A 57,671-nucleotide genomic window follows, 5' to 3' on the forward strand; every position below is an offset into this window, starting at 1 on the left:
AACTTCGGCCATGGGATAGAAATTTGGGGTCCATGAGTATGTCCAGAGAATATAAGATCACCAGGATAATCTAAGAGTTGGTACACAGTATCAGGATTATGAGAGAGAATAATGCCAGGCAGGGTTGGATTATAGTGGAAAAACGCTTTTTCAGGGTCAAATTGTTTAGCAAAAAGATCTCCTAATCCCACGATGTTTAACATATCAGGAATTTGAAGACTTTCATTATGCAGTAGGCGAATAGGAGTATTTTTTAATAAATGTAAAAGTTCTGTATTAGGTTCTTGCTTTTCAAGACTTGGGGCGTATTCATAGCTTCTAGAACCAAAAAGCCCTTGGCTTATTGAAACGAAAGCTCTTTTTAACGGTTGGCTATTTTCCATCGAAATCACATCGATTTTCCCTTGGCTATTGCGGGAGATGTATGCTTGGTAGTCGTGATTTCCAAGAACAGCAAATGTCCCTAAAGGGGCATGTAAAGTATTTAAAAAAGCTTCCAGTCGCGGGCGGTCTTCGATTTGTGCTCGACAAAGAAAATCTCCAGAAAATACGAGAATGTCGGGAGCAAATTTGGCGAGTTTTAAAGAAACCTTTTTAAGGAATTTTTTGGGAACGAATTTATGAAAATGTAAATCAGAAATTTGAGCTATGCGCAATCCATGAAGATGAGAGTACTTTTTAGGTAGCTTCCACGTTAACCAGGATGTTTGTAACCAATTCGGCTCTATAAAATTTGCCCATGAGAAGGTAGCTAGAGGAATTCCAACAGCTAAAGATAAAGAAGCTAAGACCACAGTAACACTATATACACATTTTCTCCTCGCCCTAGAGGACGAGGATCCTGAAAGAGAGCCAACTCTTGATTTTATTTTACGATATGAGAGGAGAGAGCTTTTGTCATTTGAAACATATCGATAGGGTTCTTAGAACCGAAGACTTTAGCTAGGGCTTCGTCGGGAAGAATATTTCTTTTATTCTTGGGGTCTTGTAGATTACGTTTTTTGATATAGTCCCATACTTTTTTTACAATTTCGGTGCGGGGCATGGGGCCCTTGCCAACGATAGCTGCTAAGTCGGAGGTGATATTGACAGGGTTCATAAAAGCAGAGTTTTTGTTTTTTTGACTCATCGGTTACTCCTAGTAAAGGTGGTACGAAGAGACACAAGCTCTTCATCGCAACTTTTTTATCTTTCAGGGAGGTTTCTCGTCAAAACAAAAAAACAGAATTCACTCCTCTACAACTCGTTATTAAGGCTTTAGATGCCAATCTGGAGTGGGTTCGGGGAAAGCAAGGAATACGAGGTAACCAAGAAAGAAATTGTAGAAAAATTCTAGGCGGCAGGACACGTTGACTTTATTGTTTTTGCTTCTCTAGAATTCTAATATTCAGCCTTTTTGAGAGTAGTGCAATGTATGAAAGTTTAGATAAACGGTTAGAAGGCCTGTTGACTGGGTTGGCATTAGCCGGGAGGTCTCTTTGACCTTGAAGGTAAGAGACAAGAGCTTTCCATTTTAGAAGAACAGACCTTAAAAGAAGACTTTTGGCAAGACGTCACGAGTGCAGGGAAAGTCTCCGAACGCATCGCATCGTTAAAACGACAGATTTCCCATTATGAAGAGTTCAAAGTCAGAGTGGATAATTTAGCGTTTTTCTTAAATGATGGCGATGTTTCTGCAGATCCTGAACTTCGAGAAGATTTAGAAAAAGAATTCGCTATTTGTGAGAATATCCTTTCAGAGTGGGAAACTCAGCGTTTGCTTTCTGGAGAAGTCGATAAGAACCCTTGTTTCTTAACAATTAATGCTGGTGCTGGTGGTACAGAATCCTGTGATTGGGTAGAAATGCTTTTTAGGATGTATTGTCGTTGGGCTGCACAACATCAGTGGAAAGTAGAGGTTATAGACCGTCAAGAAGGCGATGTCGCAGGGATTAAGCACGTTACTGTAAAGTTTTCCGGAGACTATGCTTACGGCTATGCTAAGGCTGAGCGAGGTGTGCATAGGCTTGTGCGTATTTCTCCTTTTGATAGTAATGCGAAACGTCATACCAGTTTCGCTTCGGTAGATGTATATCCTGAGATTGATGATGAGATAGAGATAGATATCCGTCCGAATGATTTACGCATAGATACCTTCCGCTCTTCAGGGGCTGGGGGACAACATGTCAACGTTACCGATTCTGCGGTAAGAATTACTCATATACCGACAGGAATCATGGTTTCTTGTCAGCGTGAGCGTAGTCAAATCCAGAACCGCGAGAGTTGTATGAAGATGCTACGCGCAAGAATGTATCAACAAATTCTTCAAGAACGTTTAGAAAAGCAGCTTATTGATAGAAAAAATAAAAAAGAAATTGCTTGGGGTTCGCAAATTCGTAATTATGTTTTTCAGCCTTATACTCTGGTCAAGGATGTACGCACAGGACATGAGACTGGTAATGTTCAGGCTATGATGGACGGAGAATTGCTAGACGATTTCGTCAAAGCGTATTTAGCAGAGTATGGAGAAATCTCATGACAGAGAACAAAGACACAGGAGTCCCTGGATTAGATATACGTTATACACTTCCTAGTGATGCTGTGTACATGCGGCAATGGTTAAATGATCCTAAGATACTTCGCGGGTTTCCCTTAAAGACGGAAGCAGAAATTCATGATAGCGTAAACTTTTGGGTAGGTTTTTATCGTTATCATAGCAGCTTGACAGCTGTGTATGAAGGCGAAGTTGCTGGAGTAGCTACTCTTATTTTAAACCCTTATATTAAAGTATCTCATCACGCATTAGTTTCTATTATTGTTGGTGAACCTTATCGGAATAAAGGTGTAGGAACGGCGTTATTGAATAATCTTTGCCACTTAGCAAAGACACGTTTTCACTTAGAGATTCTTTATTTAGAGGTGTATGAAGAAAACCCGGCGATAGCATTGTACAAACGTTTTGGTTTTATTGAGGTGGGAAGACAAAAGCATTTTTATAAAGATGAGATAGGGTATCTTGCAAAAATTATCATGGAAAAACAACTTTAGGTGATTTTGCTAGAATATATTAGCACGTCCTAGTGTTGCATGTCGTTTCAGAAAATTCGTAAACTTCTTAAAAAATTTTTTCGAGCATTTCTTAGCTTTAAATCTTGTTCTATGAATCTGTCAAAAATAGGCCGTCCTCAGCTTATAAGATCTTCTATTCCTGTCGATTATACTCCAGGGGAAGTGTATGATTTAGAGAAAATATACCAAGATTTAAATTTGAGATTATTTGAAGGCTCTTTGAATTTAAAAATCGGGTGGTTTGGTCGTGCACGGTCAGGTAATGCGTTTAGGGTAGTTTTAGGATCGTATCATGAGGAAGAAAAGTTGATACGCATACACCGTTCTTTAGATCGTGATGATATTCCGTTATTTTTTATGCAATATATTATTTACCATGAAATGGTCCATAGCGTAGTTCCTCGTGAGTATTCTCGTTCTGGAAGAACGATTTTTCATGGGAAGAAATTTAAAGAATGTGAGAAGCGTTTTCCGTTATATGAAAGTGCCATAGCGTGGGAAAAAGCAAATATTTACGTATTGTTGCAAGGATATAAATCAAGAATAGGTAAGAAAGATGGCAGGACATAGTAAGTGGGCAAATACAAAATACCGTAAAGAACGAGCGGATCATAAAAGAGGGAAAATCTTTTCCCGAACGATAAAAGAGTTAATGGCAGCTGTGAAAATGGGAGGTCCTGATCCTAAAACAAACGCGCGTTTACGTGTGGTCATACAAAAAGCAAAAGATCAAAATATCCCCAGTGAAAATATTGAAAGAAACCTCAAGAAAGCCACTTCTGCAGATCAGAAGAATTTTGAAAATGTGACTTATGAGCTTTATGGTCATGGAGGTGTGGGGATTATCGTGGAAGCGATGACCGATAATAAAAATCGTACTGCCTCTGATATGCGCATAGCTGTGAATAAGCGAGGGGGATCTCTGGTTGAACCAGGCAGCGTTCTTTATAACTTTGTGCGTAAGGGAGCATGTTACGTTCCTAAGAGTTCAATAGATGAGGCTGCATTACTATCTTATGTCATTGATGTAGGAGCTGAAGATCTTGATAATGATGATGATGAGCATTTCCTTGTGCTCTGTGACCCTGTAGAATTAGCCTCTGTAAAAGAGAAGTTAATTGCTCTAGGTGTGACATGCTCTGAGGAAAAGCTGATTTATGTTCCTTTACGTCTCGTAGATTGTGATGAACAAGATGGTGAAGCAAATCTTGCTTTGATTGAATGGCTAGAGAAGATCGATGATGTTGATGAAGTATACCATAACATGGCCTAAGGCTTTTCTAGATTAGAGAAAAGCCTTAGCTGTCTATCGTCTACGAGCGTCGTTGCGGTGGTGGGGGAGGAGATCCCGTAGCTTGAGATAACGTTTTGGATAACTGTGTGGTCAGGTTTCTTGCCGCATCAGCTAGCTGTTTCCCTTGCGTAGATTCAGTATCGGCGCTGTCCATAGCTTCTTGTAGTAGTCGTGATCCCTGTTCGAACATCTGAATTTTTTTAGCAACACTACTTAACGCTTGTGTGACGTTTTTAGCTGCTTCGGGAATGCCTGAAGAAGCATCTCCTTTTGTCAAAGTTGCTGTTTGTCTAGATCCTGCTACAGGAGTCGACGAGGCTACCTGTTGTTGTGGAGCTGGGGTCGATACTTCTCTGCCCACAGAGGGAGTCGCAGTCTCTAATAAGTTAGATAAACTACTTGCTACATCTCGAGCAGCTCCATGGAGATCGGGAGCCCCTTGAGGAGCGACTGTCTCAGCTGTTTGCGCTTGCGGAAGTACGGAAATTGTTGCAGATTGTTGTTGGACAGGTCTGCTTGCGATTACCGTAGTTTGGGCAGGCATTGGTGCAACAATACCCCCGGATCCTGTTCGCTCTTGGAAGGCTTTAATCAGGTTACCTACGTTTGTTTTTTGAGGAGTAATGAGGTTCCCTTGAGCATCAAACGATTCATCCAGATGGGCTCGTAGCTGAGGTAGTAAATGTTCTAAACCTCCAGGGCCATCTCCAGATGTAGCTCCCATTAAATTACTTGTGCGTGATCCCGTCTCTGTTCTGGTGGGTGATCCAGTCTCTGTTCTGGAGTTGCTGCTAACGATCGTTCCACCTTCGTCTATATTCACTCGTGTTGCAACGAATATACCTTCAGGTTGCGTAGGCTTTGGAGTCTTGCCTGCTTCAACGTCTCGAATTACCTCACCTAGATTTTGATTTACAGAAATAGCCTCTCCTTTACTGCCCTCAGGATAAACAACATCTAAGTGCTCACGGACACGACCCAAGATATTTCCTAATTCGTTACCTTCGTTGTCATTAGATTCTCGTCTTTGGACTCCTCCGCCCCCACCTTGGTCATTATTTAACAATACTGTAGGTCTGTAGGTGCCATTTTCCGATGTTCTGACAACAGTACCCAAATCTTGGTTTCCTTCGTGGTGTTCGCCATTTTGATCATAGACCGTATCTAAATGTTGACGAACATTTTGCAGAACTTGCTGCAAGCTGTCTTTTGGCATTCCTGTAATATTCACACCTCCTTGAATTGGTGGTGGTGGTCCAGGAGGCCCAGGAGGAGCTGGTTCCAAGCTATCGAAGCCATTACCTTCATCCTCGAAGTGAATATCCGTATCGTCTTGAGTGCTGGTACTTTCTGTTTCTACATCGTCAAAGTTTGCTTCTTCTACATTTTGGTCATTATCCACACCAGCTTCAGAGGTGTCTGTAGGTTGCGTAGTTGTTGAGTTAACGGTAGTCGTTGTTGTTCCACCAGTTACGTTTACACTAGTACTGATGCCTCCCAAGTTAACATTGATAACAGGTTGAGGATAGGCAACAGGTTGGGGTTGCTGTTGCGTGGGGGAGGAAGTTTCTCGAGAGAATACAGTGCCCTCGTTTGGTCTTTGTACGTTATTCCAGTTAATTCCTTTCAGACCACCAACATCACCCCAGATGGCTCCAGATTCACATTTAGTTCCTCGACGCCATACAGACGGTGTATAGTTGCTACTCGATTCTTTAGCATTCCATGGGCCGTAGAGAACTGTGGTTTTAAATTTCATGCTCATAAGCAGGTGATCATAATGACCGGTTTCTCCGGTTTGTCCTGCTATGCGCGGCTGGATGTTGTTTGTCCAATCTGCATGCATAGTTTCGTAGCCTACACAAAACTTAGCAATACACATTTCTAGATCTTTAATGTCTGTAATCGGTTCCTTCGTTTTTCCGTTAGTTACCGCTATGGATTCTGCGGTACTCCAATCACCGTTTCTTACGAAAATAAAACTTCCGCGAGCCTCATCCATATACACGATGTGACCAGCTTTTGTCTGTAATTTCGCCTGTACAGAAGGGGTGGATAAGAACCTGATAATAGAGGCTTTATCAGTAGGATCATATTTAGGTAGCGCCATGCTCGGTAGACCACCAGGACCATCAGGTCTCTCTGCTCCGTCGGCGGCTTCTGTTCCTCGAAGTCCTTCTAAGTCTCCTAAGTCTACATCTCCTGAAGTACTTGAAAGATCTTCTGTACTGCCAACGTCTCCAGAGTGTTGTGATGAAGGTGCGCTTGAAATATCAGATAAGGCATCGCTATCACTACTGGATGTACTGTCGCTTCTAGATCTTCCAACTCCAAGAATCTGAGACCCTAATAAGTTTGCTGCCGTAGCAGTTGTCCCAACGTTTCCTGTAGAGGGAGATGTTGTTGATACATTTCTTTCAGTTGTAAAAACTACGGCTCCCGAGTCTGACTCTGCTTGAGATACGGCTTGCCCTGCTGCTGTATTCACAGTCTGCGATGTTGTTTCCGCAGCTTCAGTCCCCGTGGTAGAGACAACATGTCCCCCGAAGGTTGTTGAAGTCGTTACTACAGGAGTTGTGGTCGTAGTAGTTGTGACATTCGTGATAGACTGATTATTAATTGGACTCGACATGATTTAACAACTAAATAAAAAAACTCTATTTTAATTAGATTGTAAAACAAATTATTTATTAATATCTCTAGTTTTATTTAAATAATTAAACTAACTTTCGTTTTAATAATTTTAACTATTGTAAATTAGAGAGATTCGTTAAAAAAAATGAAAAGTTTGCATGGAAAAATAACTTTGGGTGGAGTTAACGTTTCTTTAAGATGAAGAGAAAGCGACAATGAGGAGTAAGAAATGGCAGCAGCTGAAGTTTTTGGTGGTTGTGTGTTAGAAGGTTCTGTGCGGGTATCTGGGGCCAAAAACTCGACAACCAAGTTACTCGTTGCGTCATTATTATCGGATCGCAAATGCATTTTACGTAATGTCCCTGATATAGGAGATGTACGTTTAACTGTTGAATTGTGCCGTTCTTTAGGTTCTATAATACATTGGGATAAACAAGCAGAAGTCATAGAGATTCATACACCTGAGATTCGCATGTCCGAAGTGTCCGCACAGTTTTCTCGGGTGAATCGTATTCCTATTTTATTATTAGGAGCTCTACTAGCTCGCTGTCCGGAAGGCGTTATTGTCCCCTGTGTCGGGGGAGATGCTATAGGGGAAAGGACTCTAAATTTTCATTTTGAGGGTTTAGAACGGCTAGGGGCAAAGGTTGTCTATGACGGACATGGATATCAAGCTGCTGCTCCTCAAGGTCTTGTCGGAGCGTACATTACTCTTCCTTACCCTTCTGTAGGAGCTACTGAGAATTTGATATTAGCTTCTGTTCGCGCTCAGGGAAGAACGATCATCAAGAACGCTGCTTTAGAAGTAGAAATCTTGGATCTTATTTTGTTTTTGCAAAAAGCAGGAGTGGAGATCACTACAGATAATGATAAGACGATAGAAATTTTTGGTTGTGATGATTTTTACGAAGTAGATCACTGGGTGATCCCCGATAAGATAGAAGCGGCTTCATTTGGTATGGCTGCCGTGCTTACCGGCGGGCGCATTTTTGTAGAAAATGCCGAGCAATATCTGATGATTCCTTTTCTTAAAACCTTAAGGTCTATAGGAGGAGGGTTCTCAGTGACAGAAACAGGAATCGAATTCTTTTATAACGAACCATTAAAAGGTGGTGTTGTATTAGAAACCGATGTACATCCTGGATTCCTTACAGATTGGCAACAACCTTTTTCAGTTCTTCTCTCTCAGGCAGAAGGATCTTCTGTGATTCATGAAACCGTGCATGAGAATCGGCTAGGGTATTTACGCGGTTTACAGCAAATGGGAGCGAATTGCGAGCTGTTCTACCAGTGTTTAAGCTCAAAGGCTTGTCGTTATGCAACCGGAAATTTTCCCCATAGTGCTGTCATTCACGGAGCGACACCATTGAAAGCTTCTGAACTGGTTATTCCCGATTTGCGTGCAGGATTTGCCTATATTATGGCAGCTCTCATTGCAGAGGGTGGACCTTCTTTAATCAGAAATACCCAGTTGTTAGATCGGGGATATTACAATTGGGTGGACAAACTGAACTCTTTAGGAGCAAAGATCCACTTGTTGTCCTTAGATCCCGTAGCGTTCTAAACTTACAATCTATCCAAAGTTTGTAACCCTAACAGATGCATGCCCGTAGCTAGGGTCTTTTCAACAAGAGCACAAAGATAAAGACGTGCTTTTTGATGAGGAGATCCTTCAATATGGCAGTCTCTGAAAAAAGCATGAAACTTGTTTGTAAGCATATAAAGATAGTCTGTTAGGAAGTGAGGGCAGAGCTCTTTAAGAGTGAGATCAATAGCTTCTGGGAAGCGTAGTAAGGCTAAAGCTAACGCTTCTTCGGAAGGCTCTTGAATATCAGCCGTAGACTCTAAGCTAAGTTTTTCAATGCCTAACCGCCGTTTTATTCCTTGGATACGTACATAACCATAAAGAATAAACATCGCTGTATTTCCTTCAAAACGCAGCATCTTCTCAAAAGAGAAGACATAGTCGCTAACACGATGAGAGGAAAGATCAGCATATTTGATAGCATTAATACCAAGAACAGGAGCTCGTTCCGCAATTTCTGCCTCAGACATCTCTGGGCGGTGCTTTTTTAAAGTAGCCACAGCTTGATCTATAGCCATGTCTAACAATTCCTGAAGTTTAATATTTTCTCCAGAACGAGTTTTGAACTTTTTCCCTTCAGAATCAAGAACAAGGCCAAAACCTACATGAGAGAAGACTTCTTTATTGGGAAGGTAGCCAGCAGCTAATGCCGTAGCCTCAAGAAGTTGAAAATGTAAGGATTGTCCCATGTCGGTAACAATAATAATTTTATCCGCATGGTCGTGCTCTACGCGATAACGCATAGCAGCTAAATCAGTAGTGGCATAGTTGTAGCCACCATCACTTTTTTGTACCATAAGAGGGATAGAAAAACCCTCATGAAAAACACATTTTGCATTATCGGAAATTGTGATGAGATTTTTCTTTTCTAAGTCTTTGATAATCTCAGGAAGGAAAGGATTATAGAAAGATTCCCCACGTTTCTCTATGCTAATGTCTAAAATATTGTAAATCTTTTGAAACGCTCGTTCAGAAATTTCGCATATGCGTTCCCAAAGTTTTCGTGCTTTGGGGTCTCCTGATTGCAATGCCACAACATTTGTTTGTGATCGTTTCTTGAATTCTGCATCTTCAGCAAAACGAGCGTGTGCTTTCTTGTATAAAATCGTTAGATCTTCAAGATTTTCGATATCTTCAGAGGATTCCTCCTGAAGATAAGTAATAAGCATGCCAAACGCTGTTCCCCAATCACCAATGTGATTCAATCTTAACACGTCATTACCCACAAAAGTAAATATACGAGCTAAACAATCACCGATAATTGTAGAACGTAGATGGCCTACGTGCATGTCCTTAGCAATGTTTGGAGAAGAAAAGTCTATAACGACTTTTTTAGGATCTTTAACACGAAATCCTGAAGATAGATCCTGAGAATATGACTGTAAACTCAGGTTGAGAAATTCTTTTGAAAATGTGAAGTTAATAAATCCAGCACCTGCAATTTCTATAGAAGAGAAACTATTTTTGGAGATGTGATTCACTATAGATTCCGCAATAGCTCTAGGAGGCATTTTTAATGTGCGGGCAAGCTTCATCGCATCATTACATTGGTAATGGCCGAAAAGCTCTTTTGTTGATTGCGTGATGTCAGGAGAGATGGTTTCTATTTGAGGGAATGCAGATAGAATCGCTTCTCGACATAAAGAGGAAAGATAGGAAAGAAGAGTCATTTAAGGAACCTCTCCAATACAACCATTTTCATACCAAGTTTTTAGCTCTGCTATTTTGCTCATGATCCTATCTGTGGCTATTTGGTAAGTTTCTTTGGAACTTAGGGTCTCATTATTAATCAAATCGTCAAAAGTTAGTGGTGTGCCAAAAACACAGGTAACGGTTTTCCAAATTTTAGGAAATTTTTGATAGCGATTGAAAATATCATAGGTCCCACCAATATATACAGGAATAACGGGAACGCAAGCTTTGATCGCTATTAAACCAACACCAACTTTTCCAGGAAGTAGCTCTCCCGTTGGGCTCCGCTCACCTTCAGGATAAATAATGAGCTTTTTGTTCTTTTTTAAAATTTCGAAAGCAGCTTTACAAGCTGCAGCATTTCCTCCCCCTTTTTTGACAGGGTAACATCCCCATTCTTTATACAACCACCCAGTAAACCGATTACTAAATAATGTAGAACGCGCTAAGTGATACAAACACCCACGAACAGATAAGTGCAAAGCTACGGGATCCAAATAAGAATTGTGGTTTGCAGCAATAATAGCCGCTCCTTTAACAAGATTCTTTTTTACTCCGTAAACTTTATGTCTATAGAGTAGGGTAAAGGCAACTCGAGTAAGAAATTTACAAACTGTAAATATCATGGCAATTTCGGAGAAATTAAAGCTGAAATTTTCTCTAGAACTTGGCTTATTGTCAAATCTGAAGAATCTAAAACAACAGCTCCTTCCGGAATAACTAGAGGATCGAGAGTGCGTTGGCTATCTGTTTCATCACGTTTCACTAGTTGAGCATATAAAGCTTCTTTTGAAATAGAATCATTGGGAAGATCTTTTAATCTTCGCGCAGCGCGCACTTCAGCACTCGCAGTGAGAAAGATCTTTACATCAGCATTAGGGAATACCTTAGAACCCATATCTCTTCCTTCAAAAACACAATTACCTAATTCAGCATATTTTCTTTGCAGTTTGTGCATGAAAAGACGTACTTCAGGCAGTTGAGATAATTTTGAAGCCGCATTGGCAACTTCTTGAGTCCCTAGCTCTACAGATAGAAGATTTCCTTCTAAAAAAGCTTCCAAGGGCTGCCCAGAAACAAATGAAAAAGAAAATGGGGGGTTGTCAATAAGTTCTTGAATCGAGAGATGTTTCCATGGTTCACACAAGTGTGTGTAGGCCAGGGTACGGTACATTGCCCCTGTATTGCAGTAGTTGAAGTTTAAGTCCTTTGCAAGAGCCTTTGCTATTGTGCTTTTCCCTGTCCCTGAGGGGCCATCTATTGTAATAATCATCTGAGAAACATAGATTTTTGCGTAATCAAAAGTAGAATATACACAATAGGTGTAGAAAGTAGAAGAGAATCTAAAGTATCTAAAGTGCCTCCTACTGCTTTTAATTGGTTGCTATTTTTAATTTTAGCATCACGTTTAAAAATAGATTCTATAATATCGCCAAAAAATCCGCTAATTCCAAGAATCACACCCAAAGCAATCAAGATACTGGGCATAGTGATAAAATCAGCAAACCGCGCAGGAATTTGTAAGAAGAATGCTATACTAATTAAAGTCGCTCCAAGACATCCAGAGACGAAACCAACAATCGTCTTGTGAGGACTGATTTCAGGCGTAATTTTCTTTTGACCAAATGCTTTTCCGAAGAAATATCCGAAGATATCAGCTCCTTTTGTTGTGGCAATGAGGAAACTTGCCCACCAAACCCCTAAAAAGGGTTCCTTAGTATGAATGAAACCATACAGGATATACAAGAACAGACGTATAGGAATACCCACGTATAGCATAGAAAATAAGGTGATTCCTGAGGTTTCTAAGGGCCCACAGGTATTTTTTCTTGATCTAAAGACGTTAATAACGATCCAAACAAATAGGAAACACCAGGGGAGGGTTGAAACAAATTCAGGAAGTACATGATGCCAGCGAATCGCAATAAAGCTGGTTAAAACAAAAATAAAAGATCCAATAGCACTATATAAACGGAATGCATAATGCATCTTTACCTTCGCCATAGTCCCGTATTCATACGTCCCTACAGCACCACAAAGCGCTGAGATAAACCCTAAAGCGAACGATGTCAAAGGGAATAAAGAACTATAAAGAAGCAGTACTAAAAATGTAAGAACCAACGAATGTACAACAACTCGTTGAAAAAGATCTCCATAGAAGGGAGTTTTGAACTTATTCAATTTCAACATGGCTATTTGCCTCCTCGTCGTGATCTGTGTTGGTAAGCTTTAATGGCATCTAGAAGATGATAAGGTTTAAAATCCGGCCATAAAACATCGGTTACATATAGCTCTGTATATGCTATTTGCCATAAGAGGAAATTACTGACACGCATTTCGCCACCAGTGCGAATTAATAAATCCGGATCGGGAATTTCTGAAGTGTCTAAATACAAGCGGATTAACTCTTCAGAAACTGAGTCTAAGGATATTTTTTTATTTACTAAATCATGATGTAGTTTTTTAAATGCGCGTACCAGCTCATCTTTCCCACCATAGTTAATAGCTAAAACAAGCTCCCTAATCCCATGTCCCTGAGTCTCCTCCGCTACTTTGGAAATTTGTTTCTGCAAGTAATGAGGTAGGGCTAACAAATTTCCTATGCAACGTAGCCGGATCTTATTTTCAATAAGGTAGGGAAGCTGTTCATCTAGTTGCGAATGGAAGAGTGAAAAAAGCTCAGCAACTTCTTCAGCTGATCTTAGAAAATTCTCCGTAGAGAAGGCAAATAATGTGAGGACCTCTATACCCAAGGAAAAAGCAGACTCAATAATCTTGGGTAAAACCTTAGCTCCGTAGTAATGCCCAGAAGAACGCTTAACAGAGCACTGCGTTTGATGTTGCTGATACCAACGCCGATTTCCGTCCATAATGATGGCAACATGCTTCGGTAGAGACTGCATGGATAGACTAGCTTGATCCGCCTGTTTTAAGGTGAGAGACATATCTACATCATTAGTTGTGGAAGTATACGTTATGACTGAACAATAGCAGCTAAACCTCTTCTTAAGCCAAAGTAATAGCTTAAGAGTTTTTGCATTTTCTTCGGGATGTAAAACATCTGAAAATAATTCAAAAAGTTAAAACCTCCGAGAGGCATAGTAGAAGAAACATCATATCTTGACAAGTTGATATTCTTGAATCGGAAGATATTGAAAAGCACAATAAGACCTTGCAGAGATCATTTTAATGAAGATCTCTATGTATTTCGAGCAAGTACAATGTGTTGGGAATTTAGAGGGAGGGAGTGAATTTTTTCATTTGCAAAATAGAGAAATACCGAAGGCAGGTGTCAACATATTTCCTAAAAATACGGTTAGGGAATTTTTGTGTTCTACGTTCTTGTTGTAGAACAAACACCCTGAGACCTATATGTAAAGGATGTTTACAATTAAAATAATTATAAAATGACAAGAAATTTTTTAACATAAAGTTACTAGAGGTTTTTTATTTCTTTGATTTGTTATACTTTAATTGCGTTTTAGAAATAGTTGTTTTCAGTTATGAGACTAATACTAGAGACTTGTAAGGTATTTTAAATGAAATTGCCTAGAATATGTTTTGGGTATGTTCCGAAACTTGCGTTTATGTGTACAAAAGAAAAAGGCAATGTTCATTACATTCCTACTGCTCGCCACGCAGCTAAAAAGGTTGTTTCGGGAATTTTTGCTGTTTTAGGAACAGCAGCGTTTTCCTGTAGTATACTGGCTGCGAGTATGTGTCAGACCTTTTTCCCTTGTATCGGATTATTAATCCTCGGAATTCTCTTGTTTATCATTGCGTATTGCCAATATGGAAGAGCATGGACGCGCATAGAAATTCCAAAATTACGTTATCGCAAACATAACGTTTCTTCGATAACAGAGAGAGAATACCTTTCTTTATTGTGGAAGTGGCGTTTTCTGTCTCCAGGTGTATACTGTCATCAAGTAAATAGAAATATTTATATCTGCGAAGGAACCAAGGATAATCTAAAGAAAATTTTAGAAAAAAGATCTGCAAAAAAGAACGGGACGATTTTAATTCAGGAATTAGATTTAGACGCAATTCGACACGATCAGTTAGCAGCCGAAACTCAATATCAAGAAGTCTTTCAACTACCCAAGTCTATGCTAGAGGATGTTACAAGCTTTTTGAGAACTTCGTATTCTGAGGAAAAAATCGTTTCTGCTCCATGGCCAGATTGCGCTCCAGGGCCTACGCCTCAAGAAGTGCTGTATACGCATATTCCCGGATTGCGACAGGGTGAAGCTCATGAGTGCGCTTCTTTGCTCCCAGTATATACAGAAACATATATTGAAGCTTTCAAAGCAGCAATAGAAAGAGTCGCAGTTTCTCGTGTGGTGAGTAGGGAAGGGATTTGCCTTTTAGTTTCTCCTTTGGGAGTTGTAAAAGGTCTAAGTCCAGAGGCTCTACATGCTACAAAAACTCTGTCTAAAACAGCTTTTCTTCAAGCTGTAGAATCTTTAGCATTGGACACAATACTCCCCGAAAGTAAGTCCAAACTTCCAATAACTATAGCTCTTGTTGATCCTGAAAGCGTGGCTCCATTAAGATCCGTGGATACTAATGTGATGTTCCCAAGTAGAGAAAGTTTATCTTTCTCAGATTTTTCTCCTTCAAGTTCTTCCTGGTGTCATGTGATTTAATCTACCCTAGAGATAGTCTCTTGGGGTAGATTGATTTTTTACGAAATTTAAGTTTATAAGAAATCATAACTAAAAGAGATGATACCAATTTATAAGTTATAACCTTAGGAATGTAATGTTTTCTTCGTAACAAATTATCTGTTTAAATTTCTAAACAGGTCTTCATTTGACGATATTATTTTCAATTGGTATTTTGGTTCATTAGTATTTCTATTCAAAATATTCGCTATTTTAAAAGAGCCACGCAATGAAACAGAGATTTGGACGCAATTTAAGTATTATTATTTTTGTTTTTGGATTAGCTCTATACTATGTGTTGCCCACATGTCTGTATTACTCACGACCACTAAATAAAAAAGTCGATGAGAAAGAAGCTCAACAAATCGTACGTAAGTTAACGAATCAAGTGGCTGAAGTACGTAGCGACATTATTCCCAGAGTTTCTTCTGTGCTCTCTGCATTGAAATTACGCGGACATATTGTACAGCATCCCAGTATCCCGGGTGTGGTGAATGTTCACTTCAAAGATAATGCAGATGCCTATACGTTCCTTGAAAATATGATTTATGGCGAACCCACGGTTCCTATAAAATCCTCGCGTTTATACGTTTTAGGGTACGACAATAAAGATGGCGGGGTTGTTCAAGTTACCGGCGCCTTAACTACGGCTTTAACAGAAAACGATTTTTCTTTTGTTCCCTACAATCGAGAAGATGCAGAACCAGGAAAGGAAATTTTAAACGCTGCTCTTCATTTGATTACTCCAGCTCCTGCTCATTCTTGTTCCTGCGGTTATACCTCGATTTGGAATACAGCATCTATAGCTAAGGTAGTGCAGTTAGCAGAGAACCTTTCAGTGGGTTTAGAAATTCTTCCGAATTCCAGGACTCCAGCGCTACTGAATTACTTCTTCTCTTCTGAGAAGGATTACTCTGCATTTTTATCACGATTGGAAAATGTATCAACGCATTCTGATCTTTCAGAACAACATCGATCTATTTTACAATCCGTACATCAAAATTTGAAGTTGAGATCGCCAAGATGGAAAAAAGCGTTTACGCGCATAGTGGATAATTCTTTAGATTGCAGCACACTATCTCCATTCTTTTCTTCCGTAGATTTTTCTCCTAAAGAAAGAAAACTCGTGTTTTGTCTCGATCCTAATGTGCTTGCTAAACGTGATGAGTTGTCTGCAGAACAGCGCCTAGATTTTGATTCGTGGTTGGCAAAAGAAAAACAAAGATTGTCTCATAAGCTTCAACGACCTGCTCAAGAATCTGCGCAAGGATTTGCGTTTAATCTCAGTGATAAAGATGCGAGCGGAAAAATCGTGCTGCATGGACAACGTATCTATCAGGGGATAGTCGAGCATTTAGCTACACTAGCTTTGAACAGGCCCCCAGCACAATCTTGCGATCTTATTCGCGAACATTTCCCCATACATTGTCGTTTGCCTAGAGAAAGCGATGCTTTCGGTTGTTTTATTTTCTCACCAGAGAAAAGTTGTTCGCATTTTTCTAAGGGATCTATCTATGTAGTTCTTAAGGGATTACGCTCCGTCGCTGCGAAATATGAGCAAGGAGAAGGAGAAGATTCTAAGATTTTCGAGAAGGATTTACACAACTTATACAATTGTTTTGCTCATACAGATGCCATTCCCTGGAGTCTCGGAGAGGATGAGGTTCTAGAAATCCGACAGCCTTTACAAAGGTACTTCGATGTTTGGGGAGAAAATTTTGTCGTTGCCAATGAAGGTGAAACTGCTAGTCTTGAAGTGCGCGATATTCGCGATCGTTTAGATACCCTAAATCGTATTGAAAAGCGCCGTCAAGAAGAGTGGGTACGTTGGCACGAACAATACAAACAGTCCAGTTGTTCTATGGACCCTCAACAGCGTATACGTGCTGCTGTACCTCACCGAAGCGCTTTTGTTGAAAATCTTAAACTTAACCTACGCAAATACTCTCGAGGAGATAGTGTCCTTCGTCTAGGGATTGATTTTATCGGTGGGAAACAGATCCGCTTGGCCTTCAAGGATCATCAAGGGAAGCAGTTAACAGATAAGGAAGGGATTCTTAAGGTTTCTGATGAGCTTTACGCGCGTTTAAATAGGCTGGGAGTTTCAGAAGTAGAAATACGCAGAGAAGGGGATAACGTACATTTAAGTGTTCCTGGATCTACCAAAATTTCTTCCGAGGAAATTTTGGGAACTTCTCAAATGACTTTCCACGTAGTAAATGAAAAGTTCTCCCCCTACTCTGCTCTCCGTTATGAAGTCCAAAGGTTTTTAGACTATTTATGGTTTACAGCACAAAGTCAAGACGCTACTTCCCCGGAAGCAGTGAATAAGCTCGCGAGTTATATTTTTAACAATCCAGATTCCCGCTTACCCTCCAGTGTTCAAGAAGCAGTAGCCAAACTGCAACAGGAAGGTCTTGCTTTCCCAAACATGGATAGCGAGATTTCTTCATCGCATTTAGATACTACTTATTCAATGATCGCTATAGAAAAAGATGTTGAGGGAAAGGCAAACCCCTTAATGATTGTTTTCCGTAACTATGCTTTAGATGGTGCTTCGTTAAAAAATATTCGGCCAGAATTTGCTGTAGGCGAAGGGTACATTTTAAATTTCTCCGTAAAAGATACTGGAATAGCTCAAAAAGCCTACGATGTTTCTCCGAGAGAAAGTTTCCATGCATGGACTTCTACTTACTGTCAGGAAGGTATCAGTGGAACTGAGAATGGTCAGTATTCTTCAGGTAGAGGGTGGAGAATGGCTGTTGTACTTGACGGTTACGTAGTTAGTGATCCTGTGTTAAATGCTCCTTTGAAAGATCAAGCGAGCGTCTCCGGGAAGTTTTCCCATCGTGAGGTGAACCGCTTAGCTACAGATTTAAAATCAGGATCTATGTCTTTTGTTCCTGAAGTGTTAAGTGAAGAAGTTATCTCTCCTGAATTAGGAAAACAGCAGCGTACACAGGGAATCATTTCAGTATGCCTTGGCCTTGCTGTTTTGATCATTTTAATGAGTGTTTATTACAAGTTCGGCGGTGTCATTGCTTCCGGAGCTGTTATTCTCAATCTTCTATTAATTTGGGCAGCTTTACAATATCTCGATGCACCACTAACCCTCACTGGATTGGCAGGAATTGTCCTTGCTATGGGAATGGCTGTAGATGCTAACGTCCTTGTTTTCGAAAGAATTCGAGAAGAGTATTTACTGTCTCGAAGTCTTACTCAATCTGTAGAAGCTGGGTATAAGAAGGCTTTCGGAGCGATTTTTGACTCCAATCTCACGACTGTATTGGCTTCGTTACTTCTTTTAGTTTTAGATACAGGGCCGATTAAAGGGTTTGCTCTTACTTTAATCTTGGGAATTTTCTCCTCAATGTTTACAGCCTTATTTATGACGAAGTTCTTCTTCATGGTGTGGATGAATAAAACCCAAGAAACACAGCTACACATGATGAATAAATTCATCGGCATCAAGCATGATTTCTTGAAAGAGTGCAAAAGACTCTGGATGATCTCCGGAAGCGTGATTGCCTTAGGGTGTGTGGCTTTAGGTTTTGGCGCTTGGAATTCTGTTTTAGGTATGGATTTCAAAGGTGGTTATGCCCTTACCTTGAATATCGCTGATCAGAAATCGGTAGATGTGACAAATGTCCGCAGCAAATTGGGAGATAAATTTAAGCAAGTAGGGATATCTCCTAGAGACTTTAGAATCAAAACTTTTGGTTCTTCTGATAAGATAAAAATTTATTTTAGTCAGAACGCACTAACACGAGTGCAGACCCCAGAAAGACCCGCTATGGAAGCGACAGATCCTAACCTATCTATCGTGATGAATCTACTTTCCGATACGGGGATCGATATCTCTTCTGAAAATCTCAAAGATGTTCAGAATTTCTGGTCTAAAGTTAGCGGTCAGTTTTCTAATAAGATGCGACAACAAGCTTGCATAGCATTGGTAGGTGCCTTATTAATCATATTACTGTATGTTAGCCTGCGTTTCGAATGGCGTTATGCATTTAGTGCTATTTGTGCTTTGATTCACGATCTTCTTGCTACTTGTGCCGTATTAGTCGCTACGCACTTCTTCTTGCAAAAAATACAAATTGATTTACAAGCCATAGGCGCTTTAATGACAGTGTTGGGGTATTCATTAAATAATACCCTCATCATATTTGATCGTATTCGTGAAGATCGTCAGGAAAAATTATTTACACCTATGCCGATCTTAATTAACGATGCACTACAAAAAACTCTAGGAAGAACGGTAATGACCACAGCAACAACGCTATCGGTCTTGTTAATATTATTATTTGTTGGTGGAGGATCAATCTTTAACTTTGCTTTCATCATGACAATAGGTATTCTCTTAGGTACACTATCATCTCTATACATAGCACCGCCTCTTCTTCTATTTATGGTTCGTAAAGAGGAAAGAAAACAACAATAACCAGGAGTTATTGTTGTTTTTGGTTCAGAAGGATGAGAAAATGCTCTTTAGAAAGATAGATTTTTAAAGAGCTTTTACGACGCGAACATCTATGGCAAGTAAAGATAATTCTTCTGTATCTAATCCTACTTGGATATATCCTAAGTACGATCCCGCTCTACTTTCTTCTATTATAAAGGAGTTACATCTTCATCCGGTTGCTGCACAGACTTTTATTTCTCGAGGATTTCAAACGGTAGATGAAGTTCGTGATTTTCTTTATGTACATCTATCCAACCTGCATGATCCCGAACTTTTACTCGACATGTCAAAAGCTGTACAACGTTTGCTTCTCGCAAAAGAACGTGGTGAGCATGTCATGGTCTATGGAGATAGTGATGTTGATGGGATAACAGGCGTGGCTCTTCTTGTAGAGTTTTTGAGATCTATAGAAATGAAGGTTAGCTATTGTTTTTTAGGAGCATTCCTGAAACATTATGGCGAACCTTCTCTGTTGATTGCCAAGATGAAGGAAGAAGGCGTCACTTTGCTGATTACCGTAGATTGCGGGATTACTGCAGGGAAAGAAGTCAGTGATATCAATAAGCAAGGCATTGATGTCATTGTTACAGATCATCATATGCCTACAGGTAAAATCCCTCATTGCATAGCAACATTAAATCCAAAGCTCAGAGATCATACTTATCCAAATAAAGATCTCACTGGTGTAGGCGTCGCTTTTAAACTCGCCCGTGGTGTTGTTAACGCGTTACAGAAAAACAATCCAAAACTCAAATTAGACATTAAGCATTTATTAGATTTAGTAACTCTAGGGACAGTGACGGATGTGGGAACCCTTTTAGGAGAGAATCGCACCATGGTTCGCCACGGCATTAAAGAAATCGCCAAAGGGTCACGGTTAGGGTTGCGTAAATTATGCATTTTTTCAGGGGTAAAACCTTCAGAGGTTACCTCTACAGATATTGTTTTGAAAATTTCTCCAAAACTGAATAGTTTAGGAAGACTTGCCGACGCTTCTAAAGGCGTTGAATTGTTGCTGACCAAAGATCCAGAAGTTGCTGATGACCTCATTCAATATCTCGATAAGATCAATAGAGAACGCCAAAAAATAGAGGCTGACGTATTCCATGATGTACAAAAAATCTTAAAAAATCAGCCCGATATCGTTAAACAAGCAGCTATTGTACTATCGTCACAAGATTGGCATTCCAGAGTCATTCCTATTATTTCAGCACGCCTAGCGAAAGCTTATAATAAGCCCGTAGCGATTATTTCTAATCAGGGAGGGATAGGGAAAGGATCGTTAAGAACAATAGGGTCTTTCCCTCTCCTTGGAATATTACAAAAGTGCTCTCCTATGTTCATATCCTATGGAGGACATGATTTTGCAGCAGGCATTATCATTAATGAAGACCGAATAGAAGCTTTTAGGAAAAAGTTCATTCATCTTGTGAATTCATCGTTAAAAAAGGAAAAAGCTGTAGTTACCCTTCCCTTAGATGCTCGAGCTGATTTTGATGAGATAGATCACGATTTACTCTCTTCCATCGATCTGTTCGAACCTTTTGGCAAAGGTAATCCTGTACCTATCTTTTATACCATAGTACATCAAGTACGTTATCCGAAGTTATTACCAGGGAATCATCTGAAACTCTATCTTAATTACGGAGAAAGAAACTTAGAAGGCATAGCTTTTGGATTAGGGGATAGAATAGGAGCTCTAAAAGCGAGTTGGAATCAACCTTTAGAACTGGCTTATACACCACGTTTATCCCAATCTGCTAACGGAGGAGTCATTCATTTGTTAGTGCGTGATTTTCGTATTCTTCCACTAAATTACAAGGATACAACAGCAAGGTTTTAATCTTTTGAATATTAAATTTCTGTGTCTGATTTTTAAGATTTCTTAATGCTTTTTTCTTGAGTTTTTCTGCAGCCTAGTTTTAAATGATTCACCCAATTTTATTGAAGGCAGGACCTCTCTAAGTTTGTTTCCCCTGATATTTTTGTTAGCGAAAATATCTCTGAATATAATCCAAAGTAAACATTTTCTCGCTTATTACCCTCGTAACAAGAGATGAAGTGCTCTAGGGATTCTAGACGGGTAGAATAGTGGTTGTCCTGAGTAATTTTTCCGGGTTGTTTATGGAATTCTGAAGATAATTAAAGCAAAGTTTCTTTTCATAATTTTTATTTTAAATACGTTCTTCTTAAAAAGAAATATTTAATATAAGTAGATGAATAGGAACATTTTCTTTGTTTTATTCCACATTTTTTTTAAAATGCCCGCTTTTAACTTTTATATTCGTCAGTAGATATGTTTTCAGTCACTCAACCATCTGTTACAGGTAATTCCTTGTGTACGATGAAGCCCAAACCTGAAATCCTCGTATTTTCTTCCGAAGCTAATCGTAAGGCATATCAGAGAAGGGCATGCTGTCCTGTGATTTACAAGTTACTTGATGTTATTTGTGCTCTAGTTAAGTTAATTATCCGAGTTATTTTATTCATTCCCCTAGGTTTACTTTGGGTGCTGGGAAAGATATGCCAGAACGTTTTGCTTCCTGCTGCAGGTGGGGCCTTCGCAGTGCCTCTGTGTTACCCTAGAAAGTTATTACAGGAGGCCTTCCATAATCAAACGAGCCGTTGGGTAAATGATGGTTATGCAAGTTCTGTGATACGTGTACCTATCCAACATGATGATTTATTTATTGACGCTATAAAAGTCACATTCCCAGAGGCCAGAACAGATAGGTGGATGCTTGTCTCGTTAGGGAATGGTGAGTGTTTTGAAAATAGAGCGATTCTCCATTGTGATGATGATTGGATACTCAACATCGCCAAACAATCACAATCCAATGTTTTGGTATTTAACTATCCCGGAGTGATGCATAGTAGAGGGCGTGTTTCTACCGACTCTTTAAGTAAATCTTACCAAGCTTGTGTTCATTATCTTCGCGATCACCCTCAGGGTCCAAAGGCAAAGGAAATTATTGCCTACGGCTATTCTTTAGGTACCCTAGTACAGGCTCAAGCGCTGAGTAGCGAAGTCACTGATGGGAGAGATGGCGTGAGCTGGTTTGTTGTCAAAGATCGTGGACCAAGATCAGTTTCATCAATTGCACGTCAATGGGTAGGGCAATTAGGAGAGTTGACGATTAAGTTGTTAGGCTGGGAGATAGACTCTGCAAAGTTAAGCGAATCTCTTGTTTGCCCAGAATTATTTACACACGGAGTAGATTGCGGATCACAATTAATAGGGGACGGTTTGTTCAATAGGAATAATTGTTTTGCAGCGCCATTTTTAGATCCCAGTGCCCCTGTTCTTCCTGGTAGGAAGATTCCTGTAGGAGAATATCTTCTACATCATGAAGGTCCTCTTGATAAGAGAACTATACAACAGATTGTTGAACACATTAAGGACCATTTTGATTCGGGAGACCCAACTAACCGAAACAACAGTTGATGCGAGCTAACTTCAACTACACGAAAACGTATTTGTGCCTGGATAGAGAATCTTTTACGTAAAAGGTTCTCTATGGCACTGTTGTCCCTACCCTAGATTTGTCTTCAAAATTAAGGTGCTAATACTCGCATAAAGTAGTCCAAGCATTATAAAAAGCGCTTCAGAGTACTTTATCATAGTTAAAATAGGATTTTAAAATAGAGGGTTGAAATTATTACGATACAATCTGGTTATTTCTGATCTGTCTATTTATTTTTCAGCAGTTGAAATAGTTTTCTAAATAAATAAAAACTTTTGGCTTGGAAAGATCACAATGAAATCACGCATCTTCTTAAAATCGCTTCCTTGTAAGATGTTTGGAAGGAGTGGCTTGCGCTCAAATAGACTCATTTTGTTAAAACCCGCATGTTTTAATGTTAAGAAATATTAATAAAAGACAGAGTAATTTTGTTTTATTAAGTTTTAAACTAAAAACATCAACTTTGTATTAACAAAAAAGCTTGATTAATAAAGCTTTTCTTAGGAAAATGCTTATTTAAAAATTTCTAAAAAACAAGGAAGAACTACTAACTATTAAGGTTGTTTTAATTTTACAATATGTTGAGAGGGGAGGTTTGCTAACGTATGGAATGCATACAACATGAAAGCTGTTTCGATGTAGACGACAGAGAAGATGCGCAGCAAATTAAGGAACAGGAAGGAACCGAGATGGTTTCTATTACACAAGCTGCAAAATTGCATAATGTAACACGTCAAGCGATTTATGTAGCAATCAAACAAAAGAAACTAAAGGCTTCTAAAACAACCCGGTGGGAAATCGATCTAAAAGATTTGGAAGACTACAAACGTAATCGTTATTCAAGAAAGAAGTCCCTTTATCAAGGTGAATTGCTCTTTGATAATGAGAAGGGTTGTTATTCTGTGAACCAAGTCGCAGATATGTTAGGGATTCCTGTGCAAAAGGTATATTATGCTACACGTACAGGGACGATGCGAGGAGAGCGTAAAGGCGCTGCTTGGGTTATTAGCCAATCCGAGATCGATAGATACAAAAGCGAGTATTTGAATAAGCAAACAGCAAAGAAAGCCAAAGGCGTTACAGTTGTTGAGCATGCTATAGCGAAACCAGAAGAAACAGTTTCTTCCGAGACTCTCCTGTTTGAGAACAACTAGTTCATAATTTGTCTTCTTCTGCTTCTTAGCCACTGCTTTTATCTCTTTCGCCTTATTAACATCTCGTGCTTTTTTAATTTTTCTGTTTAGATGTAGATAAATCAGCTCTGCGTGATTTTTCATAAAAACTCTGTAGCTTGATTAGGGATGCAGAGTTTGTTTTTTTTCGTCTCTAATTTTATTGAGACAACCTAGAAAAGGATTTCACTTGAAGAAATAACTAGGTTCAAGGTATCAAGTCTCTTTCGTCTTAGGATTAAATGAGAATGGCTTGGGAAAACGTACGTGTTAGAGTTGCGCCGTCACCTACAGGGGATCCCCACGTAGGGACAGCCTATATGGCTTTGTTTAATGAAATCTTTGCAAAACGATTCAACGGGAAGATGATCCTGAGAATCGAAGATACGGATCAAACACGTAGCCGTGATGACTATGAAAAAAATATTTTCTCAGCACTGAAGTGGTGCGGGATTCAGTGGGATGAAGGACCCGATATAGGCGGCCCTTACGGCCCCTATAGGCAGTCAGAACGTACGGAAATCTATAGAGAATATGCCGAACTCCTGTTAAAAACAGACTACGCTTACAAGTGTTTTGCTACGCCTAAAGAACTTGAAGAAATGCGAGCTGTAGCCACCACTTTAGGGTATCGCGGAGGCTATGATCGCCGGTACCGCTATCTTTCTCCCGAGGAGATAGAAGCGCGCACTCGAGAAGGACAACCCTATACTATTCGTTTGAAAGTTCCCCTTACCGGAGAATGCGTTCTTGACGATTATTGCAAGGGTAGGGTGGTTTTCCCCTGGGCAGACGTAGATGATCAGGTTTTGATCAAATCCGATGGCTTCCCTACATATCACTTTGCTAATGTCGTGGATGATCATCTCATGGGCATTACCCATGTCCTTCGTGGAGAGGAGTGGTTGAGTTCTACCCCTAAGCACCTGCTTCTTTACGAAGCTTTTGGTTGGGAAGCCCCAACTTTCCTCCACATGCCATTACTTCTTAATCCTGATGGGACAAAACTTTCTAAAAGAAAAAATCCTACATCGATCTTCTATTATCGAGACGCTGGTTACGTCAAAGAAGCCTTCATGAACTTTCTTACCCTCATGGGGTACAGTATGGAGGGGGATGAGGAGATTTATTCTCTAGAGAAGCTTATCGCAAACTTCGATCCTCGACGTATCGGAAAGTCAGGAGCGGTTTTTGATACCCGCAAACTGGATTGGATGAATAAGCATTACCTGACTCATGAAAAATCGTCAGAAAGTCTGTTAGCTAAACTAAAAGATTGGTTAATCAATGACGAGTTTTTCTTAAAAATTCTTCCACTCTGTCAATCCCGCATTACTACTCTTGCCGAATTCATAGGATTTACCGGATTTTTCTTCTCCGTTCTTCCTGAATATTCAAAAGAGGAGCTTTTACCAGCAACTATTGTTGAAGAGAAGGCGGCTATTCTTCTTTATAGTTATGTCAAATATTTAGAAAAAGCTGATCTATGGGTTAAAGACCAGTTTTATCAGGGATCTAAATGGCTATCCTCAGCTTTCCAAGTACATCATAAGAAGGTCGTTATCCCTTTACTTTATGTGGCGATTACAGGGAAGAAACAGGGCTTACCTTTATTTGACTCCATGGAGTTATTAGGAAAGCCTCGTACACGCGCGCGTCTTGTTCATGCGCAAAATCTCCTTGGGGGCGTGCCTAAGAAAATTCAAACGACTATCGATAAAGTCCTTAAAGAAGAAGATTTTGAAAATAAAATCTTCGAGTTTTAAGACTTTTCGCTTAACAAGCACTCACTGCTTAGATTTTACACAACAGAACTATATGTTTTGTGGGTAAGATGCGTGAAAAATTGCCTTGGCTAGAGAAAAGTCTAGGGAATTCGCTTGCTTAGTTAAAGGGAGCCGTCTTTGTGCAAGAATATAGCTACGAGGAGGGGGAGCATAGGAACAGCTAGATACAAAGAGAGATAAAAAGAAAATACTATATATAAAAGAAAATCTTCTCATTTCTCAACTCCCTATTTGTTTAAATGTTAGAATAACTTTCTTTTTATTAGCTATTAATTATCAGCGTCCTTTTTATAATAAAATCATACATCTATGAATATTAATGATTTAAGAGGAGAAAAAAAGTTCTTCTTCATCAAACTGGCTTGATCAAGTGGTTTATAATCAAGTTCTTCAGGCTTCCTTTATAACACAGTTGTAGTTATTCAACTTTCTTTAATCAATCGCGTTAGTTTAACCCTAGTTTTGTTTTTTCTACCGGGAAAACAATTAGTTTAAGAAAAATATAAAATAGAAAAAAGAATTGATAAAATTTTTATTTTCTATTGTAATATTGCTTATGGGAAAGTGCTTTATTAATTATTAAAAATTGAAAGGGTTTTTAATAAGGAATCAAGCACATTAAGTTTTCTAATTAGAAAGGAGTTATAAACTTATGAAGAAAGCTGTTTTACTAGCTACAGTATTTTGTGGTGTTGTTGGCTTGACTAGTTGTTGCCGTATTGTAGATTGCTGCTTTGAAGATCCTTGCGCACCTAAGCCATGCAATCCTTGTGGTAACAAGAAAGACAAAGGCTGCAGCCCTTGTGGTGTCTATACACCTTCTTGCTCCAAGCCATGCGGCTCTGAGTGCAATCCAGGAGTTCAAGGACCTCAAGCTAAAGGTTGTACATCTCTAGACGGTAGATGCAAACAATAGGTAACAGTTCTTATCTGTTTACTTAAATTGGTTAGGCAGTTAGGAGGTAAATTATTTCCCTGCTAACTGCCTTTATGAAAAATAAACTTAAATGTTGAGGGTAAGAGTTCACAACTTTCTACCCGATGGCAGAAGAAAAAATAACACACGCGATAGGAGATCCCTATGTCCAAACTCATCAGACGAGTAGTTACGGTCCTCGCGCTAACTAGTATGGCGAGTTCATTTGCCAGCGGGAAGATAGAGGCCGCTGCTGCAGAGTCTCTTGCTACAAGATTCATTGCCAGTACTGAAAACTCAGATGACAATGTTTTTCAAGCAACAGCCAAGAAAGTTAGATTTGGTCGTAACAAAAATCAAAGACAAGAACAAAAACATACTGGAGCTTTCTGTGATAAAGAATTTTATCCTTGTGAAGGTGGCCAGTGCCAACCAGTAGACGCTACACAAGAATCTTGCTACGGCAAAATGTATTGTGTCCGTGTTAACGATGACTGTAACGTTGAAATCAGCCAATCTGTACCTGAATATGCAACAGTAGGATCTCCTTATCCTATTGAAATTCTCGCTGTAGGTAAAAAAGATTGCGTTAATGTTGTGATTACTCAACAGCTTCCTTGCGAAGTTGAGTTTGTCAGCAGTGATCCTGCGACAACACCAACCTCGGATAGCAAATTAATCTGGACAATTGATCGCTTAGGTCAAGGTGAAAAATGCAAAATTACCGTTTGGGTAAAACCTCTTAAAGAAGGTTGTTGCTTCACCGCGGCTACTGTATGTGCTTGCCCAGAACTTCGCTCTTATACCAAATGCGGACAACCAGCTATTTGTATTAAGCAAGAAGGTCCTGAATGCGCTTGCTTACGTTGCCCAGTTTGTTACAAAATCGAAGTTTGCAACACAGGTTCTGCTATAGCCCGTAATGTTGTCGTCGATAACCCAGTTCCCGATGGCTATACTCATGCTTCAGGACAACGCGTTCTTTCCTTTAACTTAGGAGATATGCGTCCTGGGGATTCTAAATGCTTCTGTGTGGAGTTTTGCCCACAAAAAAGAGGAAAAGTTACTAACGTGGCTACTGTATCTTACTGCGGAGGACATAAATGTTCTGCTAACGTAACTACTGTAGTTAACGAACCATGCGTACAAGTAAATATCTCTGGAGCTGACTGGTCTTATGTATGTAAGCCTGTAGAATACACTATCGTTGTATCTAACCCAGGAGATCTTAAACTTTACGATGTAGTTATAGAAGATACCGCACCTTCAGGAGCAACAATTTTAGAAGCTGCTGGAGCTGAAATCTGCTGTAACAAAGCTGTATGGTGCATCAAAGAAATGTGCCCAGGAGAGACTCTTCAATTTAAAGTTGTGGCTAAAGCACAAAGCCCAGGTAAATTCACAAATCAAGTTGTTGTCAAAACTAACTCCGATTGTGGAACCTGTACTTCTTGCGCAGAAGTTACAACACATTGGAAAGGTCTTGCAGCTACGCATATGTGCGTAATCGATACCAATGATCCTATTTGCGTAGGAGAAAATACTGTATACCGTATTTGTGTAACCAACCGTGGTTCTGCAGAAGATACGAACGTCTCGTTAATCCTTAAGTTTTCTAAGGAACTACAACCCGTTTCTTCTTCAGGTCCAACAAAAGGAACCATTACAGGGAATACAGTAGTATTCGATGCTCTACCTAAATTAGGTTCTAAGGAATCTGTAGAGTTTTCTGTAACATTAAAAGGAATTGCTCCAGGAGATGCTCGAGGAGAGGCTATTCTTTCTTCAGACACTCTAACGGTACCTGTTGCTGATACAGAAAACACACATGTTTATTAATCTTTTAAATTTCTTACTTTGAAAGATTTGTAAACGAAAAGGCCGTCCTAGAATTTCCTAGGACGGCTTTTTTGTTTCTCTTTCATCGTCACGATTTTCTGCGGATCCCTCCTAGGAAATGTCACAAAATTAAATTAAAAATTTTAATTAATAGTTGAGTCGGTTAAACTCTTTTGTCTTAAAGTATTTAGAGAAGGAGTTTTCGTATGTCTGGTGAGAACGCAAATAGTATAGGTAGCGATGTTACAAGTCTAATCCAACCTGGATTAGAGCAGGTAATGCAGGATGAAGGAGTGCAGGTTTCTTTGATTAATTCTGTACTAGGCTGGTGTAGAGTACATATCATCAACCCAATCAAAACATCAAAAATCGTACAATCAAGAGCATTCCAAATTACTATGGTAGTACTAGGAATTATCTTACTTATCGCTGGTTTGGCTTTAACATTTGTATTACAGGGGCAATTAGGAAAAAATGCTTTCTTATTCTTGATCCCTGCGGTTATTGGTTTGGTTAAGTTGCTCGCAACTTCAGTGTGTATGGAAAAGCCTTGTACCCCAGAAAAATGGCGTTTATGCAAACGTCTATTGGCAACAACTGAAGATATTTTAGATGATGGTCAGATTAACCAATCAAATACGATTTTTACTATGAATAGTTCTGAGTCGACAAGTGCTTCAGCATCATAGGAAAATAAAGACATAGGCATTTTTAATATCTTAGACATTTAGGAGGTGTTTAACCTCCTAAAGAAACAGCCGCTTTACGATCTCTTAAAAGGATCATGTCTTTTAAAATGTTCACAGATTCTTCCATTTGTAAGTCGTTGCTTCCAAAAGGACGAAGAGCTTCTGAAGGATCTTTTACTTCTTCTAAGAAGATTTTATAGTTCTTATTTTCACTCAATCTCTGTCGACTGTTCTCAGTAAGCTGAGGTAGCATCTCTCTCCAAACAGTCTCTTCTTTCTGTAGATTCGGTATGTAGTATTTTTGAAACCAAGGACGCATGTGGGAATCTAGATCCCCTAAATTATCATTCATGACATTGTCACAACTATCCGAAGGTAGAGGGTGTTCTAAATAACGTTCTCCTAAAGGCTCTGCGAAATAGCGAGAAGCTACATGGATGTCGGAGCGTACACCACGAAGTTGTGTCGATTTCCCAGAAGGCGAATAGTATTTCCCCACAGTAACTTTAAAAAAGCCCTCCGTACCCGCATCTGCTGTAATCGTTTGATGTTGAATTGTGCCTTTCCCATAAGTTTGCTCATCACCAACAATGATAGCTAAACCATAATCTTGTAATGTTTGCGCAACAATTTCAGCTGCAGATGCAGAACTTTTCGAAACAAGAATGGTTAAGGGACCGTCATAGAATTTTTTCGGAGAAACCGTACGGTAACGCTTGATACTCCCATCTGCATAACGTGATACAACAACCACACCATTAGTCATAAATAAACCAGAGACTTTAATGGCTTGTGAGAGAAAACCTCCTGTGTTTTCTCGGATATCTAAAACTAAACCTAGAAGGTTCTTTTCCTGTAAGCTTTGAATTGCACGTTTTAGATCTTGTTCACTTGAAATCTGATTTTCCCCTTCGTAGAAAGAATGCAGCGTAATCTTCCCAATGATCCCATCACCATAAGCTTCATAAGAAACATCAACACGACGATCATCTAAACTGATTTTTTCGCGTTTTAACTTCACTGTACGATTTTGGTCTTTACTACGGACGTCTAAGATCACTTCAGAACCCTGAGAGCCTCTAAGACAATCTAACACAGCTCTAAAGGGAAGGTTATCTATGCTTCTACCATCAACACGATAAATCACATCATCAACATGCAATTCTCCTGTTTTTTCCGCAGGTCCCCCAGGAATAATCTCTTTTACAATCACCCCATCAATATCTTCTTTTAAGATAACGCCAATCCCACACATACCCTTTTCTAATTGAATACGCATGGCTAGAGCTTCTTCCTTACTAAAATACGTGGTGTGCGCATCTAAACTATGGGCCATAGCTTTCACTACACGAACATGGAAGTGATGGGATTCCTCTTCAGGTAACATAGGTTCCCCATAATCATTAATCCCTAAATAAGGATTCTCATATGCTTCAAGTTGACGTACACAGAGTTGGGTTAAAGAAGCTTCCTTCCCTAGGTACCTATCTTTGGAACTATCCGATAAATACACAGAAATATAAGAGAGGAGTAATGAACGCTGCCTCTCCTTTGCCTCTTCGATAGAGCGTGCCCAGTGGTTAGGTTTCTTTATAAGAGGATGGGAAGAAGCTTCCTTCACCAAAGCTTCAGGATTGGATAACCATTCAGCTCGCCATTGACGTGCTCGAACAATGCTTTCTTTAATTACACGATTCAAATTCTGATAAATAGAGAAATTGTTCGTTTTATAGTTTTTTAACAGGCGTTTTTTAATATCTGCAGAATAGATAAAATTATTTACCTCTTGTTCTGTAAGATAAGCTTTATGGGGATCAAAAGATTGAGAGTAACCTAGTAAGGAACGTACTAAAATATCCGAAGATATATCTTGAATATCAACATGATACTCAATCAGCTTATCAACAGTTTTTCGTATGTCTTCTTCATGAAGTAATTCAGATGCAAAAGAGAAACTAGGAAGGCATGTTAAAACAAGAGCGCAAAGACGTAGTATTTTTATCATTACAAATATCTTTGTTGATCGTGGATACTTGTAACATCGACATAAAATGCTCAGGCTTGAGCGAAGATTTTTGCTCCGAAGAAAAACTTATTCAGAATAAACAGGTTGGTAAGAAAAATATTCTTTCTTAAGATGCCGGGGATGGAGCGCATAAAAAATTTTTTATATCACAAAGCGCATTGATCAATAATATCCCTATTGCAATGAAAACTAGGAAAGAACCTATGATAAAATAGGCCCCTGAAAAGGGGAGTGTCGCTTGCGGTAGGAAACTTAATCCCGATAAAAGCAAAGCAAGAATAAAGAATACCGTAGCCATTGCAATCATCACAACATTACGTGAAGAATCATGCACCCGCTGTTGAAAATGCCCATGTAAAAAACTTGCCGGAATTTCCGTAGTCATAGGTTTCCTTGGACTTAAAAAGAAAATATTATAAAACAAATAGGATAAGAAAACACTTAAATAAAAGTTTTCAATCTATTGTTGTGACTTAGATGCTTTTATGTATTATCTTTGTTTTTTCATATTGATAATTTCTTTTTTAACAGGGCGAGCTGCTCCTGTTGCCTGCTCTGAAGTTTTCCCCTGGATAGCACCTAAATCTCTTACTGTGCTCGGCAGCCCATTTGTCGATGTTATCCTCGAAACTCCTAAGGAATTTATTGAAAAATGTGACGTGAAAGTAGGTGAGATACAAAATATAAATAGCTCAGATGTAAAAAAGATTTTTTTGATGTACAGAGAAACCTTTCCCGACAATCCGATCACAGTAACAAGGAAAGAACCTCTAAGCCTTACGGAAGATCAGCTAGCTAATCTAGGTTGTAGAAGTTTACTTAATAAGCCGCCTTATCTTAATTACTCAAAACAGGCAGAATATGGGCCAGCACTGAATGCATGGGATCATCTCCGACTTATTCTTCGTTGCCCAAATCAAGAAGATACTTTCTGCTACTTTCTTGACGAAACGCCCCAATCCCTGGCAGGACTATCTTTATCCCCGGATCTGGGATATACTTTGATTGATAGCGAATTATTAATTTATGGTTGCTACATAGAAAGTTTTTTGAAAAAAGCGGGCAGTCTCAACCACAAAATCCTACTCGATCTTAATAATCCTCATATCGTCCATCAATATAGAGACCGCGTTTGGTCCTTGTTTCCCTATATAGACGTTCTCTTTTTATCAGAAGAGTCAACGCAGTCGTTAACAGGGATGTCTAACACCATTTTAGGTAGACGCCTGCTTTCCCGTATGATTCCGACGGTGTTTGTACAAAACATAGCGGAAGAGAAGTCGCAAATCTATTTTATCCAACATGGTAAAGAAACCCTGTATTCCTCCACACAGGAATTACAACAAATCATTTTCGCGTTTCTCTTTGGTTATATCAACGATAATGTAATGGATTACTGTTTTCATGCAGGGGATCTCTTACTAGAAAATGCCTAATTTCTTCTCCACAAGCTCAGGAAGCTGTTTTTGTAATTCTAAAACTGAAAAATAACTTTTCCATATTAGAATAATTTTTTTGAATATCAGATGATTATACTCTAATTCTCTTCTAAAAATAAGCCCTTGCAAACAAAGGGATCCTTACTCTATATTTTCCCCCTTATAGTAGTTAGGTTGAATTGAGAAGGATACATGCCAACCATTAATCAATTAATACGTAAAAAGCGTCAATCTAGCGCGTCTAGAAAGAAATCTCCAGCCTTGCAGAAATGCCCACAACGACGTGGTGTATGTCTACAAGTAAAGACAAAGACTCCTAAAAAGCCGAACTCAGCTTTACGTAAAGTTGCTTGGGTGCGTTTGTCTAATGGTCAAGAAGTCATCGCCTACATTGGTGGTGAGGGCCATAATTTGCAAGAGCACAGCATCGTGTTGGTTCAAGGTGGCAGGGTTAAAGATTTACCTGGTGTCCGTTATCACATCGTTCGCGGAGCCCTAGATTGCGCTGCTGTCAAAAATAGAAAACAAAGCCGTTCTCGATACGGAGCAAAGCGTCCTAAGTAGGACTATTCTTTATTTAGGAATGAGAAGTTAGAGGTTAATTTATATGTCAAGACGACATGCCGCTGAGAAAAAAGTCATCCCAACAGATCCTATCTATGGAAGTGTGACTCTGGAAAGATTCATTAATAAAGTTATGATGCACGGCAAAAAAAGCGTCGCTAGAAAAATTGTTTATAACGCTTTGGAAAGATTTGCTAAGAAAATAGGCGCTGAGAATGTTTTAGAAGCTTTTGAAGAAGCCTTAGAAAATGCAAAGCCTTTGCTTGAAGTTCGGTCTCGTCGTGTTGGAGGGGCTACATATCAGGTTCCTGTAGAAGTTGCGGCAGGTCGTAGGGATTGCTTGGCTATGCAATGGATTATTAAATTTGCTAGGGCAAAGCCAGGGAAATCCATGGAGGTAGGATTGGCTACCGAGCTTGTTGACTGTTTCAATAAGCAAGGAGCTACTATCAAGAAGCGTGAAGATACTCATCGTATGGCTGAAGCAAATAAAGCGTTTGCTCATTATAAGTGGTAAAATAATATTTAATCTCGGTTCGAAAGAGGCGTAACAAGTTCATGAGTGATCAAGAATTCGATTTAAGCAAGATCAGAAACATCGGTATCATGGCACATATCGATGCGGGAAAAACGACAACTACAGAAAGAATTCTTTATTACGCCGGAAGGACTCATAAAATAGGTGAGGTTCATGAAGGCGGCGCCACCATGGACTGGATGGAGCAGGAACAAGAAAGAGGTATTACTATTACCTCTGCTGCAACAACTGTTTTTTGGTTAGACTGCAAAATTAATATTATTGACACTCCAGGCCACGTCGATTTTACCATTGAGGTAGAACGATCTCTACGCGTTCTAGACGGTGCTGTAGCTGTGTTTGATGCAGTGTCAGGAGTTGAGCCTCAGTCCGAGACTGTATGGAGACAGGCGAATAAATACGGTGTTCCTCGGATCGCTTTTGTAAACAAGATGGATCGTATGGGTGCTGATTACTTTGCAGCCGTAGAATCCATGAAAGAGAAGCTTGGTGCTAACGCTGTTGCTGTGCACTGTCCTATCGGCTCAGAGAGTCAATTTGTCGGGATGGTCGATCTTATTTCTCAAAAAGCTCTTTACTTCCTAGATGAAACTCTAGGTGCTAAGTGGGAAGAGCGTGAAATTCCTGAAGAACTTAAAGAAAAGTGTGCCAAACTTCGCTACGCTCTTCTCGAAGAGCTTGCTACAGTAGATGAGAGCAACGAAGCTTTCATGATGAAGGTTCTTGAGGATCCAGATTCGATTACAGAAGAAGAAATTCATAGCGTTATGAGGAAAGGGGTTATTGAAAATAAAATTAACCCTGTATTGTGCGGAACCGCTTTTAAAAACAAAGGGGTGCAACAACTCCTTAATGTTATCGTCAAGTGGTTGCCATCTCCTAAAGACCGCGGAACAATTCATGGAATTAACCTAAAAAATAACGAAGAAGTCTGCCTAGAACCTAGAAAAGACGGGCCTCTAGCCGCTCTTGCGTTTAAAATCATGACGGATCCTTACGTCGGTCGTATTACCTTTATTCGTATTTACTCTGGTACTCTTAAAAAAGGTTCAGCAATCCTGAATTCTACTAAAGATAAGAAAGAGCGTATCTCTCGTTTATTGGAAATGCACGCGAATGAGAGAACAGATAGAGACGAATTCACAGTCGGTGATATTGGAGCTTGCGTAGGGTTAAAATATTCAGTAACAGGGGATACACTTTGCGAAGAAAATCAAGAAATTGTTCTTGAACGTATCGAAATCCCTGAGCCTGTGATTGACATGGCTATTGAGCCAAAGTCCAAAGGAGATAGAGAGAAGTTAGCTCAAGCATTAAGTGCTCTTTCCGAAGAGGACCCCACTTTCCGTGTAAGTTCAAATGAAGAAACTGGACAGACAATTATCTCCGGAATGGGTGAGCTACATTTAGATATTCTTCGTGATCGTATGATCCGCGAATTTAAAGTAGAAGCTAACGTTGGCAAACCGCAAGTATCTTATAAAGAAACGATTACTACAAATAGCAGCAGTGAAACAAAGTATGTAAAACAGTCTGGTGGTCGTGGTCAATACGCTCACGTTTGCCTCGAGATTGAACCAAATGAACCAGGAAAAGGAAATGAAGTTGTCAGTAAAATTGTTGGCGGCGTCATTCCTAAAGAATATATCCCAGCCGTTATCAAAGGTGTGGAAGAAGGGTTAAATACAGGCGTTCTTGCCGGCTATGGTTTGGTTGATGTTAAAGTGAACATTGTATTCGGGTCATATCACGAAGTGGATTCTAGTGAGATGGCGTTTAAGATATGTGGTTCAATGGCAGTTAAAGAAGCTTGTAGAAAAGCTGCTCCAGTCATTCTAGAACCTATTATGAAAATTGCAGTAATTACTCCTGAAGATCATCTAGGAGACGTTATTGGGGACTTAAATCGTCGTCGCGGAAAAATCTTAGGTCAAGAATCTTCTCGAGGTATGGCACAAGTAAATGCCGAAGTACCCCTCAGTGAAATGTTTGGGTACACAACATCTTTAAGATCCTTGACTTCCGGAAGAGCAACATCAACAATGGAACCTGCCTTCTTTGCTAAGGTTCCTCAAAAAATTCAAGAAGAGATTGTTAAGAAGTAAGGAATATATGAAGCAGCAAAAACAGAAAATCCGTATTCGTCTGAAAGGATTTGATCAAGGGCAACTAGATCGATCAACTGCAGCTATTGTTGAGACTGCTAAAAGAACAGGCGCTCGTGTAGCAGGTCCTATTCCGTTGCCTACAAAGAGGGAAGTGTACACCGTGCTGCGTTCTCCTCACGTAGATAAAAAATCTAGAGAGCAGTTTGAAATTCGTACTCATAAGCGTTTGATAGATATCCTAGATCCTACAGGAAAAACTATAGATGCTTTAAAAATGTTAGCTCTTCCAGCAGGAGTTGATATTAAAATCAAAGCTGCATAAATTCATCTGACTCGGCTATGCATTTGTTAGAGAAATTTAAAGCTCAGAGAGTATCTCTTCTCTCAAGGGAGCTCATTTCTTGTTGCGATTCTGCTATTGCTTCTTCTGATGCAGGCCACGTTTATCAATTGCTCTTTAACACAACAGGCTCTAATCTGTCCTATAAGGTAGGGGATTCTCTTGGTGTATTTCCAAAGAATCCCGTGCATGTTGTTGAGAAGATCCTTGAGTGTCTAAGTTATTCTCCAAAACAACTAATACAATCTCGAGCATCTTCTCAGATTTCCCTCTATGATTTCTTGAGATGTCATACGAATGTAAATAAATTACCCCCAAAGCTGAAGTCTTTTTTCCCTGATCTAGAAGAGACGATGACTTTCTACGATGCAATACAAAAATACAAACCCCATATTCCTGTGGAATTGTTTGTAGAGAGTGTTTTGCCCTTATTGCCACGATTTTATTCTATAGCTTCAGCTCCTCATCCTAATGAGAATCAAATCGAACTCTTGGTCAGACTTGTGAATTATTCAGGAGAATATGAGCAACGCTACGGTGTCTGTTCTTTCTTTTTGTGTAAGGAATTAGAGTTAGGCAAGAGCTGTAATGTGTTTGTACAACCAACCAAACACTTTACTATTACAGATGACATACAAAATAAACCTATTGTCATGATTGGGTCAGGAACAGGAATCGCTCCTTATAAAGCGTTCGTACAACAACGTATCTACAATAACGATGCTGGTATGAACATGCTCTTTTTTGGAGAACGTTTCGAAAAAGCAAATTTCTATTACCAAGATTTCTGGAAAAAAGCCGTCGAAAATGAGTTTTTAAAGCTATTTCTCGCCTTTTCTCGTGACGGCGATCATAAACTTTATGTGCAAGATCTACTCAAACAACAAGCAGACCTTGTTCTCCAAGCTTATGAAGAGGGCGCCTACTTCTTTGTATGTGGAAGTAAGGTATTAGGAAACGAAATAAAAAAAACTCTAGAAGATATCCTAGGAAAGAATAAGCTCTCCCAATTAAAGGAAGAGCACCGTTATGTTGCTGATGTGTATTAACCGCAGTACTCCATAATTGTCAGTATACAAAAACATTGAACACCATCGCCGCAACCAAAATCACTTAATCCCTCTCCTGAAGTCGCAGTAATGCCTACAGATCCTAAGGGAATGTTCAAGGCTGAAGCAATACTTTGTCGCATTGCAGAGAGTTTTGGGAGGAATTTTGGGCGATTCCCCTCAATAGTAATGGCCACATGAGAAATCATTTGGTTCGATTTCAAAGATTTTATAGCTTCAGATAAATACACGCTACTGTCTGTAATCCCACGAGTATGGAAAAGCTCGTCAGCAACTTCTCCTAGTATGATTCTATGAGTGACAGAAGAAATAGCGTTGCAAATAGCATGGAAAATAATGTCTCCGTCCGAATTTGCTTGGAAACCGGGACTATTTTCAAAGATAACTCCAGCTAAAATACAGGGTTTTGCAGAACTTTCAGAGAGGAAACGATGGCTATCTTGCCCGATTCCTACACGGTAAATCCACTGCGGTTTAGGCAAGGAAGAGTCATTTTCTGCGTTCATACTTATTGTACCGTTTTTAATGTTCTTTTATTGAGAAACAACCATCTTGAATCTAAGGAATTTACGCATACCTAATCTTCAAGATTTTAATACAGTTGAAAATCTCTTTGAGCACTATACAAAATCACTAGAATTCACGCACCTATACATATATAAAATTATTCTATTAAACAAAATTAACTCGGGATGAAAACATTATTTCAATAAATCTAGAATTTTAATTAAAAAACAATTTGTTTTTTAAGTTCAAATCGTTAATTATATTACAGTTTTTATTTTTAATATGGGCTTTATCCATGAAGATTGGATACCAAACAAGTGAAGAATTCGATCAAAGGATCAGTGGATTACCCAGAAATGTCCACATGATGTTCCCCAGAGATGATGAAGGCATTTGGGATATTTCTTGTGACTGGGATCTTACAAAACCAATAGCTTGTAGAAATTCTTTACTGGCAGCATTTCCATTCGTCGGTTCTATCGTGGGATTGATTAAACTGGTGAGTGTGTGGTCAGTTAATCTCAGAGAGGATAGTGCAAAGAAAGTATTTGTATACACTGTCACAGGATTAATGGAGTTTTGTGGTCTAGGTATCCTGACTCTAATCTTGAAACTTCTCTATACATTTGCACTCCATTGTTGTAGCAAACCAAATTCTAGAACCTTGTCCGCTCCTCATATCGCTGAAAGCTACTCTAACTAATACCCTAGCGTTCTGACCTCACTTTTTCGTAAACTCTTTGATTAGAGTTCATGTTCTTAGAAATATCATTGCTTTAAAGCGAATATTTCCCTATGATAACCTACTGAAAATGGCTGGATAGCTCAGTTGGTAGAGCAGAGGATTGAAGATCCTTGTGTCGTCGGTTCGACCCCGGCTCCGGCCATACTCGGTTAAAATTCAATGTGGCTAGTTTTTCTTGAAAAACTAAAATTCAGGACTTTGTATTTTTTATAATTTCACGGTTTGTTAAAGTATTTAGCAGTATTGAGTCCTGATCACAGAATAAAGAATCATAAGGGAAGATTTAATGAAGTCTTACGCAATAATTCAGACCGGAAGCAAGCAATATCAGGTTTCTGAAGGAGACATAATTGACGTCGAATTATTAGACGGTGTTTCCGAAGGACAAGAAGTTGTTTTCGATCAAGTGTTGTTTACTTTTGATGGGTCTAAAGTTTCTTTAGGGACTCCTACAGTAAAGAATGCTGTAGTAAAAGGCGAATTGTTATCTCGAGTTCGTGGAGAGAAAGTCATCGCCTATAAGTATAAAAGACGTAAAAATTATCACCGTAAGATCGGTCACCGTCAGAACTATCTTAGGGTAAAAATTAGCAATCTAGTGATGTAATCGACTAGTGGAAAACTAAAGGATTTTGAAATGGCACATAAGAAAGGTCAGGGAGCAAGCCGTAACGGTCGCGATTCAGAGTCAAAGCGTCTTGGTATGAAAGTGGGCGCAGGACAAAGGGTTTCCACAGGAAGTATTCTTGTAAGACAAAGAGGCACTAAGTGGCATCCTTCGAAAAATGTAGGTAGAGGTCGTGATGACACTCTATTCGCTTTAATCGATGGTATTGTTGTCACTAGAAAGACAGATCGTACATATATTTCTGTTCTTCCAGAATAAGTCTTACCAGACTCTTCAAAAATTAAGTTTGTTTAGGAAGCTCTATTTTTTGCTGATGCATAAAATGGGGCTTTTCTATTTTTAACAGCGTCTGCGATTTAGGGGATAAATACACAATGTTTTTAGATCAGATTACCATAGAGTTGCGTGCTGGAAAAGGCGGTAACGGTGTTGTCGCTTGGAGAAAGGAAAAATATCTGCCAAAAGGCGGTCCCTATGGCGGTAACGGTGGTGTCGGTGGATCTATCATTATAGAATCGGCTACACATGTGTACTCTTTTGAATCCTATAGAAATATACGCTTTTTAAAAGCTGAAGACGGGCGACCAGGAGCCACAAATAACCGTTCTGGGAAGAACGGTAAAGACCTCGTCTTAATCGTTCCCGAAGGAACTTTACTCAGAGATGTAGAAACTAAAGAAATTCTACACGACTTTGCTAAAAGTGGAGAGCGTTTAGTTGTTTGTCGTGGAGGTAAAGGAGGTAAGGGGAATACGTTTTTCAAAACGTCCACAAACCGTGCTCCTACGAAAGCAACTCCCGGTAAGCCTGGAGAAATCCGCCAGGTTGAACTCGAGCTCAAGCTTATCGCCGACATTGGCCTTGTGGGCTTCCCTAATGCAGGAAAATCTACATTATTCAACACTCTTGCAAGAACCGAAGTCAAGGTAGGCGCTTATCCATTCACTACACTTCAGCCTGTATTGGGGCTGGTTCCCTGCCAGGAAAAACTCTACCAGAAACCCTGGATTATAGCAGATATTCCTGGGATCATAGAGGGCGCTCACCAAAATCGTGGCTTAGGGCTCGATTTCTTGAGACACATTGAACGTACCAGATTATTGTTGTTTGTTATTGATATTTGCGGATGTGAGCGATCCTCCCCAGAAGAAGACCTACGTATTCTTATGGATGAGCTTGTACATTATAGAGCCGATCTCGCAGATAAAAATAGGATCATAGCTTTAAACAAGATTGATGATCTCCTTCCCGATGAAAGGCAAGAACGTCTAGAAAGTTTTCAAAAACTCTTTCCCTCTGAGCAGTTTGTATTAGTATCCGGACTTACTGGAGAGGGAGTCGACTTACTAAATAGTCTTTTCACAAATAAACTCGCCGTGTAAACCATCCCCATCAAGATCGCAATTGTTGGTCCTGCAGGGAAATCTAAAGCATAGGCAATCATAATCCCGGAAAATGAGCATAAGATGTTCAAGAGAACAGAAATCATCATAATCCGGATCATTTTATAGGAAAACCTGCAAGCTATCGATATAGGCAGAACTAGCATGCTTAGCATTAAAATTACGCCCATAATGTAAATCAACATGACGATAGTAATTGCTGCTAGGATAAGCAGAAGGAAGTACCACGTTTGTACAGAATACCGGCTAAGCATCATATATTTCTCATCGAAACATAAAGAAAGAAAACGGGTGTGGCAGAGTACTACAATTGTAAGAACAATAACGTCTAAAATTCCTAGTCTAAAGAGATCTTGGGTGGTTACCCAAAGAATATTGCCAAAAAGGAAATTGACTAATTCTGAGTTAAAAGCAGGAAGTTGCGAAATGAAGATAATACCAATAGCCATACCTACAGACCAAATCATGGCAATAAGAGCGTCTTCTCTTTCTTGATATTTGAGATGGATTTTCCCAATACAGAGTGCGAGGATAATCGCTCCGATAATGGCACCATACATAGGGGGAAACTCAATATGCAATCGGTACTGAATCCATAGGGTAAGGCCAATCCCTCCTAAAATAGAGTGGGAGATACTGCCACTAATGGAAACAATACGTTTGACTACGATGTATGTTCCTACAACACCGCCAGCAATGGAGGCTCCTAAAGCCGCCAGTAAAGAAGGAAAAAGTAGAGAAGGTAGGATATGATTAAAAAAAGAAATCATAGATCAGCCTTTTTTTCGAAGGAGTCACAACAGAACTCTTGGGGTATTGTTGGCATATTCGTTAGCGTTGTTAAAGTTCTGCTCATGTAAAATACTTTATTGAAATTACTGGTTGTATGATGCAAATCATGAGTGATCATGAGGATAGTACATTGAGTATTCAGCTCCTTGAGAATTTGTAGAATGCGTTGTTGGTTTTCTGGATCTATATTTGCTGTGGGTTCGTCTAGAATAAGGAGTTTAGGTTGTGAGGACAGAGCTCTAGCTAACAGTACCCTCTGTATTTGCCCTCCAGATAGATGAGAAAAACACGTATCTTTGTGATGTAAAAGATCCACAGTTTCGAGAGCTTGTTCAGCAAGTGCATGATCGTGTTTCGAATATTTCCCATGCCAACGTAGAAAAGATAACCTTCCAGAAAGAACCACCTCTTTTACAGAAATAGGAAAAGAAAAATCATAAGAGAAGTGCTGCGGAACCCATCCAATGGTAAGCTCAGATTTTTTTGCACATGAAGGAAATGTGTTTAATGTTCCTGTAGTAGGTTGCAATAAGCCTAACAACAGTAGGGCTAGGGTTGTTTTCCCCCCACCGTTCGGGCCTATAATGCCAACAAAGTCCCCTTCATGAACTGTGAAGGACACGTTATTGATAATCCAAGAGCTTTTCGGGCTATAGCGAAATGAAAGATCCTTAACGAGTATTTGTACTGTCATAAATTAGCAAAAGTTGTTGCTATAGTTTTTAGATTATTTATCACGTTTTCTTCATACGGATCTAAGCTTACTGTAGCCATATGAAAGCGTTCTGCTAGCATAGCACTACTGCGCTTCCCAGCATGACGGAGTAAAATCATAGAGGAAATTCCATGCTTGCGAATACTCTGAGCAGCACGGACAACATCTTTAGGTGAGGGCTCCATGTAGTTACTTTTCTCAACGACGTGTTGGAAAAAGTTGTAATCCCTACAGAAATAAGCAAAAGCTCCGTGTGCAACTAAAATATGCCGCTGCTTAGCAGCTGCTGTGATTTCTTGAATTTCTACATCTAAGTTTTCTAAGGTTTCGAGTAGCTTGGTTCCGTTACTTCGATATAGTGCGGTGTGCTCCGGGAAATGTAGACAGAGAGCTTCTGTGATCGCCATGACTTGTATTTTTAGATTTTTCGGGCTTAGCCAAGTATGGGTATCGAAGCTGTGAAATTGGTGAGTACATCCTGTATGCTCAGAAATGATCTCAATATTTTTTGTCAGATCTACTTGAGGGCAGGAAATATTTTTTTCACAAGACTTCTCAAAATTTTCTCCCATACGAAACCATAGTTGCGCACGAACAATTTTTTCCATGTGCCGTGGGGATAGCTCATAGGTATGTGGATCATAGTTATTGGTAACTATAGAACATACCTTGCAGGTGTTTCCTGCGATCTGTTCAACTAAAAATTTATAAGGAGCTATACTAACGAGTATGTGTTTTTCTTCCGATTTAGAGTCTCCAAAGACATGAGAACAAGAAAAGAAGAACAAAAGAAGGATGAATATTCTATACATGATTTAGGTAGATTGATGAATTCGACCATTATCCTATTGACCAGTAATTTTAATAAAGAGTGAATTCGAAGTCGCTTGGTTGATTTTTTAAAAATCCTTTGTATTCAGACGAATCTTGATAAAAATGGATATATTACGATATCTTCAAAGCCAGTTTTGCTAAAGAATATCCTTAATCTGGCTTTCTGGAGAGATGTCCGAGTGGCTTAAGGAGCACGCTTGGAAAGCGTGTGTGCGTTAACGCGTACCGTGGGTTCGAATCCCACTCTCTCCGCCAGTTTTCTGAAAGCTTGTTTTTTCTCCTAACCACATCAATTTGTTAAGTAAAAATAAAAGTTGAGAAATATCCCTCTGTATTTTTTATTCTTGTATAACAAGGATATTTACTTTAACTTATCCTAATTTTTTAATTCTCTAGGACCTCTAAACGTATGCATCTTTGCTGTTTAGATGAAAAAAGTTCTTAGAACCTGCTCGAGTTAATACTTGCCAAGAGAGTTGCGTTCATTTTTGTTCTTAAGGGTTTTCTTTAGGGATAGTTCTCAACCTCTTCTCTCTTGCGTAAACGTGTGCATATGTAGGGGGAAACCTTTGGAAGAAAACTTTTTCAAATTGATTCTCATCACCAATAAACAAAATATTTCGGTAGAGGAGTATCTCGATTTCGTTTGTGCTTGCGTACACTCTGGAGTGACCTCGGTTCAATTGCGTGAAAAGGAACTTTCCTACAGAGAGCTATTGGGTTTTGGAGAAGCATTAAAGTCTATGTTAGATCCTTTGGAGATACCGTTAATTGTAAGTGACAGCGTGTCGGTGTGTTTAGATTTGGATGCTACAGGCGTCCATTTAGGACAGACAGACGGTGATGTTATCGAGGCTAGAGAGCTTCTAGGTTCTGATAAAATCATAGGGTGGAATGTCAACACTCTCGATCAACTCCTCAATGCGAATACTTTGCCTATTGATTATTTGGGGTTGAGTGCAATGTTTGCCACTCAGAATAAACCCGATGCAACGAATCTTTGGGGTTTCTCTGGTTTAGAACAAGCTGTTTCCCTTTGTGAGCATCCTATTGTTGCTATCGGTGGTATTGACGAAAGCAATGCCGCTGAAGTCATCGAAGCTGGCGCTGCAGGGATAGCAGCTATCGGAGTATTCCACAGCGCACAAAATCCAGGCTTAGTAACGAAAACACTAAGGGAAATTGTTGACAGAGGACTGAGATGTTAGAACACATGCAAGAAGCATTGCAACGCTTAAGAAAGGAAAGGCCCGTAATTTTAAACATTACGAATTACGTTTCTATGGATTTCCTAGCGAACTGTTTTCTAGCTATCGGAGCTTCACCTATTATGAGCGTGTCCGATTTGGAGTTAGAAGAGTTAATAGAACTGAGTTCCGCAGTGTATATTAATATCGGAACTCTAGATCATTTATTTATTCAAAGAGCTTACAGAGCTGTAAACCTTGCTGTACGACAAAATAAACCCGTGATTTTTGATCCTGTGGCTGCAGGAGCTACAAAGATTAGAACAGAGGTATCTCATCACGTACTTTCCCATGCCACAATCGTTCGAGGAAATGCTAGTGAGATCCTGTCTTTCGGAGATGTCCCCAGGAAAACACGTGGTGTAGATTCTACTCACTCTACCCAAGACGCTAGGGATGTGGCCATCGCTCTAGCTAAAGAATGTTTGTGCGGCTGTGCTATTGCCGTGTCTGGAGCTATAGATTTTATTACTGATGGGAATCGTGAGGCAACTGTAGAACTTGGAGATTCGTTAATGTCTTATGTTGTAGGCATGGGATGTTCTTTAACAGGAGTACTCGCTGCATTTAGATCCGTAATAGACGATTCTTTTGAAGCCACGAGATTAGGTATAGAATACTTCACCCTGTGTGGAATGCTGGCTCGTGAGCGTTGTGAAGGCCCCGGATCCTTTAAGGCTTATCTACTTGACGAGTTGTATGCTTCCGACTTTAGTAGGATGCGTCGATACTACGATCGATAAACGCTACATCAAATAGAGAACTTTGTATTTTTGAGTTTTGTAATTGTAGAACCGAGAATTCTAAGTTCTCAATTACAAAACAAGTTCTCTACAAAAAGTGCGTTTTCTCTGAGCTGGCTATTTAGAATATCATACGTGCACCGCAGTTGGCCATCTGGACTAATGAAGACATTCCTGCTTCTACAGTGTATGTACCATATAATGTCCAGTAAGGACCAAGATATATTTGTGAGCTATATTCCGCTCTTCCAGTATTTCTGGTTGGAATGACACCATACACTTGCCCAGTTTGTCCTGTAGAGTTCACTCTGTAATTACATTTAGGCTTGTTTCTGTAAATCACAGGTACATAAGCAAGGGATAATTTGTTATACATAAGAATATCATATTGCATTAATGCACCTTCAAACACGAAACCTAAAGGTATAGAAAGATTTCTATAAGCGAAGGAGTCGAATGTTCTAGGATCATAGTCAAGCTCTGTAAATTGCTTTTGACGTACTCCTGTGTACTCTGCTTCAGAGTAGAAAGAAAATCTTGTTGTAGAGTTTTGCGAAGGCTCTTTTAAGTCGAGAATCATACGGATATCAAACAACCAACCAAGATCTTCCCAATTTCCGAGATTGCGTTCATGAATTGATGGGTAATAGGTAGTTGTATCATGCTTCATATAGCCATATGTCATTACCCCTTGAAACAGTATAGGTCGAGGGGATTTCGTACGTTTATAAGGCAAATAAAAGGCTTTGCCGGTGTATAACGTCCCTTGGAAGGAGTGGTCAGAACCTTTATGCTTGTAATTATCTACAGCTTTTTCTGATTTAGCGTGACCGAACACCTGGCTAAACGAAGCTCCAAGGATAAACTCAGGGCGTGGTTTAGCATCGATAGCCAATGAATAACCTCGGCTATGATAGGAGAAGGATCTTGATTCTTCTCCTTGTTCTTTTTGCAAGAACGAGCCTATACCACATAACCAAAGGTTATTGTAAGCAGCATCATCAAAACGTGCATTGTTAAGCATGTTGTTAACAATACCTTGCTTTACAGCAATGAGAGAGTTTTGAGAACCGAGGATAGAGTTCACGTAGAAGTAGTTGTCTCTAGGGATGTAGATCCAGCGGCGGTACTCCTCAAACTTCCAATTCGCTTTGAGTGTTCCGTTTTGATCACCTGATCCTAGAGTCCAAGAGCCAATATATCCCTTTAGAGGTTTGGTATCTCCTTCTAGAGTTAGGTTAGAGATCTCTACTTTGCTACTATCTGGGAGCTTGAGTAACTCAATCTGACGATCTTCACCTAAGTAAGGGTTTTGGTAAAAAGTCCCTGCAGGGTCGATAAGAGTAATTGTGCCTGTTAAATAGACTTTTTCCTGAGTTACGTCTGGATTGGATACATTTGCTCGTGGTAGCAAGTCGTTCTTTTCCATACGAGCTCTAGGTCCTACTGCTGCTGCTGCAGGAGCTACACCTAATTTTAAAGCAGGAGGGGAGGCTGTTCCATCTTCTGAGACAATATCACTAAAATCAATAGTGAGGTTGTTGATCGCTATGCCTCCAGTCGCCCCTGATCCACTCTTTTGCTGAGTAGAAAGTACGGCTCCTGGTCCCATCACAAGTGAAGATCCAGGTTTTTGATCGAAGGACGCCACATTTAACTCTGTATTTTTTCCTAAGATTAAGGTTCCGTCATGTAAGACAACCTTTTGGGGAATGACCGATTTATTCTCGTGGTATTCTGAAGAGAATAATACAGTTCCTGTGTACTTGGTAGGATTGCCTCCATTTGATGTTTTATTAATATCTAGAGTTTCGTAGCTATTACTAGAAGACTTAACTGTTTGAGTTCTTACAGCATCATAGAAATTAATCGATTGATTTGCTGCAGCGTTAAGAGTGAGTTTAACTTTTCCTGTAATACTGCAGAAAGAAGGCGCGACTTTTTGTTGTGCAGGTGCGCATTGGTTATTTTTAAATGTAATGCTACCGCCTAGGGCTGTAAGATTTAATTCCGCATCAGTGCTGCCATTTCCTTCCCCATAAATCGCTGCACCTAGATTATTAACCTGAGAGCGTTGTTGTGCTGGAGTTTGTGCTAGAGTTACCGTGTTATCCAGGAACACAATAGAAGCCGCTGCTGTGATGTCTGCCTTTTTTGTGAAGTAAATCGCACTACCGTCATTAGCAGAACTATTGTTCGAGAAGTTCATGTATCCTTGAGGAATGGATAACGTATCCGCGTAGATAGCACCACGGTTTTTCGCTATATTCCCTTCAAAGGAGCAGAACACGGGATCAGAGAATGTAACTGTACCATTGGAACCGTTTTTACAACCAATAGCTGAGCCGTTATCTGCAGAGTTCTCTTTGAAAAATAGTGCTTGGTTTCCTGTAAATGTAACGTTGGTTGTTCCTGCAATGGCTCCACCAAAGGTTGCCTTCGGCGTACCAGCTTTTGCAAGAACTTCTGCGGCAGGCTGTTCTTCTGGAGTGCATAAAGCAGAATTGCCTACAAAGTTTATGGGTTGTGAACAATTTTGAATTGTCACAGTAGGAGCATAAATCGCTCCACCGGCTATTTGTCCTGTTGTAGTAGATCGTTTTGTTGTTGCCGAGTTTCCTGAGAAGGTTAAACTACCTGAGCTATTTTTAAGTGTGAAGCTCGTCTTAGCATAGATGGCCCCACCTTGAATATTAGGATCAGCAGGATCTTCAGGACTTGCTGTTTTGTTATCATCAATGACTTTGTTCCCAGAGAAGGCACAACTTCCGTGCAACTTTTCTATGGTCAACGTTTCAGCATAGAAAGCTCCACCTGTGATAGCAGTAGGAACACTGGATGCTCGTTGTTCTGATCTAGTAGTTGAGGTAACTTGCGCTTTGTTATTGCTTACAGTTAGTCCATCAGGGAAGTTAGTGCAGGTAAGTGCTTTGGCATAGATAGCTCCACCGGATTCTTTGGCAGTATTATCTGAAATATTTGAAATTTCTATACCTTCAAGAGTCAGTGTTTCTGTGAAATACAGCCCACCACCGGATTTTCCTGCAGAGTTTCCAGTAATATTTAGGTGGTCTAGACGAGAGATCTTTCCTTTTCCCCCATAAACGCCCCCACCACTTTCTGTAGCAGTGTTTTTTGTTACATTGGCTGTAACGACATAATCAACCTTAAAGTCTAAATCTTCAGCAGATTGTGCTGCTATTCCTGCAGCAACTACTGATGGAATGTTTGTGGTGCACAGTCCAGCTCCATTTTTAGCAGAGTTTTGACCGATATCGATTGATTTAAGGTTAGTTAATGAAGCTTGAGCTGTGTATACACCGCCACCATTTTCTGTGGCTGTGTTGCCAGTGATCACAGCACTTCCAAAGACAGGAACTATACCGGGTGTTGTAGAAGAGACAGTATCCGGATTAGAGAAGGTAAAGGAAAGTGCTTTAGGAATGTATGCTCCACCACCACTTTTTTTGGTGGTATTGTCCACTAAACAAAAGTTCTCTAGGTTGGATAAGTTTAGAGATTTTTGGTCAGCTAGACAGATACCCCCACCATTTTCTTCCGCTGTGTTGCCTTGAAAGAGTGTTTTTCCTGTGAGGTTGGTAAAGGTCACATCGCTTTCGCAATACAGCCCGCCCCCAGATTTCTTTGAGGTGTTTGTGGTAAATTGTATTCTATGAGAATTGCTACAATTTAACGCTCCTTTGACGTACACACCTCCACCATGATCTGTGGCTTGGTTATTGATAAACTCTAAAATAGAAGTAATATTAGAAACTGTGAGAGCTTTCTCGACGTAGACACCGCCGCCTTTCCCTAAAGGAGGTACGATAGGTACGGGAGCTGATTGTTTTGCTACTGAGGAAGGCAGTGCTTGGGCAGCGGATGCTTCTGTATCTGGAATAGTAATTTTGAGATCGTAGTTTCCAGCCTTGTTAACACCAAAACGGACTTGAGAAAGGTTAGTTAGGGTTACGTCCCCTAGGGAATAGATAGCTCCACCACCTGTTTTCCCGTTGTTCGCATTAAATTGTGTGAGTATGGTGGAATCTTGTATTGTAAGATTCCCTTTTGAATAAATTGCTCCGCCTCGCGTATCTGCGGAGTTGCTTTGGAACCTTAAGTTCGCAATGTTATTTAGGGAGATGTCCTTATCTCCATAAATGGCACCTCCAGCTCCGGTAGCAGTATTTAATATAAAGAGGGTGTCTTCAGAGCCATCACGAATGGTAATGGTATCCAAGCCAAAAATGGCGCCTCCAGAGCCTTTAATCACAGGAGGAGCTTCTTGTGGTTGCTGTTTAGCCACCTCTGCAGAGGCTTGAACCCTTTCAGAAGCTGAGGGTAATGCTGCTGCTTTTTTCTGCGCATCAATTTTTTCTTTAATTACATCAATAATCAGAGGAAATTCTGCAGAGTTTCCTCGGAAAGTCATATCTTTGTAAGTAGAGATGACAATAGCGCCTTTAGCAAAAATGGCACCTCCATTCCCTGCAGTTTCTGTCGTGTAGGTGGGGAATGTAGGTGTTTGAGTTCCTTCCTCTTTTACTGCTGCTTCTTGAGAGAAGTATCTAGGGAAGAGATGCGTTTCCTTGAATTTAGGAGGAACTAAACCGCCAATTCCAGATTCAGCTGCTGGTTGTGGTAGAACAGGAATCAGAGGAATAGGAACGCGAGCCGCGTTATTTGTAAATGCAATAGAGTTAAGGATATTCCTAATTGTCAGTGTGGAGTCGGTAAATAAAGCACCACCCGCTTGTTGGGATAGATCATCCTGGAATGTAAGGTTTTCTAAGCCATCAAAAGATATAGGACCTTTGGAGTATATAGCTCCACCTTGTCCTGTCATTCTAATCAGGGTGCAGGATAAGGATCCTGGGTTTCCTGCATGTGTAATGAATGTTATAGGACCAGTTTTGTCATTGTAAAACGCACCCCCGCCTTTAGGAGCAGGAGTAGAAGTAGACGCATCTGTTGTGGAGGTAGTAACGGCAGGAGAAGATGCTGAAGATAATGAGAAACCTAGAGAGTTAGGTTTTTCATCTGTGAATTTCCCTATATCGAAAATTCCCTGATCCCCATCTAACACATGCGAAGCAAATGATGTAACATTCTGGTCATCTGGGCTATGATACAACTGTTCTTGAGGTTGTGTAAAAGCACTCTCATATCCTATTGAAGTGCTTAGCTTACTCTCGCTCTTTTGTTTGCTTGAGTTGGCACTACTCTGTGTATCAGGAGCAGGAGAAGGAGGAGGAGTAGGAGCAGGTTCTACTACTCGAGTCGATTTAGCTTCAGGAATATTCGTGAAATTTGTGAAAGAGACGTCCCCAGTGATGGTGTATGTTGTTCCGCTGTCATCTTTTGTTTGCTGCGTGAAATTCTTTGATGAAGAATCCGAAGCACTTAATCCCGATCCTCTGTAGCTGGAGTTTAATTCTTTCGAAAGAGGTTCACTAAATACTGTAATCGAGGGGAGTACGGCAGCAAAAACAGCTGTAGCTGATAGCCACTTCATAGAACAAAAACCTACTGCGAATATTCACTGTCTAGATATGTGTTAGATAAATCAGAAAGGCAAATTAGGCAAGGGATAATAAAAGAGAGCAAGAAAGATCAAGATATTAGAAATGAGCTTTAGGGAGACAAGAGCTCATCTATAATACCTTGACGCATGCTATTCGTAATCTCTGACAACGTTCATAGTCAAGGAAAAATTAAAAATTTAGAGATATACCACCAAAAGCGTCGCCAGAGAAGGTGTTCCCTTCGCGTTGCATGGTTGAGATTCCTAAATATGCCCTAGCCAGTTTACATTTGAAGGTGGTGCGGAATTTCAGGTTGAGTGCTTCTTGTCCCATAAAGACACTGCCAACTTTCCAAGAATGCTGATTCAGGATTAATGAAGCTGTAGTTAAAGGATCTTCTCTGAATAAGTCCTTAATATAGGCCATGCTAAATTCTGATAGAAGGGAATATTTGGCTCCGAATAAACGTAGTTCTAGAGAGACCCCTGTAGGAAGAGCAAGGTTATTCAATCGTGAAGAAGCAAAATACCGAGGATCGTATCCTGTTTCTATGAAAGGATTTTGGTTAATTGTAGTATATTCAAGATTGACAAAAGGTGTGATTTTAAGACAGCGAATTCCCTTAGGGTAGGCATAAGATAAACCTACACTGCCCCGAACTCCTTGGTTTTTCCACGACCCACGGGTGATATCCTTTTTAGAAAACCGATGTTTCATAACATGAGACTCTTCCGCATAGCTTACAGAAGAACGAAACGATAATGCTTTCCAGTTTTTAAAAGCTGCCACCGTACCCATCAACATGTGCGAATGACTTTTCCCCGGAATGTTATTTTGAGAACTGGAACCGTGGAGTTGCGAAAATGTAGCACAAACAACAGTATTTGGAGAAAATGGGAGCTTAATCCCAAGATTATGACCCGCTTGTGTCGTAGAGAAGTTCTTATAGTTATCAGTACTTTGCTCCATAATACTAGAGACAATACCACCGAAAATACAGATATGCTTTATGGGAAGCAGCGTATTATTATTTAGGTAGTTATCCAGAACAGCATCGTTGGAAGCACGCATCCCTGTAAATGTTGACCATACAGAAGATGGAACCAAAGAACCTTCCTTTTCGGGATTTAACACGAACGTCCCGGTAGGGATCCATAATGCTCTTAATGTTTTGTGTCTTTTTGAATCTTCTTCAGACCAGTTAAATTTCCATACCCCTTGATAGCCATATGTATTTTGTTGCACGGCGATTTCTTCAGGGACAAATTTCTCCGTATGAATGTTTTTGTCAGATTTGAAAATGATTTCCATCTGGTAGGGCTGGGATGCCAAACTATGGTTGTCATAGAATATATTGTCAGGATCATGAATTTGCGGAGATCCCGATAGTTTGATTTCGGAATTTCCTGAGCGGATCTCAGCAGGAAGATGCGAGTGGGCAGCATCTAAACCAAAACTAATGTTGGAAATGACGACATCTTTGCCTGAACTGTTGTAACTTGTTAACATCGATCCAGGGCTAAGATTTAATACTCCACCGAATTGCTTGAATTCCTGAACAGCAAGAATAGCACCACCTGTAATGGACAGAGTCCCATTATGCAGATAGACAGGTTGGTTAAAGATAGACGTCTTATTCGTTTTATCTTGGCGATCTAGAGGGAGTTTCTCTCCAGAGAAAATCACAGAACCACAGTGAAAAATATTATCCACGGAGTTGATATTTATAGGATGTGAGCTTTGTGACGTCGCAAGAAACGGATCATAGAAAATAATGGATTGGTTTTCGTTGGCAATGAGCCGAATGTTTTCAGGGGAACCTTTGATCGTAATCGCATTATTATTTATGACTGAAGAGTGCTTGGTAGATATCTTAGCAACATTGCCTGTAAATATAATGTCTCCTGCTTGTGCATGTAAATAGAGTTGAGGTTGCGGCCCACTTAAATAAATAGCACCACCTCCAAGATTCCCTGCAGAATTTTCAGAAAAGATAATGGGTTGGGAAGCTATAAGGTGACAACTTATCGCAGTTATAGCCCCACCTCCTTCTGCGGAGTTTTGGCTAAAGAGAATAGCAGCGTCATTATTTTTCACGATCGTCTGATGGGAATGAATAGCACCGCCAAGGTGGTTAGCATGATTTTTTTTGAAGCACATCGGAGCAGATTGTTTATTTATACTGCACAGATTCGCATAAATAGCGCCCCCAGATTCTAAAGCTTGATTTTCTGTGAAGGTAATTGTATTTCTATTCTTACTAAACTCTACAGATCCTTGGGAGTTGTAAATTCCACCACCAAATTTTGCCTGGTTCTTCTGAAAGAGAATCTCCTGATTTCCATCGAAGAGAATAGCAGATCCAGCGACTTCGCTACTGATAGCCCCACCATTTCCTGAATGGGAGATATTTTTCACTACTTCTGCTTGGTTATTGATAAAGGAAATCACTCCACGTTGCTCACTAAACACTACGCGGTTTGGTTGAGTTCCTGTAAGGAGGATCGCCCCTCCAGGACCATAGCTCACATTGTTTTCAAAGAGGAGTTGTGTGTTTTTGGTGAAAAACATATCTTGCCTAGAAGCAATCACTCCTCCGGTACTTTGATTGTTTTGCACGCGTATGGTTTTTAAATTTTCGAAGTTAAGAAGGGATTTAGAAAATACACCAGCACCCTGACTCCCTAGTTGTAAATTCGTGAAGTTTAATACAGCTAAGGGAGAGCTCCCTGTAAATGTCAGATTTCCTTCTAAGTTTCGGAAGGCTCCTCCAGGTTTATGGATACTGAGACCTAGAAAATCTTTCAGAGTAAACTCACCACGTAGTGTGTAGTGGGTTCCTTGAGGCGATGTCGTTAACATCGTAAATAATTCAGGATCTTCACCTGTGTGTATTCCAGATAAAGGAAGAACTACTTCTGTAGCTGATAACTGAGTAACTTGTGCGAGTGAAGAAAGAAATATGCATTTCCAAAAGAACGTCTGCTTCATGTTTCAGAATCCTAGTCGTTTCGCAGTCTAGAGTAAGAGATCTAACTTACATAGAAGAATAAAATAAATACACGGAAATAAAAAATTGATCCAAGCGTACGTTAATCAGTACGGAATAGTTAAAGTCTATTGTATTTTTTTTAACTGTCTTGAGAATATGCCTCTAAAGATACTGAGAGCATTCTCTTTAGAGGCTATAGGGGGGATGGACAAAGAGAAATTAATCTTTCGTTTCTTCGATCATTGCCTTTGTGAAATCCTTGATTTCTTTAGTGAGATTTTTCGCTAAGGCTTTTGTTTGTTGTGCAAAGGCTTTCGTATGTTCTTTAGAATGTTTAAACAGGGTTTTGCCTTTTTTTGTTCCTGAGGTTTTTACTCTTGAGAGTTTCTTTCTTAACTGCACACCACTTTTCGGAGTGAATAAACAGGTAAGCAATGTCGCGATAAACCCTCCGAAGATTACACCTCTGAGCCAACGCCAACGCTTACAAGTTTTCTTATTGTGCTTGTGATTTCTAAACATACCTTCTTCCCCCTAAGACAGATTAATCTTTTTTGCGGAACATGCACCAAACGAGCATGGCAACAGCTGCCCACTTTGCTCCTCGGCAGATCTTTCCCATCCAGTTGCTTTTACTTCCCTCACTGATGAAATCTTCAATATCTTTTGGTAAATGCTTGTTGCGTTTGCGTAACCAACCGAAAATCAGCTTTTTCCCTAACAATAAAGGCGCTAGGATCTTAGCTTCAAAATTTAAAATCGTCGTGATCTTACTGATATTTTTAACTATCTTATTCAGCCTGTGTAACAAGCTAATAGTTAAAACGAACACTGTTACCATGCACGTTGATAGCAAGATGCAACAGAAAATAATTGCTCCCGTGAGGTAAGTATTCATATAAAGCGAACAAACAATTTTATTTTTTATTATTTAATTTCACTTTTTATTTTCTGTTTATTTTAAAAAAAATTAAAGAAAATACTTTCTAATAAATAAGTTAAAGATAAAGAAAAGAAAATCCCTAATAAGAATTAGGGATATGAAGTTGGTAATGAGAGCGATACGGAAAAAAGCAGGGGGTAGGCTCCCCCGGAAATGCTTATTCTGCGGAGGAGGGGATCTCTATAGCTTTATCCGACCTTGGGAATTCTACCTCTTTTCTCATTAGGAAGACCCCAAATAGGTTGAAGCATAGGAGGAGGGCTCCCGATACCGACATGACCAACAAAGCGGTATTTTGAGAGAGAAAGCAAAATGCCGGCAATATCGTAGCTCCGTAAATCGTGTAGATTTTCGATCCTCCCTTTCCGTAAAGAAACTTTGCACATTTTTTCCCTACGAGGAAATACGAAATAATCGTTGTATAGCCTGTCACGAAAAAGAAGGTGGGGAGTAGAATCTTTACCAGAGGGAAGTAGGTCGCTAAGGCGTGCTCCACAGCTTGAGAAGCGTTGTCGAGACCCAAAGACCAAGACCCGGATGCAAGGACCATCAGTAAGCTTAGAGTACAGATAAGATTGTCTATAGCAAGACCTATAATGCTGAGCTGAGCTTGCGTTTCTGGTTTTTTTACAGAACTTTCACTTTGAATAATGGAGTCAAATCCAATACCGATGTCTCCAGAATAAGCCGCTCTAGAGATCCCTTGGTGGATAGTCGTGGCTAAAGTACATCCTGCAAACCCTCCGATGGCACCATGTCCTGTAAATGCTGATGAAAATACTGCAGAAAATAGGGAAGGCAGCTGGTGAAACTCTTTCACAAGTATATATAGGGATAACAGACAGTATAGAGTAAGGAAAAATGGGAGCACACAAGCACAGATTTTCCCAATACGCTGTAATCCTCCTTGAACTGCGTAGAGAACAAGAAATAGCAGACCAAAAATAGTAAATAATTTCGGAATGCTCCAGCAGTGAGAAATGGTGTCAGCAATAACAGAGAATTGATAAATCTCTACACCATAAATACAGAGTAAAACAGCGACAATAATCGGTATGACTTTTGTTCCATAGGCTTTATCCAGGAAGTACATCGGCCCACCCTGATAAACACCCTCGTTGTCTACTTTACGAAACTTAATCCCTAAATACACTTCAGAGTATTTGACTATAGAACCTAAAATTCCAGCGATCCAAACCCAGAACAATGCTCCAGGACCACCAATACATGCAGCTGTAACAATCCCTACAACGTTACCAATACCGATATTCCCACTTGCAGATGCAAAAAATACCTTTAACGGATGCACCCCTCGTTCTTCTGTCTTATTTTTAGACGTCCCCTGAGAGTATTGATAAAATAGCCTGCAGAATTGTGGAAACTTAGTGAATTGAGCAAAACGAGATTTCCATGAAAAGCTTATCCCCAATAAGAGAATCATAAGGAAAGCCACATAGGACCAAAAGAAGTCATCAAAAGCTGCGAGTAAAGACAGGATTGCATTCATTGTAAAAAATTTTTTTAAATGTTTTAAACATAGCTATTCATTAAGAAGATAGGGAAACTATTATCTCTATTTTATCTTTTGTTTAGTAGGAAAATAAAGCTCATATATGAAGATTAAAGTTCCTAAAGAGATAAAAATATCGGCGAAATTAAATGTTGGGAAAAACCAACGCTTATAACCAATAGAAATAAAGTCTACGACATGTCTGTAGAATACAATATCTCCCACGTTGCCAATAGCTCCAGAACACAGGAGAATTAGGGCAAAACGGAGAGAAAGGGAGGTGGTTTTCTTTCTCAAGAAAAGGAAGGCGAGAATAGATAAAATAATTATTATACGTATAAAGAATAAGAAATATTTATATTTTGAAAATAACCCAAAAGCTGCGCCCTCGTTAAAAGTAGGGCAAATGCAAAACAGCAGCTTTCCCCAACTATATTGATATAGTATGGGGTTAGCATCAGGCAGGTTCCCTCGATACAGCAAAACAGCTAATTTAGTCACCCAATCCATAAGGACAAAAAATGAAATAGCAAGGAAAGTAGATCGGGAGCGACTAGACATTGGGGTTAGTTTCCATAAAGTAGGCCTTTCTCAAACTGTGATTGAGCTTTGACCGTCATTGTAGCATAGGGGATTGCCATTAACCGAGCCAAAGGAATTTCTTCGCCACTGACATCACAGATACCGTAGGAAGACTCTTCGATTTTTTCTAAAGCTCGATTAATTTGTCTTAATAACTCATACTCTTTCGTTGTTACTTCTAAGCTGATTGTTCTATCGAAAGTATCGGTACCCTGATCAGCTTGGTGTTGAGAATATCCAGTAGCTTCGTTAGGTTTTTTGACTTCTTGAGCATTTCCTTCTAGCGTGTGAGACAGCTTATATTTCATCTCTAGAAGCCTTTGTTTAAAATTGGCTATTTCGTCCTCAGACAACGGCATAGTTTTTTCTCCTTAACCTAAAATAATAACTATTTTTCCATATCCGGAGTTGCAGATAGCAAAACCTCCATTAATTCGCCAACATCTTTGAATCTTCTGTAGACGCAAGCAAATCTAATGTAAGCAATCATGTCTGCCTTTTTTAGATATTTCATTACTAGTTCGCCAATTTCTTTGGTAGAGATTTCCCTATTTTGTTTGCCTAATAACTCAGATTTTACGTTAGAGGCTATTGCGTGCACTTGATCTTGACCTATACGTGTATGACTAGAGGCGGCATTTAATCCATTAATTAGTTTTGATTCCTGGAAATTCTCGTAACGACCATCACGTTTTAGCACCTGCAGAGTTAACTCAACGGTTTCAAAGGTTGTAAACCTTTGTCCACAATTTAAGCATTCTCTTCGGCGTTTAATCGCGTTAGCCTCTGGTGCATTTCTTGAATCTATGACTTTTAATTCCCCATGATTGCAAAAAGGACACTGCACAGGAGCTACCTCCTAAGGTTAAGGTAGTCTAAGAAAATAATAATTTTAGTGCAGAATAAATCTATGCGACTATAAGTTGCAAATTTTTTTTCCTAATTTATAAAATTAAAAACCGCGAAAGACAGATTGCTTGATATAGTTTCGCTACCTTTGCGAAACGACAGCATTTTGTCGAAAAGCTGTTTTATTGTAAATACTAGATGCTCAGGATTTAAGAATGTTTTCTGGAATAGTGCAAGAACTCGGTCAAATATTTAGTATAGAGCCGAGAGATGAAGGTTTAACTATAGGCGTGGAAGTTTCTTCCTCATGTATTTCAGG

At 39.7% G+C, this 57,671-nt stretch carries 50 protein-coding genes and 2 tRNA genes (2 of these 52 only partly in view); 29 read left to right on the forward strand and 23 right to left on the reverse strand.

The genetic code is table 11. The features are described from left to right. Together lpxG and G5O_RS06010 are read right to left on the reverse strand one after the other, a co-directional pair. Window positions 1-794: the 5' portion of a UDP-2,3-diacylglucosamine diphosphatase LpxG gene (gene lpxG / locus G5O_RS06005; RefSeq protein WP_006342839.1), read on the reverse strand. Its footprint begins 181 nt before the window's first position; only the first 794 of its 975 coding nucleotides appear in the window; the start codon lies at window positions 792-794; the stop codon falls past the left edge of the window. A gap of 71 nt (window positions 795-865) precedes the next feature. Continuing rightward, entirely contained in the window at window positions 866-1,129 is a 264-nt protein-coding gene (locus tag G5O_RS06010) for an SWIB/MDM2 domain-containing protein (protein ID WP_006342840.1), read from the reverse strand. A gap of 281 nt (window positions 1,130-1,410) precedes the next feature. Between G5O_RS06010 and prfB the strand changes: the two genes are divergently transcribed. The 4 genes from prfB (at window position 1,411) to G5O_RS06030 (ending at window position 4,321) form a co-directional block, all read left to right on the forward strand. Next, window positions 1,411-2,518, forward strand: a protein-coding gene (prfB, locus tag G5O_RS06015) for a peptide chain release factor 2 (RefSeq protein ID WP_013462600.1) whose coding sequence is annotated in 2 segments (ribosomal slippage) — window positions 1,411-1,479 and window positions 1,481-2,518 — 1,107 coding nt in all. Because the reading frame shifts where the segments join, the coding sequence is not laid out codon by codon here. Further along, window positions 2,515-3,027 (forward strand): GNAT family N-acetyltransferase, encoded by a 513-nt coding sequence (locus tag G5O_RS06020; protein ID WP_006342842.1) that lies wholly within the window; start codon window positions 2,515-2,517, stop codon window positions 3,025-3,027. The genes prfB and G5O_RS06020 overlap by 4 nt, the downstream gene beginning before the upstream one ends. Before the next feature lie 39 nt (window positions 3,028-3,066). Beyond that, window positions 3,067-3,618, forward strand: coding sequence for a hypothetical protein (locus G5O_RS06025; RefSeq protein ID WP_006342843.1), 552 nt, complete (start codon window positions 3,067-3,069; stop codon window positions 3,616-3,618). Next, complete coding sequence (locus tag G5O_RS06030) at window positions 3,605-4,321, forward strand: YebC/PmpR family DNA-binding transcriptional regulator (protein ID WP_006342844.1); 717 nt, start codon at window positions 3,605-3,607, stop codon at window positions 4,319-4,321. Before G5O_RS06025 ends, G5O_RS06030 begins: the two co-directional genes overlap by 14 nt. A gap of 40 nt (window positions 4,322-4,361) precedes the next feature. Here the strand turns inward: G5O_RS06030 and tarP are convergent, their stop codons facing one another. Beyond that, window positions 4,362-6,974: a type III secretion system actin-recruiting effector Tarp gene (gene tarP, locus G5O_RS06035; RefSeq protein ID WP_006342845.1), complete on the reverse strand. Its 2,613-nt coding sequence runs from the start codon at window positions 6,972-6,974 to the stop codon at window positions 4,362-4,364. A gap of 231 nt (window positions 6,975-7,205) precedes the next feature. Between tarP and murA the strand changes: the two genes are divergently transcribed. Further along, on the forward strand, window positions 7,206-8,540 hold the full coding sequence (gene murA, locus G5O_RS06040) for a UDP-N-acetylglucosamine 1-carboxyvinyltransferase (RefSeq protein ID WP_006342846.1): 1,335 nt from the start codon (window positions 7,206-7,208) through the stop codon (window positions 8,538-8,540). Window positions 8,541-8,542: 2 nt separating this feature from the next. Here the strand turns inward: murA and argS are convergent, their stop codons facing one another. From argS to G5O_RS06065, 5 genes are read right to left on the reverse strand one after another with little or no spacing between them, the layout of a single operon-like run. After that, a complete protein-coding gene (argS, locus tag G5O_RS06045; RefSeq protein WP_006342847.1) occupies window positions 8,543-10,231 on the reverse strand; it encodes an arginine--tRNA ligase in 1,689 nt (562 codons plus the stop codon). Beyond that, window positions 10,232-10,879, reverse strand: coding sequence for a lysophospholipid acyltransferase family protein (locus tag G5O_RS06050; RefSeq protein ID WP_006342848.1), 648 nt, complete (start codon window positions 10,877-10,879; stop codon window positions 10,232-10,234). Further along, window positions 10,876-11,526: a (d)CMP kinase gene (gene cmk, locus G5O_RS06055; RefSeq protein WP_006342849.1), complete on the reverse strand. Its 651-nt coding sequence runs from the start codon at window positions 11,524-11,526 to the stop codon at window positions 10,876-10,878. The genes G5O_RS06050 and cmk overlap by 4 nt, the downstream gene beginning before the upstream one ends. Then, window positions 11,523-12,443, reverse strand: coding sequence for a phosphatidate cytidylyltransferase (locus G5O_RS06060; protein ID WP_006342850.1), 921 nt, complete (start codon window positions 12,441-12,443; stop codon window positions 11,523-11,525). The genes cmk and G5O_RS06060 overlap by 4 nt, the downstream gene beginning before the upstream one ends. A 2-nt stretch (window positions 12,444-12,445) precedes the next feature. Then, complete coding sequence (locus G5O_RS06065; protein ID WP_013462601.1) at window positions 12,446-13,198, reverse strand: isoprenyl transferase; 753 nt, start codon at window positions 13,196-13,198, stop codon at window positions 12,446-12,448. Between the two features lie 594 nt (window positions 13,199-13,792). On the opposite strand from G5O_RS06065, the gene G5O_RS06070 reads away from it, so the two are divergent. The 6 genes from G5O_RS06070 to gltX all read left to right on the forward strand — a co-directional run bounded on the left by G5O_RS06070 (window position 13,793) and on the right by gltX (window position 25,787). Further along, window positions 13,793-14,902, forward strand: a complete 1,110-nt coding sequence (locus G5O_RS06070) for a hypothetical protein (protein ID WP_006342853.1) — start codon at window positions 13,793-13,795, stop codon at window positions 14,900-14,902. A 247-nt stretch (window positions 14,903-15,149) separates the two neighbouring features. Beyond that, window positions 15,150-19,364: a protein translocase subunit SecDF gene (locus tag G5O_RS06075; RefSeq protein WP_013462602.1), complete on the forward strand. Its 4,215-nt coding sequence runs from the start codon at window positions 15,150-15,152 to the stop codon at window positions 19,362-19,364. 91 nt (window positions 19,365-19,455) lie between these two features. Further along, window positions 19,456-21,228, forward strand: a complete 1,773-nt coding sequence (recJ, locus tag G5O_RS06080) for a single-stranded-DNA-specific exonuclease RecJ (RefSeq protein WP_006342856.1) — start codon at window positions 19,456-19,458, stop codon at window positions 21,226-21,228. A gap of 501 nt (window positions 21,229-21,729) precedes the next feature. After that, entirely contained in the window at window positions 21,730-22,830 is a 1,101-nt protein-coding gene (locus G5O_RS06085; RefSeq protein ID WP_006342857.1) for a CPn0927/CPn0928 family alpha/beta hydrolase fold protein, read from the forward strand. Between the two features lie 624 nt (window positions 22,831-23,454). Continuing rightward, window positions 23,455-24,003 (forward strand): helix-turn-helix domain-containing protein, encoded by a 549-nt coding sequence (locus G5O_RS06090; RefSeq protein ID WP_006342858.1) that lies wholly within the window; start codon window positions 23,455-23,457, stop codon window positions 24,001-24,003. Between the two features lie 266 nt (window positions 24,004-24,269). Further along, a complete protein-coding gene (gene gltX, locus G5O_RS06095) occupies window positions 24,270-25,787 on the forward strand; it encodes a glutamate--tRNA ligase (RefSeq protein ID WP_006342859.1) in 1,518 nt (505 codons plus the stop codon). A 48-nt stretch (window positions 25,788-25,835) separates the two neighbouring features. Here gltX and G5O_RS10520 read toward each other — a convergent pair whose 3' ends face one another. Next, window positions 25,836-26,024: a hypothetical protein gene (locus G5O_RS10520; protein WP_016961620.1), complete on the reverse strand. Its 189-nt coding sequence runs from the start codon at window positions 26,022-26,024 to the stop codon at window positions 25,836-25,838. 436 nt (window positions 26,025-26,460) lie between these two features. Between G5O_RS10520 and G5O_RS06105 the strand changes: the two genes are divergently transcribed. The 3 genes from G5O_RS06105 (at window position 26,461) to G5O_RS06115 (ending at window position 29,252) form a co-directional block, all read left to right on the forward strand. Next, window positions 26,461-26,724 carry a small cysteine-rich outer membrane protein gene (locus tag G5O_RS06105; protein WP_006342860.1) on the forward strand — a complete coding sequence of 88 codons (264 nt, stop codon included), beginning with the start codon at window positions 26,461-26,463 and terminating at the stop codon, window positions 26,722-26,724. 165 nt (window positions 26,725-26,889) lie between these two features. Beyond that, window positions 26,890-28,563: an outer membrane complex protein OmcB gene (gene omcB, locus G5O_RS06110; protein WP_013462604.1), complete on the forward strand. Its 1,674-nt coding sequence runs from the start codon at window positions 26,890-26,892 to the stop codon at window positions 28,561-28,563. A 206-nt stretch (window positions 28,564-28,769) separates the two neighbouring features. Then, window positions 28,770-29,252, forward strand: coding sequence for a cysteine-rich outer membrane protein (locus G5O_RS06115; RefSeq protein WP_013462605.1), 483 nt, complete (start codon window positions 28,770-28,772; stop codon window positions 29,250-29,252). A 49-nt stretch (window positions 29,253-29,301) separates the two neighbouring features. Here G5O_RS06115 and tsp read toward each other — a convergent pair whose 3' ends face one another. Both tsp and G5O_RS06125 read right to left on the reverse strand, forming a co-directional pair. Then, window positions 29,302-31,257, reverse strand: a complete 1,956-nt coding sequence (gene tsp / locus G5O_RS06120; RefSeq protein WP_006342863.1) for a tail-specific protease Tsp — start codon at window positions 31,255-31,257, stop codon at window positions 29,302-29,304. Window positions 31,258-31,384: 127 nt separating this feature from the next. Continuing rightward, complete coding sequence (locus G5O_RS06125; RefSeq protein WP_006342865.1) at window positions 31,385-31,663, reverse strand: hypothetical protein; 279 nt, start codon at window positions 31,661-31,663, stop codon at window positions 31,385-31,387. A gap of 100 nt (window positions 31,664-31,763) precedes the next feature. Here G5O_RS06125 and G5O_RS06130 point away from each other — a divergent pair, with 100 nt between their 5' ends. The 6 genes from G5O_RS06130 to G5O_RS06155 all read left to right on the forward strand — a co-directional run bounded on the left by G5O_RS06130 (window position 31,764) and on the right by G5O_RS06155 (window position 37,316). Then, window positions 31,764-32,714 carry a carbohydrate kinase family protein gene (locus tag G5O_RS06130; RefSeq protein ID WP_006342866.1) on the forward strand — a complete coding sequence of 317 codons (951 nt, stop codon included), beginning with the start codon at window positions 31,764-31,766 and terminating at the stop codon, window positions 32,712-32,714. 195 nt (window positions 32,715-32,909) lie between these two features. Next, window positions 32,910-33,281, forward strand: a complete 372-nt coding sequence (gene rpsL, locus G5O_RS06135) for a 30S ribosomal protein S12 (protein WP_006342868.1) — start codon at window positions 32,910-32,912, stop codon at window positions 33,279-33,281. 43 nt (window positions 33,282-33,324) lie between these two features. Beyond that, complete coding sequence (gene rpsG, locus G5O_RS06140; RefSeq protein ID WP_006342869.1) at window positions 33,325-33,798, forward strand: 30S ribosomal protein S7; 474 nt, start codon at window positions 33,325-33,327, stop codon at window positions 33,796-33,798. 41 nt (window positions 33,799-33,839) lie between these two features. Then, a complete protein-coding gene (gene fusA, locus G5O_RS06145) occupies window positions 33,840-35,924 on the forward strand; it encodes an elongation factor G (protein ID WP_006342870.1) in 2,085 nt (694 codons plus the stop codon). Window positions 35,925-35,931: 7 nt separating this feature from the next. Continuing rightward, window positions 35,932-36,249, forward strand: a complete 318-nt coding sequence (gene rpsJ / locus G5O_RS06150) for a 30S ribosomal protein S10 (RefSeq protein WP_013747327.1) — start codon at window positions 35,932-35,934, stop codon at window positions 36,247-36,249. A 17-nt stretch (window positions 36,250-36,266) separates the two neighbouring features. Next, complete coding sequence (locus G5O_RS06155; protein ID WP_006342872.1) at window positions 36,267-37,316, forward strand: ferredoxin reductase domain-containing protein; 1,050 nt, start codon at window positions 36,267-36,269, stop codon at window positions 37,314-37,316. Here the strand turns inward: G5O_RS06155 and ispF are convergent. Continuing rightward, entirely contained in the window at window positions 37,313-37,843 is a 531-nt protein-coding gene (gene ispF / locus G5O_RS06160; RefSeq protein WP_013462606.1) for a 2-C-methyl-D-erythritol 2,4-cyclodiphosphate synthase, read from the reverse strand. The genes G5O_RS06155 and ispF overlap by 4 nt on opposite strands. A gap of 296 nt (window positions 37,844-38,139) precedes the next feature. Here ispF and G5O_RS06165 point away from each other — a divergent pair, with 296 nt between their 5' ends. The 5 genes from G5O_RS06165 to obgE all read left to right on the forward strand — a co-directional run bounded on the left by G5O_RS06165 (window position 38,140) and on the right by obgE (window position 40,599). Then, window positions 38,140-38,547, forward strand: a complete 408-nt coding sequence (locus G5O_RS06165) for a hypothetical protein (RefSeq protein ID WP_013747328.1) — start codon at window positions 38,140-38,142, stop codon at window positions 38,545-38,547. Window positions 38,548-38,658: 111 nt separating this feature from the next. Continuing rightward, window positions 38,659-38,731: transfer RNA gene (locus G5O_RS06170), tRNA-Phe, on the forward strand. Between the two features lie 144 nt (window positions 38,732-38,875). Beyond that, window positions 38,876-39,196: a 50S ribosomal protein L21 gene (gene rplU, locus G5O_RS06175; RefSeq protein ID WP_006342875.1), complete on the forward strand. Its 321-nt coding sequence runs from the start codon at window positions 38,876-38,878 to the stop codon at window positions 39,194-39,196. Window positions 39,197-39,226: 30 nt separating this feature from the next. After that, window positions 39,227-39,475, forward strand: coding sequence for a 50S ribosomal protein L27 (gene rpmA, locus G5O_RS06180; RefSeq protein WP_006342876.1), 249 nt, complete (start codon window positions 39,227-39,229; stop codon window positions 39,473-39,475). A gap of 116 nt (window positions 39,476-39,591) precedes the next feature. Further along, on the forward strand, window positions 39,592-40,599 hold the full coding sequence (gene obgE, locus G5O_RS06185) for a GTPase ObgE (RefSeq protein ID WP_006342877.1): 1,008 nt from the start codon (window positions 39,592-39,594) through the stop codon (window positions 40,597-40,599). Here the strand turns inward: obgE and G5O_RS10305 are convergent. Genes G5O_RS10305 through G5O_RS06195 form a run of 3 tightly spaced genes read right to left on the reverse strand, consistent with a single transcriptional unit; the run spans window position 40,497 to window position 42,939 of the window. Then, on the reverse strand, window positions 40,497-41,390 hold the full coding sequence (locus tag G5O_RS10305; protein WP_006342878.1) for a metal ABC transporter permease: 894 nt from the start codon (window positions 41,388-41,390) through the stop codon (window positions 40,497-40,499). The two genes, obgE and G5O_RS10305, sit on opposite strands and share 103 nt — an antisense overlap. After that, window positions 41,387-42,106 carry a metal ABC transporter ATP-binding protein gene (locus G5O_RS06190; RefSeq protein WP_006342879.1) on the reverse strand — a complete coding sequence of 240 codons (720 nt, stop codon included), beginning with the start codon at window positions 42,104-42,106 and terminating at the stop codon, window positions 41,387-41,389. The genes G5O_RS10305 and G5O_RS06190 overlap by 4 nt, the downstream gene beginning before the upstream one ends. Continuing rightward, window positions 42,103-42,939 (reverse strand): metal ABC transporter solute-binding protein, Zn/Mn family, encoded by an 837-nt coding sequence (locus tag G5O_RS06195; RefSeq protein WP_006342880.1) that lies wholly within the window; start codon window positions 42,937-42,939, stop codon window positions 42,103-42,105. The genes G5O_RS06190 and G5O_RS06195 overlap by 4 nt, the downstream gene beginning before the upstream one ends. Before the next feature lie 187 nt (window positions 42,940-43,126). On the opposite strand from G5O_RS06195, the gene G5O_RS06200 reads away from it, so the two are divergent. The 3 genes from G5O_RS06200 to thiM all read left to right on the forward strand — a co-directional run bounded on the left by G5O_RS06200 (window position 43,127) and on the right by thiM (window position 44,951). Next, window positions 43,127-43,216 (forward strand) — tRNA-Ser (locus G5O_RS06200). A 314-nt stretch (window positions 43,217-43,530) separates the two neighbouring features. Beyond that, a complete protein-coding gene (thiE, locus tag G5O_RS06205; RefSeq protein WP_006342881.1) occupies window positions 43,531-44,169 on the forward strand; it encodes a thiamine phosphate synthase in 639 nt (212 codons plus the stop codon). After that, the gene (thiM, locus tag G5O_RS06210; RefSeq protein WP_013747329.1) at window positions 44,163-44,951 is read left to right on the forward strand and encodes a hydroxyethylthiazole kinase; all 789 of its coding nucleotides are present in this window, start codon (window positions 44,163-44,165) and stop codon (window positions 44,949-44,951) included. The genes thiE and thiM overlap by 7 nt, the downstream gene beginning before the upstream one ends. A 121-nt stretch (window positions 44,952-45,072) precedes the next feature. Here the strand turns inward: thiM and G5O_RS06215 are convergent, their stop codons facing one another. The 8 genes from G5O_RS06215 to nrdR all read right to left on the reverse strand — a co-directional run bounded on the left by G5O_RS06215 (window position 45,073) and on the right by nrdR (window position 57,350). Beyond that, complete coding sequence (locus G5O_RS06215) at window positions 45,073-50,466, reverse strand: polymorphic outer membrane protein middle domain-containing protein (RefSeq protein ID WP_006342883.1); 5,394 nt, start codon at window positions 50,464-50,466, stop codon at window positions 45,073-45,075. A gap of 199 nt (window positions 50,467-50,665) precedes the next feature. Further along, window positions 50,666-53,467, reverse strand: coding sequence for a polymorphic outer membrane protein middle domain-containing protein (locus G5O_RS06220; RefSeq protein WP_006342884.1), 2,802 nt, complete (start codon window positions 53,465-53,467; stop codon window positions 50,666-50,668). 220 nt (window positions 53,468-53,687) lie between these two features. Beyond that, a complete protein-coding gene (locus G5O_RS06225) occupies window positions 53,688-53,990 on the reverse strand; it encodes a YtxH domain-containing protein (RefSeq protein ID WP_006342885.1) in 303 nt (100 codons plus the stop codon). Window positions 53,991-54,012: 22 nt separating this feature from the next. Then, window positions 54,013-54,366 (reverse strand): hypothetical protein, encoded by a 354-nt coding sequence (locus G5O_RS06230; RefSeq protein ID WP_013462607.1) that lies wholly within the window; start codon window positions 54,364-54,366, stop codon window positions 54,013-54,015. Between the two features lie 202 nt (window positions 54,367-54,568). Beyond that, window positions 54,569-55,918 carry an amino acid carrier protein gene (locus G5O_RS06235; protein WP_006342887.1) on the reverse strand — a complete coding sequence of 450 codons (1,350 nt, stop codon included), beginning with the start codon at window positions 55,916-55,918 and terminating at the stop codon, window positions 54,569-54,571. Window positions 55,919-55,984: 66 nt separating this feature from the next. Further along, window positions 55,985-56,482, reverse strand: a complete 498-nt coding sequence (gene lspA, locus G5O_RS06240; protein ID WP_006342888.1) for a signal peptidase II — start codon at window positions 56,480-56,482, stop codon at window positions 55,985-55,987. A 5-nt stretch (window positions 56,483-56,487) separates the two neighbouring features. Then, window positions 56,488-56,862, reverse strand: a complete 375-nt coding sequence (locus G5O_RS06245) for a TraR/DksA family transcriptional regulator (protein WP_006342889.1) — start codon at window positions 56,860-56,862, stop codon at window positions 56,488-56,490. A 29-nt stretch (window positions 56,863-56,891) separates the two neighbouring features. Further along, on the reverse strand, window positions 56,892-57,350 hold the full coding sequence (gene nrdR / locus G5O_RS06250; RefSeq protein WP_006342890.1) for a transcriptional regulator NrdR: 459 nt from the start codon (window positions 57,348-57,350) through the stop codon (window positions 56,892-56,894). 217 nt (window positions 57,351-57,567) lie between these two features. On the opposite strand from nrdR, the gene G5O_RS06255 reads away from it, so the two are divergent. After that, window positions 57,568-57,671 carry the start of a riboflavin synthase gene (locus tag G5O_RS06255; protein ID WP_006342891.1) on the forward strand. The gene runs 490 nt beyond the window's last position, so 104 of the gene's 594 nt are visible here — the first part of the coding sequence; it begins with the start codon at window positions 57,568-57,570; its stop codon lies off the right edge, out of view.

The organism is Chlamydia psittaci 6BC (genome assembly GCF_000204255.1).
In the GTDB taxonomy this organism is placed as follows: Bacteria; Chlamydiota; Chlamydiia; order Chlamydiales; family Chlamydiaceae; genus Chlamydia; species Chlamydia psittaci.

Bases quoted from the DNA above. Each gene is read 5' to 3' on its own strand.
- G5O_RS06010 (WP_006342840.1), bottom strand. From the start codon at position 1,129: ATGAGTCAAAAAAACAAAAACTCTGCTTTTATGAACCCTGTCAATATC.
- G5O_RS06020 (WP_006342842.1), top strand. From the start codon at position 2,515: ATGACAGAGAACAAAGACACAGGAGTCCCTGGATTAGATATACGTTAT.
- G5O_RS06025 (WP_006342843.1), top strand. From the start codon at position 3,067: ATGTCGTTTCAGAAAATTCGTAAACTTCTTAAAAAATTTTTTCGAGCA.
- G5O_RS06030 (WP_006342844.1), top strand. From the start codon at position 3,605: ATGGCAGGACATAGTAAGTGGGCAAATACAAAATACCGTAAAGAACGA.
- tarP (WP_006342845.1), bottom strand. From the start codon at position 6,974: ATGTCGAGTCCAATTAATAATCAGTCTATCACGAATGTCACAACTACT.
- murA (WP_006342846.1), top strand. From the start codon at position 7,206: ATGGCAGCAGCTGAAGTTTTTGGTGGTTGTGTGTTAGAAGGTTCTGTG.
- argS (WP_006342847.1), bottom strand. From the start codon at position 10,231: ATGACTCTTCTTTCCTATCTTTCCTCTTTATGTCGAGAAGCGATTCTA.
- G5O_RS06050 (WP_006342848.1), bottom strand. From the start codon at position 10,879: ATGATATTTACAGTTTGTAAATTTCTTACTCGAGTTGCCTTTACCCTA.
- cmk (WP_006342849.1), bottom strand. From the start codon at position 11,526: ATGATTATTACAATAGATGGCCCCTCAGGGACAGGGAAAAGCACAATA.
- G5O_RS06060 (WP_006342850.1), bottom strand. From the start codon at position 12,443: ATGTTGAAATTGAATAAGTTCAAAACTCCCTTCTATGGAGATCTTTTT.
- G5O_RS06065 (WP_013462601.1), bottom strand. From the start codon at position 13,198: ATGTCTCTCACCTTAAAACAGGCGGATCAAGCTAGTCTATCCATGCAG.
- G5O_RS06070 (WP_006342853.1), top strand. From the start codon at position 13,793: ATGAAATTGCCTAGAATATGTTTTGGGTATGTTCCGAAACTTGCGTTT.
- G5O_RS06075 (WP_013462602.1), top strand. From the start codon at position 15,150: ATGAAACAGAGATTTGGACGCAATTTAAGTATTATTATTTTTGTTTTT.
- recJ (WP_006342856.1), top strand. From the start codon at position 19,456: ATGGCAAGTAAAGATAATTCTTCTGTATCTAATCCTACTTGGATATAT.
- G5O_RS06085 (WP_006342857.1), top strand. From the start codon at position 21,730: ATGAAGCCCAAACCTGAAATCCTCGTATTTTCTTCCGAAGCTAATCGT.
- G5O_RS06090 (WP_006342858.1), top strand. From the start codon at position 23,455: ATGGAATGCATACAACATGAAAGCTGTTTCGATGTAGACGACAGAGAA.
- gltX (WP_006342859.1), top strand. From the start codon at position 24,270: ATGGCTTGGGAAAACGTACGTGTTAGAGTTGCGCCGTCACCTACAGGG.
- G5O_RS10520 (WP_016961620.1), bottom strand. From the start codon at position 26,024: ATGAGAAGATTTTCTTTTATATATAGTATTTTCTTTTTATCTCTCTTT.
- G5O_RS06105 (WP_006342860.1), top strand. From the start codon at position 26,461: ATGAAGAAAGCTGTTTTACTAGCTACAGTATTTTGTGGTGTTGTTGGC.
- omcB (WP_013462604.1), top strand. From the start codon at position 26,890: ATGTCCAAACTCATCAGACGAGTAGTTACGGTCCTCGCGCTAACTAGT.
- G5O_RS06115 (WP_013462605.1), top strand. From the start codon at position 28,770: ATGTCTGGTGAGAACGCAAATAGTATAGGTAGCGATGTTACAAGTCTA.
- tsp (WP_006342863.1), bottom strand. From the start codon at position 31,257: ATGATAAAAATACTACGTCTTTGCGCTCTTGTTTTAACATGCCTTCCT.
- G5O_RS06125 (WP_006342865.1), bottom strand. From the start codon at position 31,663: ATGACTACGGAAATTCCGGCAAGTTTTTTACATGGGCATTTTCAACAG.
- G5O_RS06130 (WP_006342866.1), top strand. From the start codon at position 31,764: ATGTATTATCTTTGTTTTTTCATATTGATAATTTCTTTTTTAACAGGG.
- rpsL (WP_006342868.1), top strand. From the start codon at position 32,910: ATGCCAACCATTAATCAATTAATACGTAAAAAGCGTCAATCTAGCGCG.
- rpsG (WP_006342869.1), top strand. From the start codon at position 33,325: ATGTCAAGACGACATGCCGCTGAGAAAAAAGTCATCCCAACAGATCCT.
- fusA (WP_006342870.1), top strand. From the start codon at position 33,840: ATGAGTGATCAAGAATTCGATTTAAGCAAGATCAGAAACATCGGTATC.
- rpsJ (WP_013747327.1), top strand. From the start codon at position 35,932: ATGAAGCAGCAAAAACAGAAAATCCGTATTCGTCTGAAAGGATTTGAT.
- G5O_RS06155 (WP_006342872.1), top strand. From the start codon at position 36,267: ATGCATTTGTTAGAGAAATTTAAAGCTCAGAGAGTATCTCTTCTCTCA.
- ispF (WP_013462606.1), bottom strand. From the start codon at position 37,843: ATGAACGCAGAAAATGACTCTTCCTTGCCTAAACCGCAGTGGATTTAC.
- G5O_RS06165 (WP_013747328.1), top strand. From the start codon at position 38,140: ATGAAGATTGGATACCAAACAAGTGAAGAATTCGATCAAAGGATCAGT.
- rplU (WP_006342875.1), top strand. From the start codon at position 38,876: ATGAAGTCTTACGCAATAATTCAGACCGGAAGCAAGCAATATCAGGTT.
- rpmA (WP_006342876.1), top strand. From the start codon at position 39,227: ATGGCACATAAGAAAGGTCAGGGAGCAAGCCGTAACGGTCGCGATTCA.
- obgE (WP_006342877.1), top strand. From the start codon at position 39,592: ATGTTTTTAGATCAGATTACCATAGAGTTGCGTGCTGGAAAAGGCGGT.
- G5O_RS10305 (WP_006342878.1), bottom strand. From the start codon at position 41,390: ATGATTTCTTTTTTTAATCATATCCTACCTTCTCTACTTTTTCCTTCT.
- G5O_RS06190 (WP_006342879.1), bottom strand. From the start codon at position 42,106: ATGACAGTACAAATACTCGTTAAGGATCTTTCATTTCGCTATAGCCCG.
- G5O_RS06195 (WP_006342880.1), bottom strand. From the start codon at position 42,939: ATGTATAGAATATTCATCCTTCTTTTGTTCTTCTTTTCTTGTTCTCAT.
- thiM (WP_013747329.1), top strand. From the start codon at position 44,163: ATGTTAGAACACATGCAAGAAGCATTGCAACGCTTAAGAAAGGAAAGG.
- G5O_RS06215 (WP_006342883.1), bottom strand. From the start codon at position 50,466: ATGAAGTGGCTATCAGCTACAGCTGTTTTTGCTGCCGTACTCCCCTCG.
- G5O_RS06220 (WP_006342884.1), bottom strand. From the start codon at position 53,467: ATGAAGCAGACGTTCTTTTGGAAATGCATATTTCTTTCTTCACTCGCA.
- G5O_RS06225 (WP_006342885.1), bottom strand. From the start codon at position 53,990: ATGTTTAGAAATCACAAGCACAATAAGAAAACTTGTAAGCGTTGGCGT.
- G5O_RS06230 (WP_013462607.1), bottom strand. From the start codon at position 54,366: ATGAATACTTACCTCACGGGAGCAATTATTTTCTGTTGCATCTTGCTA.
- G5O_RS06235 (WP_006342887.1), bottom strand. From the start codon at position 55,918: ATGAATGCAATCCTGTCTTTACTCGCAGCTTTTGATGACTTCTTTTGG.
- lspA (WP_006342888.1), bottom strand. From the start codon at position 56,482: ATGTCTAGTCGCTCCCGATCTACTTTCCTTGCTATTTCATTTTTTGTC.
- G5O_RS06245 (WP_006342889.1), bottom strand. From the start codon at position 56,862: ATGCCGTTGTCTGAGGACGAAATAGCCAATTTTAAACAAAGGCTTCTA.